58 protein-coding genes, 4 tRNA genes, 1 other RNA gene and 1 pseudogene (2 of these 64 cut by a window edge) are annotated in these 57,671 nt (G+C 30.8%); 36 read left to right on the top strand and 28 right to left on the bottom strand.

Features of this window, described 5'->3' with window-relative positions; genetic code table 11:
- The 3 genes in view from npdG to OEM44_03190 are tightly spaced (at most 18 nt apart) and all read left to right on the top strand, a layout consistent with a single transcriptional unit that may run on beyond the window.
- Positions 1–460 carry the 3' portion of an NADPH-dependent F420 reductase gene (gene npdG, locus OEM44_03200; GenBank protein ID MDH3515804.1) on the top strand. Its footprint begins 212 nt before the window's first position, so the window shows 460 of its 672 coding nt (coding positions 213–672); its start codon lies off the left edge, out of view; the stop codon is at positions 458–460.
- An 18-nt stretch (positions 461–478) separates the two neighbouring features.
- Positions 479–709 carry a hypothetical protein gene (locus tag OEM44_03195; protein ID MDH3515803.1) on the top strand — a complete coding sequence of 77 codons (231 nt, stop codon included), beginning with the start codon at positions 479–481 and terminating at the stop codon, positions 707–709.
- Complete coding sequence (locus OEM44_03190) at positions 696–1,094, top strand: pyridoxamine 5'-phosphate oxidase family protein (protein ID MDH3515802.1); 399 nt, start codon at positions 696–698, stop codon at positions 1,092–1,094. Before OEM44_03195 ends, OEM44_03190 begins: the two co-directional genes overlap by 14 nt.
- Here OEM44_03190 and OEM44_03185 read toward each other — a convergent pair.
- Complete coding sequence (locus tag OEM44_03185; protein MDH3515801.1) at positions 1,091–2,263, bottom strand: aminotransferase class I/II-fold pyridoxal phosphate-dependent enzyme; 1,173 nt, start codon at positions 2,261–2,263, stop codon at positions 1,091–1,093. The two genes, OEM44_03190 and OEM44_03185, sit on opposite strands and share 4 nt — an antisense overlap.
- Positions 2,264–2,307: 44 nt before the next feature.
- Here OEM44_03185 and OEM44_03180 point away from each other — a divergent pair.
- Positions 2,308–2,382, top strand: a tRNA-Arg gene (locus tag OEM44_03180).
- A gap of 40 nt (positions 2,383–2,422) precedes the next feature.
- Positions 2,423–2,914 carry a hypothetical protein gene (locus tag OEM44_03175; protein MDH3515800.1) on the top strand — a complete coding sequence of 164 codons (492 nt, stop codon included), beginning with the start codon at positions 2,423–2,425 and terminating at the stop codon, positions 2,912–2,914.
- On the opposite strand, the gene OEM44_03170 is transcribed toward OEM44_03175, so the two are convergent.
- On the bottom strand, positions 2,878–3,471 hold the full coding sequence (locus tag OEM44_03170; protein ID MDH3515799.1) for a hypothetical protein: 594 nt from the start codon (positions 3,469–3,471) through the stop codon (positions 2,878–2,880). The genes OEM44_03175 and OEM44_03170 overlap by 37 nt on opposite strands.
- 110 nt (positions 3,472–3,581) lie before the next feature.
- On the opposite strand from OEM44_03170, the gene OEM44_03165 reads away from it, so the two are divergent.
- The gene (locus tag OEM44_03165) at positions 3,582–3,821 is read left to right on the top strand and encodes a hypothetical protein (protein MDH3515798.1); all 240 of its coding nucleotides are present in this window, start codon (positions 3,582–3,584) and stop codon (positions 3,819–3,821) included.
- Between the two features lie 151 nt (positions 3,822–3,972).
- Here OEM44_03165 and OEM44_03160 read toward each other — a convergent pair whose 3' ends face one another.
- The gene (locus OEM44_03160) at positions 3,973–5,583 is read right to left on the bottom strand and encodes an ATP-binding protein (protein ID MDH3515797.1); all 1,611 of its coding nucleotides are present in this window, start codon (positions 5,581–5,583) and stop codon (positions 3,973–3,975) included.
- 253 nt (positions 5,584–5,836) lie between these two features.
- Here OEM44_03160 and OEM44_03155 point away from each other — a divergent pair, with 253 nt between their 5' ends.
- A complete protein-coding gene (locus OEM44_03155) occupies positions 5,837–6,484 on the top strand; it encodes an SDR family oxidoreductase (protein ID MDH3515796.1) in 648 nt (215 codons plus the stop codon).
- Between the two features lie 2 nt (positions 6,485–6,486).
- On the opposite strand, the gene OEM44_03150 is transcribed toward OEM44_03155, so the two are convergent.
- Together OEM44_03150 and OEM44_03145 are read right to left on the bottom strand one after the other, a co-directional pair.
- Complete coding sequence (locus OEM44_03150) at positions 6,487–7,125, bottom strand: PqqD family peptide modification chaperone (GenBank protein ID MDH3515795.1); 639 nt, start codon at positions 7,123–7,125, stop codon at positions 6,487–6,489.
- 276 nt (positions 7,126–7,401) lie between these two features.
- On the bottom strand, positions 7,402–7,500 hold the full coding sequence (locus OEM44_03145) for a DUF1059 domain-containing protein (GenBank protein MDH3515794.1): 99 nt from the start codon (positions 7,498–7,500) through the stop codon (positions 7,402–7,404).
- A 214-nt stretch (positions 7,501–7,714) separates the two neighbouring features.
- Between OEM44_03145 and OEM44_03140 the strand changes: the two genes are divergently transcribed.
- Positions 7,715–7,789, top strand: a tRNA-Pro gene (locus tag OEM44_03140).
- 266 nt (positions 7,790–8,055) lie between these two features.
- On the opposite strand, the gene OEM44_03135 is transcribed toward OEM44_03140, so the two are convergent.
- The 3 genes from OEM44_03135 to OEM44_03125 all read right to left on the bottom strand — a co-directional run bounded on the left by OEM44_03135 (position 8,056) and on the right by OEM44_03125 (position 10,656).
- Positions 8,056–8,271, bottom strand: coding sequence for a hypothetical protein (locus OEM44_03135; protein MDH3515793.1), 216 nt, complete (start codon positions 8,269–8,271; stop codon positions 8,056–8,058).
- 292 nt (positions 8,272–8,563) lie between these two features.
- On the bottom strand, positions 8,564–9,631 hold the full coding sequence (gene mtnA / locus OEM44_03130) for an S-methyl-5-thioribose-1-phosphate isomerase (protein ID MDH3515792.1): 1,068 nt from the start codon (positions 9,629–9,631) through the stop codon (positions 8,564–8,566).
- A gap of 215 nt (positions 9,632–9,846) precedes the next feature.
- A complete protein-coding gene (locus tag OEM44_03125; GenBank protein MDH3515791.1) occupies positions 9,847–10,656 on the bottom strand; it encodes a GDP-mannose dehydrogenase in 810 nt (269 codons plus the stop codon).
- 82 nt (positions 10,657–10,738) lie between these two features.
- Here OEM44_03125 and OEM44_03120 point away from each other — a divergent pair, with 82 nt between their 5' ends.
- Genes OEM44_03120 through OEM44_03110 form a run of 3 tightly spaced genes read left to right on the top strand, consistent with a single transcriptional unit; the run spans position 10,739 to position 13,709 of the window.
- Entirely contained in the window at positions 10,739–11,824 is a 1,086-nt protein-coding gene (locus OEM44_03120; GenBank protein ID MDH3515790.1) for a DegT/DnrJ/EryC1/StrS aminotransferase family protein, read from the top strand.
- 41 nt (positions 11,825–11,865) lie between these two features.
- Positions 11,866–12,804 (top strand): GDP-mannose 4,6-dehydratase, encoded by a 939-nt coding sequence (locus OEM44_03115; protein MDH3515789.1) that lies wholly within the window; start codon positions 11,866–11,868, stop codon positions 12,802–12,804.
- A 5-nt stretch (positions 12,805–12,809) separates the two neighbouring features.
- Positions 12,810–13,709: a methionyl-tRNA formyltransferase gene (locus OEM44_03110; GenBank protein ID MDH3515788.1), complete on the top strand. Its 900-nt coding sequence runs from the start codon at positions 12,810–12,812 to the stop codon at positions 13,707–13,709.
- Between the two features lie 21 nt (positions 13,710–13,730).
- On the opposite strand, the gene OEM44_03105 is transcribed toward OEM44_03110, so the two are convergent.
- Together OEM44_03105 and OEM44_03100 are read right to left on the bottom strand one after the other, a co-directional pair.
- Positions 13,731–14,648: a UDP-3-O-(3-hydroxymyristoyl)glucosamine N-acyltransferase gene (locus OEM44_03105; protein ID MDH3515787.1), complete on the bottom strand. Its 918-nt coding sequence runs from the start codon at positions 14,646–14,648 to the stop codon at positions 13,731–13,733.
- Positions 14,635–15,405 (bottom strand): hypothetical protein, encoded by a 771-nt coding sequence (locus tag OEM44_03100; protein MDH3515786.1) that lies wholly within the window; start codon positions 15,403–15,405, stop codon positions 14,635–14,637. Before OEM44_03100 ends, OEM44_03105 begins: the two co-directional genes overlap by 14 nt.
- Before the next feature lie 132 nt (positions 15,406–15,537).
- On the opposite strand from OEM44_03100, the gene OEM44_03095 reads away from it, so the two are divergent.
- From OEM44_03095 to OEM44_03085, 3 genes are all read left to right on the top strand, one after another.
- Positions 15,538–16,626, top strand: a complete 1,089-nt coding sequence (locus OEM44_03095; GenBank protein ID MDH3515785.1) for a glycosyltransferase — start codon at positions 15,538–15,540, stop codon at positions 16,624–16,626.
- 67 nt (positions 16,627–16,693) lie between these two features.
- On the top strand, positions 16,694–17,434 hold the full coding sequence (locus OEM44_03090; protein MDH3515784.1) for a hypothetical protein: 741 nt from the start codon (positions 16,694–16,696) through the stop codon (positions 17,432–17,434).
- Positions 17,435–17,491: 57 nt separating this feature from the next.
- Positions 17,492–18,346 (top strand): glycosyltransferase family 2 protein, encoded by an 855-nt coding sequence (locus OEM44_03085; GenBank protein MDH3515783.1) that lies wholly within the window; start codon positions 17,492–17,494, stop codon positions 18,344–18,346.
- 37 nt (positions 18,347–18,383) lie between these two features.
- Here OEM44_03085 and OEM44_03080 read toward each other — a convergent pair whose 3' ends face one another.
- Positions 18,384–19,592: an asparagine synthase C-terminal domain-containing protein gene (locus tag OEM44_03080; GenBank protein ID MDH3515782.1), complete on the bottom strand. Its 1,209-nt coding sequence runs from the start codon at positions 19,590–19,592 to the stop codon at positions 18,384–18,386.
- Positions 19,593–19,723: 131 nt separating this feature from the next.
- Between OEM44_03080 and OEM44_03075 the strand changes: the two genes are divergently transcribed.
- Positions 19,724–20,119, top strand: a complete 396-nt coding sequence (locus OEM44_03075; protein ID MDH3515781.1) for a hypothetical protein — start codon at positions 19,724–19,726, stop codon at positions 20,117–20,119.
- A 25-nt stretch (positions 20,120–20,144) separates the two neighbouring features.
- On the opposite strand, the gene OEM44_03070 is transcribed toward OEM44_03075, so the two are convergent.
- Both OEM44_03070 and OEM44_03065 read right to left on the bottom strand, forming a co-directional pair.
- A complete protein-coding gene (locus OEM44_03070) occupies positions 20,145–22,286 on the bottom strand; it encodes a hypothetical protein (protein ID MDH3515780.1) in 2,142 nt (713 codons plus the stop codon).
- Positions 22,287–22,355: 69 nt separating this feature from the next.
- Entirely contained in the window at positions 22,356–24,020 is a 1,665-nt protein-coding gene (locus tag OEM44_03065; GenBank protein MDH3515779.1) for a radical SAM protein, read from the bottom strand.
- 117 nt (positions 24,021–24,137) lie between these two features.
- On the opposite strand from OEM44_03065, the gene OEM44_03060 reads away from it, so the two are divergent.
- Genes OEM44_03060 through OEM44_03050 form a run of 3 tightly spaced genes read left to right on the top strand, consistent with a single transcriptional unit; the run spans position 24,138 to position 25,562 of the window.
- A complete protein-coding gene (locus tag OEM44_03060; protein ID MDH3515778.1) occupies positions 24,138–24,905 on the top strand; it encodes a TrmB family transcriptional regulator in 768 nt (255 codons plus the stop codon).
- 1 nt (position 24,906) lies between these two features.
- Positions 24,907–25,356: a metal-dependent transcriptional regulator gene (locus OEM44_03055; GenBank protein ID MDH3515777.1), complete on the top strand. Its 450-nt coding sequence runs from the start codon at positions 24,907–24,909 to the stop codon at positions 25,354–25,356.
- 41 nt (positions 25,357–25,397) lie between these two features.
- Complete coding sequence (locus OEM44_03050) at positions 25,398–25,562, top strand: hypothetical protein (GenBank protein MDH3515776.1); 165 nt, start codon at positions 25,398–25,400, stop codon at positions 25,560–25,562.
- Here OEM44_03050 and OEM44_03045 read toward each other — a convergent pair whose 3' ends face one another.
- Positions 25,563–25,982 carry a secondary thiamine-phosphate synthase enzyme YjbQ gene (locus OEM44_03045; protein MDH3515775.1) on the bottom strand — a complete coding sequence of 140 codons (420 nt, stop codon included), beginning with the start codon at positions 25,980–25,982 and terminating at the stop codon, positions 25,563–25,565.
- 170 nt (positions 25,983–26,152) lie between these two features.
- On the opposite strand from OEM44_03045, the gene OEM44_03040 reads away from it, so the two are divergent.
- Both OEM44_03040 and OEM44_03035 read left to right on the top strand, forming a co-directional pair.
- Entirely contained in the window at positions 26,153–26,557 is a 405-nt protein-coding gene (locus OEM44_03040) for a hypothetical protein (protein MDH3515774.1), read from the top strand.
- 31 nt (positions 26,558–26,588) lie between these two features.
- Positions 26,589–27,632, top strand: a complete 1,044-nt coding sequence (locus tag OEM44_03035; GenBank protein MDH3515773.1) for an mRNA surveillance protein Pelota — start codon at positions 26,589–26,591, stop codon at positions 27,630–27,632.
- Here OEM44_03035 and OEM44_03030 read toward each other — a convergent pair.
- Positions 27,629–27,940, bottom strand: a complete 312-nt coding sequence (locus tag OEM44_03030) for a divalent-cation tolerance protein CutA (GenBank protein ID MDH3515772.1) — start codon at positions 27,938–27,940, stop codon at positions 27,629–27,631. The genes OEM44_03035 and OEM44_03030 overlap by 4 nt on opposite strands.
- A gap of 43 nt (positions 27,941–27,983) precedes the next feature.
- Here OEM44_03030 and OEM44_03025 point away from each other — a divergent pair, with 43 nt between their 5' ends.
- From OEM44_03025 to OEM44_03010, 4 genes are all read left to right on the top strand, one after another.
- On the top strand, positions 27,984–29,180 hold the full coding sequence (locus tag OEM44_03025; protein MDH3515771.1) for a site-2 protease family protein: 1,197 nt from the start codon (positions 27,984–27,986) through the stop codon (positions 29,178–29,180).
- Positions 29,181–29,847: 667 nt separating this feature from the next.
- Positions 29,848–30,762, top strand: coding sequence for a TIGR00269 family protein (locus tag OEM44_03020; GenBank protein MDH3515770.1), 915 nt, complete (start codon positions 29,848–29,850; stop codon positions 30,760–30,762).
- A gap of 34 nt (positions 30,763–30,796) precedes the next feature.
- Positions 30,797–31,108: signal recognition particle sRNA (ffs, locus tag OEM44_03015), an RNA gene on the top strand.
- A gap of 41 nt (positions 31,109–31,149) precedes the next feature.
- Complete coding sequence (locus tag OEM44_03010; GenBank protein MDH3515769.1) at positions 31,150–31,473, top strand: DUF5655 domain-containing protein; 324 nt, start codon at positions 31,150–31,152, stop codon at positions 31,471–31,473.
- On the opposite strand, the gene OEM44_03005 is transcribed toward OEM44_03010, so the two are convergent.
- Entirely contained in the window at positions 31,470–31,748 is a 279-nt protein-coding gene (locus OEM44_03005) for an acylphosphatase (protein MDH3515768.1), read from the bottom strand. The genes OEM44_03010 and OEM44_03005 overlap by 4 nt on opposite strands.
- A gap of 44 nt (positions 31,749–31,792) precedes the next feature.
- Positions 31,793–32,527, bottom strand: coding sequence for a 50S ribosomal protein L2 (locus tag OEM44_03000; GenBank protein MDH3515767.1), 735 nt, complete (start codon positions 32,525–32,527; stop codon positions 31,793–31,795).
- A gap of 103 nt (positions 32,528–32,630) precedes the next feature.
- Here OEM44_03000 and OEM44_02995 point away from each other — a divergent pair, with 103 nt between their 5' ends.
- From OEM44_02995 to gatE, 3 genes are read left to right on the top strand one after another with little or no spacing between them, the layout of a single operon-like run.
- The gene (locus OEM44_02995) at positions 32,631–34,817 is read left to right on the top strand and encodes a CDC48 family AAA ATPase (GenBank protein MDH3515766.1); all 2,187 of its coding nucleotides are present in this window, start codon (positions 32,631–32,633) and stop codon (positions 34,815–34,817) included.
- Positions 34,818–34,849: 32 nt separating this feature from the next.
- Positions 34,850–36,139: a Glu-tRNA(Gln) amidotransferase subunit GatD gene (gene gatD, locus OEM44_02990; protein MDH3515765.1), complete on the top strand. Its 1,290-nt coding sequence runs from the start codon at positions 34,850–34,852 to the stop codon at positions 36,137–36,139.
- Between the two features lie 11 nt (positions 36,140–36,150).
- On the top strand, positions 36,151–38,052 hold the full coding sequence (gatE, locus tag OEM44_02985) for a Glu-tRNA(Gln) amidotransferase subunit GatE (protein ID MDH3515764.1): 1,902 nt from the start codon (positions 36,151–36,153) through the stop codon (positions 38,050–38,052).
- Between the two features lie 15 nt (positions 38,053–38,067).
- On the opposite strand, the gene OEM44_02980 is transcribed toward gatE, so the two are convergent.
- From OEM44_02980 to OEM44_02955, 6 genes are all read right to left on the bottom strand, one after another.
- Positions 38,068–38,152, bottom strand: a tRNA-Leu gene (locus tag OEM44_02980).
- A 243-nt stretch (positions 38,153–38,395) separates the two neighbouring features.
- Positions 38,396–38,929: a hypothetical protein gene (locus OEM44_02975; protein ID MDH3515763.1), complete on the bottom strand. Its 534-nt coding sequence runs from the start codon at positions 38,927–38,929 to the stop codon at positions 38,396–38,398.
- Positions 38,930–38,935: 6 nt separating this feature from the next.
- Complete coding sequence (dnaJ, locus tag OEM44_02970; protein ID MDH3515762.1) at positions 38,936–39,994, bottom strand: molecular chaperone DnaJ; 1,059 nt, start codon at positions 39,992–39,994, stop codon at positions 38,936–38,938.
- A 49-nt stretch (positions 39,995–40,043) separates the two neighbouring features.
- Entirely contained in the window at positions 40,044–41,939 is a 1,896-nt protein-coding gene (dnaK, locus tag OEM44_02965) for a molecular chaperone DnaK (GenBank protein ID MDH3515761.1), read from the bottom strand.
- A gap of 5 nt (positions 41,940–41,944) precedes the next feature.
- Positions 41,945–42,496, bottom strand: coding sequence for a nucleotide exchange factor GrpE (locus tag OEM44_02960; protein MDH3515760.1), 552 nt, complete (start codon positions 42,494–42,496; stop codon positions 41,945–41,947).
- Positions 42,497–42,531: 35 nt separating this feature from the next.
- Positions 42,532–43,671 carry a hypothetical protein gene (locus OEM44_02955; GenBank protein ID MDH3515759.1) on the bottom strand — a complete coding sequence of 380 codons (1,140 nt, stop codon included), beginning with the start codon at positions 43,669–43,671 and terminating at the stop codon, positions 42,532–42,534.
- A gap of 63 nt (positions 43,672–43,734) precedes the next feature.
- Between OEM44_02955 and OEM44_02950 the strand changes: the two genes are divergently transcribed.
- The 3 genes and pseudogenes from OEM44_02950 (at position 43,735) to OEM44_02940 (ending at position 45,703) form a co-directional block, all read left to right on the top strand.
- Positions 43,735–44,763, top strand: coding sequence for a DUF354 domain-containing protein (locus OEM44_02950; GenBank protein ID MDH3515758.1), 1,029 nt, complete (start codon positions 43,735–43,737; stop codon positions 44,761–44,763).
- Positions 44,764–44,829: 66 nt separating this feature from the next.
- A tRNA-Gln gene (locus OEM44_02945) sits at positions 44,830–44,902 on the top strand.
- Positions 44,903–44,969: 67 nt separating this feature from the next.
- Positions 44,970–45,703 (top strand): annotated as a pseudogene (locus tag OEM44_02940) (GDP-mannose dehydrogenase).
- On the opposite strand, the gene OEM44_02935 reads toward OEM44_02940, so the two are convergent.
- Together OEM44_02935 and OEM44_02930 are read right to left on the bottom strand one after the other, a co-directional pair.
- The gene (locus OEM44_02935; GenBank protein MDH3515757.1) at positions 45,700–46,461 is read right to left on the bottom strand and encodes an ABC transporter permease; all 762 of its coding nucleotides are present in this window, start codon (positions 46,459–46,461) and stop codon (positions 45,700–45,702) included. The pseudogene OEM44_02940 and the gene OEM44_02935 sit on opposite strands and share 4 nt — an antisense overlap.
- On the bottom strand, positions 46,445–47,383 hold the full coding sequence (locus tag OEM44_02930) for an ABC transporter ATP-binding protein (GenBank protein ID MDH3515756.1): 939 nt from the start codon (positions 47,381–47,383) through the stop codon (positions 46,445–46,447). Before OEM44_02930 ends, OEM44_02935 begins: the two co-directional genes overlap by 17 nt.
- A gap of 222 nt (positions 47,384–47,605) precedes the next feature.
- On the opposite strand from OEM44_02930, the gene OEM44_02925 reads away from it, so the two are divergent.
- The gene (locus OEM44_02925; GenBank protein ID MDH3515755.1) at positions 47,606–49,003 is read left to right on the top strand and encodes a single-stranded DNA-binding protein; all 1,398 of its coding nucleotides are present in this window, start codon (positions 47,606–47,608) and stop codon (positions 49,001–49,003) included.
- Here OEM44_02925 and OEM44_02920 read toward each other — a convergent pair.
- The gene (locus OEM44_02920; protein MDH3515754.1) at positions 49,000–51,741 is read right to left on the bottom strand and encodes a DEAD/DEAH box helicase; all 2,742 of its coding nucleotides are present in this window, start codon (positions 51,739–51,741) and stop codon (positions 49,000–49,002) included. The genes OEM44_02925 and OEM44_02920 overlap by 4 nt on opposite strands.
- Before the next feature lie 98 nt (positions 51,742–51,839).
- Positions 51,840–52,505 (bottom strand): AAA family ATPase, encoded by a 666-nt coding sequence (locus OEM44_02915; protein ID MDH3515753.1) that lies wholly within the window; start codon positions 52,503–52,505, stop codon positions 51,840–51,842.
- Between the two features lie 102 nt (positions 52,506–52,607).
- Here OEM44_02915 and OEM44_02910 point away from each other — a divergent pair, with 102 nt between their 5' ends.
- Both OEM44_02910 and metK read left to right on the top strand, forming a co-directional pair.
- On the top strand, positions 52,608–52,853 hold the full coding sequence (locus OEM44_02910) for a U6 snRNA-associated Sm-like protein LSm6 (GenBank protein ID MDH3515752.1): 246 nt from the start codon (positions 52,608–52,610) through the stop codon (positions 52,851–52,853).
- Positions 52,854–52,869: 16 nt separating this feature from the next.
- Entirely contained in the window at positions 52,870–54,036 is a 1,167-nt protein-coding gene (gene metK, locus OEM44_02905) for a methionine adenosyltransferase (protein ID MDH3515751.1), read from the top strand.
- On the opposite strand, the gene OEM44_02900 is transcribed toward metK, so the two are convergent.
- Positions 54,013–54,882 carry an NAD-dependent epimerase/dehydratase family protein gene (locus OEM44_02900; GenBank protein MDH3515750.1) on the bottom strand — a complete coding sequence of 290 codons (870 nt, stop codon included), beginning with the start codon at positions 54,880–54,882 and terminating at the stop codon, positions 54,013–54,015. The two genes, metK and OEM44_02900, sit on opposite strands and share 24 nt — an antisense overlap.
- Before the next feature lie 95 nt (positions 54,883–54,977).
- Here OEM44_02900 and OEM44_02895 point away from each other — a divergent pair, with 95 nt between their 5' ends.
- The 3 genes in view from OEM44_02895 to OEM44_02885 are tightly spaced (at most 31 nt apart) and all read left to right on the top strand, a layout consistent with a single transcriptional unit that may run on beyond the window.
- On the top strand, positions 54,978–56,063 hold the full coding sequence (locus tag OEM44_02895) for a cobalt-precorrin-5B (C(1))-methyltransferase (GenBank protein ID MDH3515749.1): 1,086 nt from the start codon (positions 54,978–54,980) through the stop codon (positions 56,061–56,063).
- 31 nt (positions 56,064–56,094) lie between these two features.
- Entirely contained in the window at positions 56,095–57,147 is a 1,053-nt protein-coding gene (locus tag OEM44_02890; protein MDH3515748.1) for a cobalamin biosynthesis protein, read from the top strand.
- Positions 57,144–57,671, top strand: the 5' portion of a protein-coding gene (locus OEM44_02885; GenBank protein ID MDH3515747.1) for a sirohydrochlorin cobaltochelatase. Its footprint extends 225 nt past the window's final position; only the first 528 of its 753 coding nucleotides appear in the window; its start codon is at positions 57,144–57,146; the stop codon falls past the right edge of the window. The genes OEM44_02890 and OEM44_02885 overlap by 4 nt, the downstream gene beginning before the upstream one ends.

Raw genomic sequence — 57,671 nt, 5'->3', positions numbered from 1 at the left:
CGTTTTAATTTTATCAATCCCATATGAGAATATTGATTCTGTTTGTTCTGGAATATTATCTGAAGTCAAAGACAGTTGTGTTGTAGTTTCACCAATTGTTCCAATGACAAAAACAGATGTGGGATTTGAATGTATTTCAATTAAAGAAAATAAACCATTTTCATACAAGCTTGTATCAAACCATATGAAAAATAAATCAAAGATAGTTTCAGCATTTCATGTAATTTCTGAAAAAAAATTAGTAAATCCAACACTAGAACTAGATTACGATATCTTCGTTTGCGGAGATGATGATGAATCGGTTCAGGTAGTAAATGGATTGATTGGTGAAATCAAGGGATTAAGAGCAATTTACTTGGGACCAATAGAATTATCATACCTTGCAGAAATGTCAACACCGTTACTTCTCAATGCAATGATAAGAAACAAGCTAAAAAATCCAGGAATCAAAATTATCTAAACCTATTTTTCGTTTAACATGAGCTATGAACATTATAGGCGTGGTAGAAATTGGTTTACAGCGATGGGTGTTCTTTTTTGTGTTATGGGGGGAATAGTAATGATCCAACAATTATTGATATGGGGCATAGACTTTGTTGAAGAATTTTTGATAAATGGTGAAATTACTAATGAAAAAGTTTCAATGGCAATGTTGATCTTTGGGATTTTTATGATTGCATTAGGATTTAGAAAACATGAACAGAAATGAATTTCTAAAGTCTCAGAAAATATTGCGGCTAGCCACAATTGACAAAAACAAAATGCCTCACATTGTTCCTGTTTGGTACAAATATAGTGAAAAAAAATTCCACATAGGAACAAATACTAGAACACAAAAGGCAATAAATATCAAGAAAAATAAACGAGTTTCTTGCTGTATTGATGTAGGAATTAATGCTCCAGAAATTTATGGAGTTATGATTCAAGGAAACGCAGATTTGATTTTAGAAAACAACAAAGTAAAAAGATTAGCAAAAAAAATTCTTTTACGATATTTTAATACGTTGGATAACAAATCTGCAAAAGAGTTACTAGATGATACTGACTGTATTATAGAGATAATTCCTGAGAAATTTTCAGTGTGGGATTACTAACTCATAAATTCTTCAATTTTGTTCATTGCAGAATCTAAAACTTTTAGATCAGGAAGATAAACTAATCTAAAATGTCCACTGCCATATTTCTTACCAAAACCCGAACCATGAACAGTTAGAACACCTTTTGTTTCAAGTAATTTTGTAACAAATTCCTTATCAGTACCAAATCTATTGTCTTCAATTTTTGGAAATGCATAAAATGCCCCTTTTGGATTAGGGCAAGAAAGACCAGGTATTTCGTTGAGTCGTTTTACAACCAAGTCTCGATGTTTTTTAATTTCAGAGACAAAATCATTGATGTAACCTTGCGGTCCACGAAGAGATTCCAAGGCGGCATGTTGTACTGGAAGAGCAGTTGCAATTCTAACTCTTGCCAGTTTTGGAAGGTGTTCACGTAGTGCTTCGAGTTGTGGCGATTGATTAAATGCAATATATCCAATTCTCCAGCCAGACATTAGATGTACTTTTGAGAATCCATTTAGAATAATTACAGGTGAATCTCCTGCAACTTTACCAATTCCTACAAAATTTTCATCAAAAATTATTTGATCATAGATTTCATCACATATGATGTATAGATTATTTTGATTTGCAATATTTACTAGTTCTTTGAGAGATTTTTCATTAAACACTACACCTGTAGGATTGTTTGGGCTGATTAGACAAATAGCAACAGTTTTTGGAGTGATTTTAGATTTAATATCTTCGATGTCAGGTGTAGAATTATCCAAGTCAACTGCAAACTCTATAGGAATACCTCCATGCAATCTAACATAGGAAGCATATGGTGGATAATAGGGTCCAGGTAATAATATTTCATCTCCTTCTTCTACAATTGAGGAGATTACCATATCAAGTCCTTCAGAAACACCATTAGTGATTAGAATTTCATCAGCACCAATTGAGAGACCCTTTGCGTTTTCTTTTTTAGCAATCTCTTGTCTTAATTCCAAAATACCTTCAGAGGAGGAATAGTAATTTTCACCTTTGTTAATTGCATCAATCAAAGCTTGTTTTACATTTTCAGGTGGTTGAAAACCAAATTGAACAGGATCACCAATGTTGAGATAATCAACCTGCATTCCCTTTTGTTCTACTGTTCTTGCAGTAAGAACAATATCTCGAATTGCATATTCAACACCAATTACTTTTTTTGATACTTTCAAAGCATCTAGACAGATATTTAGGCCTGTTAAATTCTTACTTGTTTGGACTCGTTGCACAGTCTGGATAGTGCGAGCGGCTTCGAACCGCTAGGTCGAGGGATCGAAGCCCTCCGAGTCCTAGATTATCTTATAAAGTAAATAATTATTCATTATAATGAAATGAAGATATCTCCATTCAAGATTTCATTAGTGTTGGTAATTGTTGGAATGATTTGGACATCATTAATTTTTAATGAAACTGAAAAAGCATATGATTCTATTTTACTAAAGCAATCAAATTCAATTGAAGTAAAAACAGAATTGCTAGGTGCAGATATAGGATATTACAAGTTGTACATGCCTGAATTTGCAGGAGAATATGTATTTGTTCAGATATTAGATGATGATGATAATGTAATTAAGGAACAAAAAATTAATACAAAAATGGCTGTGGGGTATTTTGATTTTAATGAAAACGGTACATATACTATAAAAATTACAAATATTGCAAAAAATTCTATTGATTTACAAGTAGAATTCGGAAATACAAATTCTCAGAAAATGATGCCAGCAGGAATTATGCTTCTATTAGGAGCTCTTGGAATGATGATAACATCATACATAAAAATAAAAAATTACAATATAGCACAACCTGAAGAAAATATTTCATAGATTTGAATACATTGTATGGTGTGTCCAAAAATTAGAATTATGTTAAAGAGTAGCCAAGTGGTAAAAAACAAAAAGGCTATAATTGAAAAAGGAAGAAATGCTTTGAGTTTAGTATGTTCTCTGTTTTTTAATATCAATACTCCTCCTAATGATGCAAGAACTAGTCCAAATTCTAATGGTTGATGAGACCAAGAGATCAATCCATCAATTCCAAATACATCATGAGATAATGAATCACCAAAACCCGAAACAATTTGGAGAATGGAACCAATAATAACAAAATTAATTCCAGTTTTAAGAGAGCCATGAACTGATTTTCTAAATATTAACAAAGATCCCATGATTGCAGCACAACCGGTCATAGAGACACCAGTGTACACTACAATATGAGATGGGCTCCAAAAGAATTCAGGCTCTTTTTGAAGATGAGATATGGCATCCCAAAAACCTGCCGAAACTACTATGACAGGAGCAATAACTGCTAGAATTGATACTAGTGAAACAAGTGTGCTAGATTTAGCTAATGTGGAATTAGATAATTTTTGAATTAGATTCATTTTGTTATTTCATCATGCATAGGCTATTTCAAATGTTGGGATTGGGAAAATTCAATATTATAGGTAATTGAATGAATTAACTATATTAGATGATATGATGTAGTCATGACATGAGTCCAGGAATAGGATTAATGAAAAGGAGACTAGAAAAGGAAAAAGATGCGATTACACTTGCGGTATCTGGGATTGCAAAAAAATATGATGTATTGCCAGAAAATATAAAAACATTAGAGACAAAATATCATAGCGATTTAGGTGATTGGTATGTTGCACTTGGATGGGAAGAGAAAAAAGCAATCATCCAAATGGACTCAGTGTTAGGAACAATTACAGAAATTAAAGAAATCTAAGTAGTAGTAAAAATATTCCAATTAAATTGAAATTTGATTCAATTCCACTATAACTCATCATTGAATTATTGAAGATGTTTCAATATAGTCTTGATTTTTCTTCAATTAGTAAAATTTCATCTTTGATAAAAGTTGTAAAAACTAGAATATTTTAGATAATTGATATAGTCTTGGCTAAAGCATGGATTTTTTCATTTTCTGGTTCTAGTATTTTGTTGTCAGAGTATCTGTTACTAAAATAAAGCAAGTCAACCATCTTCACTTTGTCAATGTTAATGATTGTAGCTTGGGGGGTTTTTGGTACATTGGTATTTGTAAGTATCAACAGTTTGTCTACGAAAGCAGACGCTTTTAGAATATTTTGAATGGAGATAGAGTTTTTATCATGATCCTTATTCATTGCTACTGCAATTCCTATCTTTGTTCCATACTTATCGGTATAAATTGCATCCAGCATTCGTTTTGAATTTTCAGGCTTTGTAATCATTCCTGTATCATGTGCAAAATTGACAAGGTTAGAAATGGCCTCTTTTATCTTTGATTGTGTTTTACTTTCAATAGATTCTAGTCGCAATTTCAAAAACTGCCCTATTGGAACATCCAGAACGCTGTCATGTACCTTTAATCCCGGAAATGCGTTCTTAATAGTTTCATCAAGTGCCTCTTCAGAAATCTCTTCATGGTTTAATTGATAAGATTTTTCCATAGCATGATACAAAATGTTGATCAGCGATCGCACACTTGTGAAATCAGGAAATTCATCACATAATACTCTTATTTTACCGGTCAAGTCGTTTTGCTGTTTTTTTGTGAACCTCACACTCTTTTTGTTTTGTTTGATGTATTCGATTGCAATTTCAGATAACTCATCTATTGAATTTGAACCAGCCAGATTAATCTTATAGTTTGCCTTTTCTAGTCTGTCAAAGAGGGATACGTTAATTTCTTTTATTTTAGAATATTCAGATGGAGTTGTAATAAGCATCACAACAGAGGATGGTAAGTGTCTATTGATTATTGATTTTACGATTTCAGCAGAGCCTGGATCTGCATCTAGCTCATCAAATGTATAAATTGTAATTTTACCAAGAAGATTATGGCTGAATTTGGAAATAGCTGATAGACGTCCTAAAAATTCATCCAAGTTTGATATAGGGTCAAATATCTTGCCAATAATGTTTTGAATTATTAGCGACTCGTGCGCGTTGTAGTTAGAGGCCAAGTATTTTTTTAGATTCTCACTAGAATGTGTTTTTTTATTGTTAAGAATATCATCAGTTTTATCCTGTATTGTAGTTCCCATAAGTTTGTCTACAAACCTGTAACCTAGCGCTTTTTTTGCCAGCAGATCACCCTTGTCTGCCTTGTCACAGATGTCTTTTAGGAATTTTTCCCTCAGTTCATCAAATGTAGATTTGTTGAATCCTGCGATAATTGCATCATACAGGCTTTCCTTTGTTTTAGGTGAAATTGTTGCCAGATCTACGTATGCGCTTTCAATATTTTGTCTCATTCTTAGTCCCTTGATGTGCAAAGCAAGGTGAGTTTTTCCGCATCCGACATCTTGTATTACTGTAATTAGTCTAAAGTCATTTTCATTGGATTGATGCTTGGATGATTGTCTGTATAGATCCGTTATGCATTCCAATATTGATTCCTTGGCTTGTATGTGTCTAGTCCCGCCCAAAATTTGGGCATCCTTTTCAGTTGGTGTAGGACTGCTAGGATAAGGATTGTGTGTAAGGCCGTATGGATAATTCATTGGCATCTCACATCCACAAAGTATACCTTGTAAAGAGACTCCATCATCAGTATATTTTCATGAAAAAATGTTTGAGCTCCCAAGATTGCTAATGCAAACAATTTGGTGAAAAAAAGTAGTGCTAGTGCTAGCTAATCCAATCCTAGTTTTTACTCAAAGATAAAACAATAATCAATTTTGAGAGAATTTTTCAATTCAATAAGAAGTAATTCCTTTAGTAAAGAAATTTAATTATCACGGTAATTTACAGGATATGACTAAAGCGATTGTTCTTGGTGGTTCGAGGGGAATAGGAAAAGCAATTTCAAATTCTCTCAAATCAATAAAAATTGATGTTTTTGCAGCATCTAAGAATGATATAGATACATCAGATTTGAAAAGTGTGAGAGAATTTTTGGAAAAAAATACACAAACAGATATTCTTGTTCTCAATACTGGTGGTCCTTCTCCAAAACCATTTTTGGCAATTACAGAAGAGGATTGGAATTTATATCACAACCAATTATTCTTAGGATTTTGTACCATTTTACAGAATATCAAAATTAATGATAATGGATATATTTTCTTGATCAGTTCTAATGTAATAAAAGAACCAAATTCAAAATTGATCATATCTGCTGCATATCGTGCAGCATTTAGTGAAGTTTTCAAAGTATTAAGTAAAGAATATGCTCAAAAAAATATTAGTTGTATCAACATTTCTCCAGGTCCAATTAATACAGATAGAACTCAAGAATTAATAGAAAATGTAAAAGAATTCGAAAAATCTTTGCCTATGAAACGACTAGGAAGTCCTGAGGAGATTGGAAGTTTTGTCAAAGCCATAATTGAAAATAAAATAAAATATCTATCAGGTGTCACAATAAATTTTGATGGTGCAAATTCAAACTATATTTTTTAGAATTATTTTTTAAATTCAACATTTGGGGTGTCTGGCTGACCTGCAATTGCAATTAATCCACCATCACGTAATTGTTGTAATAACTGCATGACTTCTTTTTCTACTTGATTTCTTTTAAGACCTGTTTGTTGTGCAAAGACTTCTACTAGTTCTGTAACTTTGCGTTGTCCATTACATGATTTCCAAAAATCTACTATTGCTTGATTTACCATAAACCCTTGTTCATGTTCATTTGCCAAAACCATAGAACCATCTTCTTGTTGTACTAATTTCCCAACACCCTGAGGAAATGCGGTTTCATAATTAATTGGCGCAGGAGTATTCATAGCAACACTCATATTTTTTAATTTCATTTTTCCTTCCTCAGTCATTTTATCCATTGACCATGCAGGTTCCCATACAATGTCTATTTTGACATTGTTTACTCCTGGAACCTTTTTAGCATATCTCGTTGCATCTTGTACCAAAGTTTCATGAAGTGGACAGCCTTGAGTAGTCATTGTCATTTTAATATTAACATCATTGTTTTCTTCAACATTTATACCATAGATTAATCCCATTTCTACAATGTTTAAAGGAACTTCAGGATCCATGCATTGCTTTAAGGAATCTTCAATTGCTTGTGCAGAAACAACAGTCATATTGTATGCTACAGTTTGAAAAACAATAAAAACTTTCTATTAATTAGCTTGAATTAACCATCTGATTTGTATCAAATAATCAGATATTTACAATTGATTTCATGCTACAAATTGATCAATTTACTAAATTTCTTATAAACTAGATGAAGATTTTGAAATTTAATTTAAATCTCCAACAAACATAGTTTGAATCCAACCTATGTAGCACAACAAAGTTTGGATTCAAAATAATGATTTATGCCTAGTTTAAAGAAAAAATAGAGGAAAGAATTTCACCTATACATCTTTTATGAGAGACTTAATTTTTTTAGTAAGTTCAGGTGTAATTTTTAATTCTTTATGAGATTCTTTGACATGTTCTGTGGCTTTAGCCATTAAATCTTCTTCAGTACTGCAGTTATGGACCATCCACAATCAGCACCAGCATCTGCACAACTAAGACTTTTTGCCATGGTTATCATATGTTTAGGAAATATTTATTCGTGTAGAAAAATAAACATCAAAATTATTCTATTTTGACTATTTGTGGATTGGGTCACGGTCTTGATGGGATTTATGAAATTAAATTATGTTTTCAATTTAATTTAATGGGGACGTAGGTTAGCTTGGGTATACTGCCAGCCTCGGGTGCTGGAGATCATGGGTTCAAATCCCATCGTCCCCAGTTCAAAATAATCCTAAAATATTCTAACGATTTACATGTACATCAAGAAATGATGATTAATGTTTCCTTTATTCATTAATAATCGTGATAGTGATTATACAAATTGATAAATATTAAAATTTCAATAATTTTTTTTAATTTTGTACAACATTTTTTTAAATCCAATAATTTGGATATTAACTGATGTGACTAGAATTTAAAACTTATTTTAACATTTTTGCAAACTCATACGAAATGGAATCACTGATGAAAATTAGATGATTTCATTACTTTCTTTCAACATTCAAAGTTACGACAATTTCAGTTTGATCGTTATCAAAATCATCATTCAAAGCAATTTTTTTGTCAAGAAGTTTAAACTCTTCAATCAAAGAGCCATCATCATTAAATGTTCTTACTAGTTTACTTTTTGGAAGGACAGATACATCACTAGAATCATGATACAATATGGTCGATTCACCATTTTTTATTATAATCTTCAATCCATTCTTCTAAATAAAATTGGATAATAAAAAGTAAGGTTACGTTATAATACATAATACTTCATAATACTAATGAGGATTATAAAAAATTTAGAATTAAGATTTAGATTTCTAGTTCATCTTTTCTTACTCCACTTACAAGATGATCAACGTAAGATCTACAGATATTAATTTAGGTTTTGCTACTAGATATTATCTAAACTGAATCAAGATAGTCTTGGATTTGTTTTTCAAGGTTTGATTCTAATATAGATTGTTAAATCTTAAACAAAAGTTGAGAGAAGTAATGAAATTATGAATTGTCAGATTGAAATAATTTTGGTATAGATTCCTCATAAGGAGCTTTAACCACTCCTTTTTCTGTTATAATTCCTGAAATTAGTTCAGGAGGAGTCATATCAAAAGCAGGATTAATCACATTGATATCATCAGGTGCCGTTTTTTTGTCACCAATTCCTGTAACTTCACTACCCTTACGCATCTCAATGATGACATCTTCTGCTTTAGTTTCCAAATCAATTGTAGATAATGGTGCTGCAACATAAAATGGAATTCCGTGTTGTTTTGCCATAGTTGCTACCTGATAAGTTCCAATTTTGTTAAAAATATGACCAGTTTTAACAATTCTATCAGCACCAACTACAACTTTGTGTACTAAACCATTTGCCATAGAATATCCTACAGCAGTATCTGGAATTAGGCTAACGTCAAATCCATCATGTTTCAGCTCAAAAACGGTTAGTCTCGAACCCTGTTGTATTGGTCTTGTTTCAGTTGCTATTACTTTTACATTTTTACCACTCTCTCTAGTTGCTCTAATTACACCTAATGCAGTTCCATATGCAACAGTAGCAAGCGCACCAGCATTACAGTGTGTCATTATGGTATCATTATTATCAAAAAGAACAGAACCATTCTTCCCCATTGCTTTGTTTATTTCAATATCTTCCTCGGCCATTTTTTTTGCTTCAGAAATAACTAATTCTTTAATCTGTTCAACTGAATTTCCAGATTTTGCAACACGCATAATTTTCTCTAATCCCCAACCTAAGTTTACCGCTGTTGGTCTAGTTGCAAAGAGGATTTTTCTAGCAGATTCTAAATCGGATAATAATTGATCTTTAACAGTTGCTTTACTTTGTAATACTGCCAATGCCAATCCAAAAGCACCAGATACTCCAATTGCAGGTGCACCTCTAACTACAAGAGTTTTGATGGCATCAGCTACCTGATTAAAATCATCATATTCTACAAAAAGAAGTTTATTAGGTAATTTGGTTTGATCAATCATTACAACTTTATTATCTTTCCACTCTACTGTCCTTAATGAAGAATGGGTTTGGATATCAATATTTTCCATTTAAAATAAAAATTTTAGAACTATATTTAAAATCAACCTAAAGAAATTTTCTCCAAATACTATTCCTCATTGCATTTTTTTAAAATACCTGATTAATTCGTAAACATTATAATAAATTGACAGTCAAATAATGTATGTGGCTTAAAAAAAATGGCTAGAAATTGTGCAATAATCCTTAATGTATAGTTAAAACCAAAAATCTATGATTTTTGACGCTATTTTGAATTGTATGATTGTCTTCCCTTAACATATTTTTTTGCAATGGATTTTGCATTTTTTACTTTTTTAGCATAGATGTTATTGATTTTATCAATTTGCCAAAACGATTCCTCGTCTATTAATGATAAATTAGGAATCACGCAATGACCACCAATAAATCCTGGAAACATCTTTGGTCTATTACCTATAAATTTATGAATTTCATCAGAAAATTCCCACATTTCATCATAATCCACTCCATGTTTTTTAGCAATAATATTACTTAGCTGAGCATAATTTATCAACCAACCATAATAAGTTGTATCCACAACAATTTTTGCTAATTCTAATGTAATTGGTTCTGACATTTTCTTTGATTTGATATTAGATTTTTTCAAAAGTTTTGTGTATTCAGAAGATGCCCATTTTTGATTTGAAGTTATTTTTTCTAAGGCATAAAATTTAGTATATTTTTTTAGATCTTGTAACATTCTTTTATGAACACCTCTAGTTGCACTATAGATAACAGGGATTGGGATTTTTTTTTGTAATGATTTGGTAGTATAAGGAGCCACAGTACTATGAATAACAATAATTTGTGGTTTGAATTTTTTATAAAGTGATAATACATTCTTTAAGAATTTGTCATTGAATGGAATGCATATGTGTAAAAATTTTACATTTGAATTTTTATATTTTTCAAATTTCTTCAAATTCATTAATTTTGGATTGATGTCATAACCTAAAACAATGTTAGATTTTGAAAATAGTTTCAAAATAGGAGTGCCAATTTCTCCCAAACCAGATACAATATCAATGGTTTTCAATAAAAAAGGACAATTTTTATTAATTAATTAGTTTTGTGTAACAAAAAAAACTGGTTTATTAGCATAAAAAAATAAGAACTGTATGAAGAAAAAAATCTATCTTATGAGACCATCTTTAGATAATAATGAAATTAGATCCGTCAAACAAGTGTTTAAATCAAAATTTTTAACTGAAGGTAATGTCACAAAGAAATTTGAAATTGGCATATCAAATTATGTCAAAACAAAATTTGCCATAGCAACAACATCTGCAACAACATCATTACATGCAGTTTTTGAATGTCTCAATATTAAAGGGAAGAGGGTATTAGTTTCAGATTTTACATTTCCGGCTACAGTAAACGCAATAATATTGGCCGGCGGGAAACCAATTTTAGTAGATGTAGATATTGAAACAATGAATATAACAAGAGATATAGTAGAACAAAAGAATTTTGATAATATTGAAATAATTTCACCTGTATCAATTTTTGGTAATCCTTTAGAAAACGAATTTTATAAATTAAAGAAAAAAATGATTGTGGTAGAGGATGCTGCAACCAGTTTAGGTTCAAAATTAGGTTCAAAATTTGTTGGTTCATTGGCTAATGTTAGTTGTTTTAGTTTTCACCCAAGAAAAATAATTACAACAGGTGAAGGAGGTATGATTACAACAGATGACAGAAGATTGGCTAATAAGATTAAAAGTTTCAAATCATTTGGAAAAAAAGATAATGAATTTACCAGTGTTGGGACAAATTACAAAATGTCAGATATTCAAAGTGCAATAGGCTTAGAACAATTAAGAAAGATTGAGAGAATAATTAAAAATAGACAGAAAATGGCAAAGATCTATTCGGAATTATTTAAAAAAATAGATGGTATACAAATTCAGAAACAAACTAAAAATTCTAGGCATACATTTCAGACATTTGTTTGTGTAATTACAAAACCAAATTTACGTGATAGAGTTATTCAAAAATTAGCTAAAAATAATATCGAATCACAAATTGGTACTTATGCGCTTCATTGTCTTCCAGTATTTCAAAAATGTTCAAAACATTCTAGTTTAAAAAATTCAGAGTTTTTATATAAAAACACTATATCTCTCCCATTACATGAAGAAATTACACAAGATGATCAAGAGATAATTTGTAATATTATATCAAAAACATTAAAAAATATTTAATGAATGAAAAAGAATTTTAATATAAGTAAAAAAGCAAAGCTATGAAGCGAAGAGCATTAGTTACTGGTGGTTTAGGATTTATTGGTTCGACACTAGCAAAAAAACTTTATGAAAATAATTATAATGTTTCAATTTATGATGATTTTTCAAATGCCAGTGGAAAATCTAATGTTCCAAAAGATATCAAAGTTATCAAAGGAAGCATACTAAATTATGATAAATTTAAAACAGCCTCTAGAAAAATGGATGTTGTATTTCATTTAGCTGTTAAACCACTTACAATGTCGTTTGATAAACCTGAAGAAGTTGTAAAAGTAAATGATTACGGAACTTATCTTGTTGCAAAAGCTTGTACTGAACTAAAATGTAAAATGATCCATATTTCATCCAGTGAAGTATATGGAAGTGCAATGAAAATACCTATGAAAGAAGATCATCCATTACTTCCAACAACAATTTACGCAGGTTCAAAAGCTGCATCCGAACTATATGTAAGGGGATTTGAAAAATCAGATGGGTTAAAGATGGTTATAGTTCGTCCTTTCAATAGTTATGGAGAATATATGAGAAGTGATACATATTCTGCAGCTATACCAAAATTTTATGAAAGAATTTTAGAAAAGAAATTTCCAATTATTCATGGTACAGGAAATCAAACACGTGATTTTACATATGTTGATGATACTGCAAATGGAATAATGCTATCTGATCAAACTAAAAATGCGATAGGAGATACGCTCAATATTGGACAGGGTAAAGAAGAATCAATTAAGAAAATTGCAAAAATAGTAGTAAAAAAATATCAAGAGATTACAGGCAATGAAAATAAAATAGAATTAAAATTTGTTAAAGATAGAAAAGGGGATGTAAAACGACATTGTGCTGACATTACACATAGCAGAAAAATTTTAGGGTATAAACCAATTGTGAAATTAGAAGAAGGAATATCCAAATACATTATTTGGAGACAAGATTTCTAAAAGATATGGGTATTGTCTTCATAGGTAGTCAAGAGATAGGATATGATTGTCTTCAGCAAATCATTCAAATGAAAATTGATGTTGATGCTATTTTTACTTTCAAGCCTGAAAAACATGAGAAATGGGAAAAATCAGTAGATATTATTGCGCAAAAAGAACAAATTCCATTATTTTTTTCAGAAAATTTAACTGTAGAAAAAATAAAAGAGATCAATCCAAAGGCAATAATGGTTGTTGGATACAGAAAACTTTTTTCAGAAGATATTTTAGAAATTCCAAAAAAGGGAATAATTGGATTACATGCATCATTACTTCCAAATTTAAGAGGATTTGCTCCTCTTAATTGGGCCATAATTAACGGAGAACAAAAAACTGGAATTACGATGTTTTTAATGAATAAACAGGTAGATAATGGAGACATTATTGCGCAAAAAGAAATTGAAATTAATGATGAACACACCATTGTTGATTTAAAAAATAAAATTTCTCAATTTGCTGTTGAATTGATTAAAGAAAATTTATTCAAGGTATTAGATGAAAACCCCATTCTTATAAAACAACCAGAAAATGGAACTTATGGCTGTAAAAGAATTCCTGATGATGGAGTCATAAATTGGGGTAAAAATAGTAGAGACATATTCAATTTAATTCGGGGATTAGAACCAACCTATCCTGCATTTACATTTCTGAAATCAAAGAAATTATACATAAAAAAATCTAAACTAGATAAAAGTAATCACAAATATTTTGGGGTTCCAGGACAAATTGCACAGATTTTTGATGATGGTAGTGTAAATATCATTACAGGTAATGGATTACTACGCATATTAAAAGTAAATTTTGAAAATGAAAAGGAAATTGATGCAAATATAATTTTAAATTCGTATTCAATGAGATTGAGTTAGAAAAAGCAAAATATATTTTAATTATTTTATAAAGTTGATGGAACGTGCAGGATTTCCATAAACAGTTTGATTTGGCGGAACATTCTTTGTTACAACAGAACCCATTCCAACAAAGGCATTTTTGCCAATTTTTGTTCCTTCTCTAATAGTTGCAGACATTGCAATGTGAACATTATCTTCGAGAATGCAACTTCCTGCAATTAAGGAATTTGCTATAATTAAACAATTCTTTCCAATCTTAACATTATGTGCAATATGAACAAGATTGTCAATCTTACTTCCAGCTCCTATTATAGTATCATCTATTGTTCCTCGATCTATTGAAACATTTGAACCAATTTCTACATCATTGCCAATTACTATTCCTCCAAAATGAGGGAATTTTTCTAATTTTTTTAATTTATTCCTTTCAAAACCAAATCCATCTGTTCCAAGTACTGTATTTGAATCAATTATGACATTTTTACCAATTATTACATTATCATAAATTACAACATTTCCATAGATAATGGTATTAGCACCTATTGAAACATTTTTTCCAACTTGAACATATGGTCCAATGTAAACATTCTTTCCAATATCTTTTGTCTTCAAAATCGCAGTTGAATGAATACCCTTCATAATTTGTTCATCATTAAAAAATTTCTTAAGACATTTAATAAAATCTAATCTTGGGTTTTTTACATAGATAATATTAGATTTTAAATTTGAATCCTGATTTGCCAAACTTTCATGACAAATAATCAAAGTTGCTTTTGAATTAGTAATTAATTTTATACCTTTTTCTTCTAATATAGAACAAAAGGTCATATATGATTTTTTTGCATTTATGATTGATTCAAAATTTTTAATTTTTTCTTTTGGATTTAAAATTTTTAATTTTTTATTATTTCCTAAAAAAGATACTATTTGAGAAACTGTGATTTCACATTTTTTCAAATTCATCACTGGGTGCTTTTAATTTAATTAATAATCTATTAACCATTTCTTTATATTCATTAATTTTTAAATCAATTTTTTCTATCTCATTTTTTTCAAATTCTAATAATACATCTTTACGTGTATCAAATTTATTAACCCACCAAATAGGATGAGTGAGGATCTGTAATTTTTCATGTTTATTGATATGTTTACACATACATCCTTCTCGCCAATAACGACCACTATCACTAATGTATTTTGTTTGTTTTAGGATTTCAGGATCTCTTGAATCAATAAACCCTTCATTTTTTAAATTTATAAAAATTTCTCTTGTTTCTGATGGAACATGCTGTGAAACAGAAAAAATTTTTTTTTGAATTATGAGTTCTAACATTTCAATTTCCTTTTTTATAATATGAATTTCTTCTTTAGATGATTCTGGAAAAAAATCTGTATCATAGTGTAATCCAATCTCATGTCCCAAATCTGATATTTCTTTGATTATTTTTGTATTTGACTTTGAAAGTGCATTGTAATAGCTACTATGTAATAAAATGAAATATGTAGCTCTTAAACCATGTTCCTTTTCCAACTTTGCCATCTTTAACGCATAATCTAATGAAATATCGACATCATGACGTAAAATTAAAAAATTTTTATATTGTTTGAGTTTATTATATTCTCCAACAGTACCAATAAAATATTCTTGTTTTAATAAAGTTAAAACTTCAAAATAATGATCTAAGGAAAAACTACAATTTTTTAATATTTCCATTTTTTTCACTATTAAATTTTAATTTTAGTTATATTTTAAATGCATTACAAAAAACTAGTAATAAAATTATTTATTTTTAACAAAAGTTAAGATAATGACTGATTTAAATTTAAATTGATAGCTTAAAAAAGTATGAAAATTTTATTTGCAGGGAATATTGCTAATGTAGGTTATCTAAATTGTAAGTATTTACAAAAAATAGGTATCTCTGCAGATTTGCTAATGGAGTCAAATCCACCTAGTGTGTATGATCCATTAAAAACTGATTCTAGTTTGAACGGGAAATATCCTGATTGGATAAAATTTTATCAGCAAGGTAAATCAGGTTGGAAAAGAAGAATTCTAAAGATTATGCAGGATAAAAAATATGATCTAATACAATCTCAATATGATTTTACAATTTTTGCATATATTTCAAGAAAAAAGTATGTTCCTCAAATTGTAGGAAGCGACCTAAGTGAAATAGCATTTTCTAATTCACTTAGAGGCATATTAATGAAAAGAGCACTAAGAAAACCTAAAACAATATTTTTCACTACGCCACCAGACAAGGTTTTATTACAAAAATTAAATATTCATACAGGTATTTTTGTTCCAATCATGTGGGATACAGATTATTTTAAACCAGATGATTCAAATTTGAATAACAACTCAACTTTGACAATTTTTCATCCTACAAATCTTAATTTTAAATTTAAGGGAAATAATATTTTAATTGAAGCTTTTGCAGAATTTATAAAAAATTCACCGGATTCTATTTTGACAATTATTGATAGAGGTGTTGATTCAGAAAATACACATAGGCTTGTTGAAAGATTGAGATTAAAAAATAATGTTAAATTCATCAAAGGCCCTTTAAATTATGAAGAATTAAGATGGCAATATATCCATGCTGACATAATAGCTGATCAATTTATTTTATCTGGATTGGGAGGTATTGGTTGTGAATCATTAGCATGTGGTAAACCACTTTTGGTAAATTGCCCTCCAGATATCTATGAAAATTTACATGATGAAGATCCACCAGTATTGCATTGCAAAAATCACAAAGATATTTTGAAGAATTTACAGGTTTTAAAAGATAAAGAATTCAGAAAAAATATAGGGAAAAGAGGAAGAGAATGGGTAGTTAAGCATCATTCTCCAAAAAGCATTATTTTCAAAAGTATTTCAATTTATAAAAAAATTATCGATGGAGGAAATGTAAATAAAATTTCATAACTTATTTTTATAATAAATTTGGCTTTGATATGCTAATATACTAATAGTTATTTAAAATATCCAAACTATGAATTTGGATTGTGAATTCAGTTGTAAACATTATTTTGAAGTTTTAACTTTATTAAAACAAGAATATTTTATTGGTACTGTTGGAGAATATAATAAACTCAAACAATATAAAAAATTTTTAATTTTACGTCATGATGTCGATATTTCATTAGATTATGCGTTAAAGATGGCAAAGTTGGAAAAGGAACATGGTTTAAGAGCTACATATTTCATTTTATTACATAGTAGCTATTACAATGCACTTTCAAAGTCAAATACAAAAATAATCAAAGAAATATCAGATTTGGGACATGAGATTGGATTACACTATGATACAGATTTTTTTCCAGAATCATCTAAAGAAGAAATTCATATTATAAAAAAGGAAATTGAAATGTTAGAACTCATAATTCAAAAAAAAATTTTTTCTGTTTCACAGCATGTTCCATCAGAAACAAGAGAAATTTTTATAAATTTAAAAAATGAAGGGTTTATTGATTCAAGAGATCCTGAAATCCTAAAACAAACAAAATACATTAGTGATAGTGGTCGTTATTGGCGAGAAGGATGTATGTGTAAACATATCAATAAACATGAAAAATTACAGATCCTCACTCATCCTATTTGGTGGGTTAATGACTATAAATCAACAGATCTTGCATTTAAAGAATTAAAAAAAGATGAGGAAAAAAAAATAGATATGGAAATAATGCATCATAAAGCATTATTAAAAAAATACTATCAAAAGATAATGTTATAATAAATATGACCAAAATTAGATATGTTATTTTTTATTATGTGATGATCTAATTAAAATATGGAAAAAACATATTATCATTTTTTTTGTGTTAGAGATTCTGAAGATTCTATTTCAGATGTTATGGAAAGTGTAATTAATCAATCACACAAACCCAAAAAAATTTGTGTTGTCAATGACGGTTCGTCAGATAAAACAGGTCAGATTTTGGATAATTATAAAAAACAAAATCCAGAATTAATTAATGTGATTCATACAGACAGTAAAACTAGAGATTATTCTAGAATTCCAACATTATGGAATATGTGTTTAACAAAAGATTATGATTTTCATATGATTGGCGCAGGTGATGTAGTTTATGAAAATGACTATGTCAAAAAATTAATAAATGAATTTGAAAAAAATCCAAAATTAGTAATTTGTTCAGGTGATCATATTCCATTTAAAACAAAAGTTCCTCATGGAGGAGGCAGATTGGTTAAACAGTCATTCTTTTTCAAAAATTATGACAAATACTATGAAATTATGGGATATGAATCAGAAATACTTTACAGAGCCTTATTACAAGGATATGAAATTCGAGTATTCAAGAATGCATTGTTAGAACATAGAGAAGAATTGGGTCATGGGCATAATTTTGAAGAATTCGGCAGAGGAATGAAAGCATTAGGATATCATCCACTTTTTGTTATAGGTAGATGTTGTATGGAATTATTGAAAAATAAAGCAATTCATCACAAAGGTGTATTCAATATGTTTTGGAAATATTTAACATACAAACCTGCTAAGAGTGGATATTTTTCTTCATTTCCTAAAGAAATAAGAAATGATATTCGTGACTATCAAAAACAACTAATTATTAAATTTCTCAAAACAAATATTTTTTATAATTTCCAAAAGAAATCATATTCATAAATATTAGAAATAGTCAATAATTCAAAACTTGAGATGATTAAAGTAGCTTATCTGTTGAAACCATCTCTTTTGTAATAAATAATCTATACCAAATTTCAAAAGAGATTACATGAAGTAATTTATTAATATAACGGATGTCATTTGTTTCATCAATAATTTTTAATGCAGAATTTACCCAGTTTTGTGAAACCCAGTTATCTCTAATAATTCTAGCGTCACGTAGATAACTTGAAGTTATTTCTTTTCCATAAATATTCCAAAAAGAAGAAAAATTTGGAGTGAATCCTTTTTTGGTTGAATCAAGAGAGATATTTTTATTGTTTAAAATTTCTCTCAGAATTAATTTTCCCATATTAGTTTTTTTGTCAAATTTTTTTTCTATTGGAATAGAACTAGAATATTGAATTAAATCAGAATCAAGCATTGGTGAAAATCCTTCTAAATCAAGATAAGAATAAATTTTTGAATAAGAAGGCATCCAATCAAACATTAGTTTCCCCATATAATCTGCAAGAAAAACTTGTTCTAATGGAGTTAATTTATTATTAAAATATGGTTTAAAAATTTTGTAAATTTTTTCCCATGAGAAATTTAATTTTTTACCAAATATTTTTTCTTGATCAGGTACCCAATCTCGATTATGACATTCTAAATATGATTTTACTCTTTCTTTCCAAGAAAAAGAGTTTTGCATAATTTCAAGAAATTTTGAATATCTAAAAGTATAACCTCCAAATATTTCATCAGATCCATCCCCTGTTAATAAAAAATTAGATTTTTCCTTGGCTTTTTTTGCTACAGCATACCAATAATAATTAATTTTAGGTTCTTGAATTATTGAAATTTGTTCAGGTAAATTATTCATAAAGTTAGTAAAAATGACTGATTCGAAACCAATATCAAATTTTTGAGAAATTTCTTTTGCTTTTTCTACATCATAATCATTTTCATCAAAACCAAAACTAATTGCATTAATAATTAATTCTGGAAATAATTCTTTAACTAGAGATAAAACAGTTATAGAATCAATTCCACCGCTTAAAGCTATACAGATATTTTTTGGGTTTTTTTTGTTAATGAATTGAGTTATAGAATTTTTTAGAAGAAATTCAACTTGTGATGTATGATCAATATTTAATTTAGAATTAAAATCTGAAGGTTTCATTTTAGGCAAAAAGAAATTTTTAGAGGGACTATATCGTAATGTAAGAATATTTGTTATTTTTTCTATTTGTAATTCATCCATTTGCATGATTAAAAAATAATCATTTTCTACTTATATTATAATTCATATATTCAAAAACTAGTATATTTTCATATATACGTAAAAAAAATTTACACTCTATTATTAACATTGTAATTAGTATTAATTTTTTGTTGGATAAAAATTTCATTAGACGACGATGGTTTGACTTTAGACAGGGTCATAGTTATTATTTGATTTTTGCTCTATCATTTGCAAACTTTATTTTAATTTTTTACAGGTTATTAATAGAACAAATTCCAGAATTAAATGAGATTTTTTCTAGTTTATGGATTTTTGTAGTGGTTTTTATTTTATTATATATCCCTATAGCAATTGGAATAGGTGCTTGGCATAGAAAAACACAATTAAAAATTGAGGCAGATGTATCATTAAAACAAAGTCCGTTGTTTTGTAGAGTTTTAGGAACAATTATTGACATTCAAATGGGAACAGCAACAAAGGAAGAAATTCAAGAATTACGAAAAATGCTTAAAAAAATTGAATCAGGTCAAGGTCAAAGTAATTAATTTCTTAACATAATTGATTTTTGAACTATTTTTCTGAAGCATAATCTTTGTTTACTTCATAAACAAATACACCAATCATAGGACCATTTTTTGCATTAATTACACTTGGTGACGCATAAACAAATTTGAAAGGGCCATCTCCATCAGCAAGATATTTTATTTCAGGAGTAAGAATTTCTGTAAATCCAGGTAAAAATATTTCAGATTGTTGTTGAGTTTGGAAATTATGATAAGCTAGAATAGTAAAAGGAATCATTTTACCAAGCAATGTTTCATTCCAAAAATAATCGGTTCCACTAATACCATCTACATGGACATATTTTTCCACCGGTTCTTCTGCAATTCTCATAAACCATTGTTTTTTAGATTCATCTCCACCTCCGCCTAATATGTAAAGTGGCATTCCTTCATGATCTACATTTAATTTTTCACCTGCAATGAACATAACAATATAATCAGCTCCCATTTCATTTAGCATATGCCAACTTTCATCAGGCGTAGCTAGGAAAGATTTTGCAATGTTTTGTATTCGTTTTGTATCTATTGTTGCATTATCTGCTAGTGTGGATCTTTCAGAGAGCGTAGTTATCCAATAGCCATAATCCCACCATGCAGCCACGACAGAGTCTTTTGGCGTATTTAACTTAATCCACTCTAGAGAATCTTTCCAATCATCTGTTGCCACTTGGAATTGAGTACCACCAGTCAAAATTGTTGGTGGGACATCAGAGAGTGTAATCCAGTTGCCATTAGCAGGTAACACTAACGGAACCATGAGAATAATTATAATTCCGACAAAATAAAGAATTTGTATAGGTTTTGTAAATTTAGAAACAGTAGTTGTATTTTTCTTAAAAGATTCTTTTGTAAGAATAGATAATCCTATTGAAGAAAGAAGTATTATTGAGATTGATGCAAATACTTCCAATCTTACAAAGGCAGAACTAACATAAACTCCTGTTATTGCAAAAATCAACACAAATGTTATCGAGTCATTTTTTAGGAAAGATCCAATATTTGTGATATTTTTTGATATGATAAACCAAATACCAATACCAGAAAATATCATTAAAACAGAGTGAAATAGAAATGATTGTTCTATAGCTGTGGTAGCATGCTCAGAAACTGAGTCAACTAGTGGGTTTGTTGTTGTTAAAAATGGATTAATTGCATTAAGATAACGATATGAAGGTAATGGTAAAAAATTTGATTCTGCATTTATAGTTATTAAAAAGGAACCCACTAAAATTACAGAGATCAATAAAAGCAATCCATTTTTTAGTTTATTTTCTTCTTTACTCATTTTTTGTACAAAAATACATACAACTAGGAAAAGATTTGGAACAATTAATGCAAATCCACCTAAACCAAATACAAAATTTAAACCAGGCCTCTCAAACATACTTGTCACTAAGAGAAATGTTGCAGTGAATAACGGAATACTCCAAATTAAAAATTTATGATCTTTTCTAACAAAAGGTAAAGCTAAAATAAATAATCCAACAGGTATAATTAAAAATTGGATTCCTCCCCAAGATGCCAACCCAAAACTCATCAATATTCCTCCAGAAATAACTTTCAAAATTGCAATCTTTTTATTTTTAGACTTTATGCCACTCAAAAAGAAATAGAGTCCCAATAATCCATAAAATATTCCCAGTGGTTCTGATTTGAACCATCCTAATGTTCCTCTCAAGATGATTGGTAATGAGACGGAAAATAGTAACGCTGCAAAGAGACCTGCTGTAGTTCCACTTAAGACTCTAACTAGTGCAAAAATTACCACTACCGTTAGTGAGCCAATAACCACAGGAAATAAAATTGTAAAATCATATAATGATAAATTGCCACCAAAAATTTCATAAGTTATAGCTGCTGTTGTATGTAACATTACTTGTGAACTTGCTGATACATTACGCCCTTCTGGATACCAGCTCAAATCATCGTGCCACTGGAAATATTCAGAAATACCATTTTCTACAATAAATTGTGTAGCACGGAAATTAAAAAAAGGATCAAATTCATTTAGTTCAAATCCATATTCCGCAGGTTGATAGCGAATTAGAAAAGAGATAGAAAATGCTAGAATTAATATTCCAATTATTAGTAGATGCCTTACCTCAAAATCAAAAAATTTTATTTTAAATAATTGAGATTGTAGAATCAACAAATTCGTTTGAAACTAAATGGTTATTATTCTTTTGAAAAAAAATAATAAATTTTTTAAAAATTAGATTTACATTGTTGCTTGTGCGGCATCATGAAACATCTGACTCTTTGCACAGCCAGCTGCAAGTTCATCACCTGCACCGCGTCTCATAAGACCTCTGTATAGACCATCTTCTAATTTAACGCCTTCTCGTTCTTCCCATTCCTCTACAGTAATCGAATATTTCTTTTGGATTCTATCTCTATACCATTCTGGAATTACATTGAATGCACAAAATGGAACTATTCTGAGGTCTGGAGTAAGATAGTGAATATCACATCTTTGAAGTCTTTCCAAATCTTCGTTGTATTTATCTTGAAAGTGCATCATACCAAGGAATAATCCTTTGACATGCCATGAACCAACTGAATCAAATGATCTCTTCATGAGAATATTTCCAAACATTTTTGCTAGATCTAATCCTGCTGGTTGTTTCTTTGTGTCAACAAAGCCCTTAAGTTTTCTTACAACTTCAAGCATTGTAAAGTACTTGTTTTTACCAGAACGAATCTCTTCTGCTTTATCTTCAAATAATTCCAACATCCCTTGAATATCACAAAATTTTGTTAATGGAACAAACTTCTTTGTATCTGCATCTTCAAAGATGTATGTTCCTGCACCACAAGCAAAGTGAATCGACAATTCGTATTTAGGTTTGCTTGAGAATGCTTCAATTACATTAGTCAGTGGCATGCAACTTGGGACTGGGAACCAGTCATCAACGGTTACTTCACCGTTTGTTTGCTCTTCAATTCTTTGAACACAGTCAGGAACTGTGATTCTATATTTTTCACGTTCTCCTTTACCCATTCTTCCAGTTAGTGATACTGGTTGAAAGTTCACAGCATGAACTACATCCATATTCTTTTGTGCATATCTAATAATTCCACCCAATTCATGATCATTAATTGATTTGATCACTGTTGGAACGAATACTACAGTAGTTCCAGTTTTTCTGCAACTATCAAGTGCATATGGAATCTCCCAGTGATTCTTTGGATTGGTTCTTGCAGTTACACCATCAAAAGATAGATACAAGTTGTTACATCCTGCTAATCTTACTTCTCTTGCAGCTTCTGGATCCATTGCATGTCGGATTCCATTGGTATTCATTTGGATGTGGTCTACACCTTCTTCTTTCATTATTTTAATAACATCAGCAATGTCTTCTCTAAGCATTGGTTCACCACCAGTAATCTGCATAGAGTTTCCTGGAATTGGTCTTTCAGCTCTTAGTGTTTTCATCATTGCTCTAACTTGTGTATGATCTGGCTCATACATGTAAGCACCTTCTAGGCCTTTCTTTACATAGAAAAAGCAATACCAGCATGTTAAATCACATCTGTTAGTTACGATCATGTTTGCTAATCCGCTGTGAGACAGGTGGTTTGAACATAATCCACAGTTATTTGGACATGAACACTTGTCAATCATTACATTTGGAGAATGAGCACCTTTACCATCCATCCAATATGTACTGAATTTTTTATACATTTCATAAGAGCCAAAATACAACTCCTCACATTCACCGTGAGTTGGGCATACTTTAGACATGAAGACCTTATTATCTCTCTCAAAGACCTCTGCATCCAAAATCATGTTACAGTCAGGGCATATACTTTGAGTGAATCTAATTGTGGACTTTTTTCCTAAATTTTTACTTGATTGATTTGATATTTGAATTAGTGCCATACTACAATTATCATTTTTCTGAGATGATATATAATGCATTTCATACTATGCCTAGGGTGGAATTTAGTAATCAGGCATACCTGATTTAAATACGAAAACTGATCGACTAGATCGCATATGAGTATATCTGATAATACAAGAAAAGCCTTAGAAAAAATTGGCCTAACAAGTTATGAGATCAGGACATTCTCTACTCTACTTAAATCAGGAGAATTAACTGCATCAGATCTTAGTCAAAGATCAGGAGTGCCATACTCAAAAATTTACGAAGTGTTGGGAACTCTTGAAGATAAAGGTTGGATTGGTTCTGATGATTCTAGACCAACAAAATACTTTCCAAAATCACCATCTACAGGACTAGAAACTACAAAACAAAAAATGGAGAACGATTTTTCGATTAATCAAAATGTGATTTTAAATGAGTTGGTTCCACTATATGAAAAAAGTGGGACTAGTGAAAGACCAGATATTTGGGTACTTTCTGGTGCAGTGAATATTGCTGCAAAAATTTTAGAAATGGTAGAGATTTGCAGGAATGAAGTAATGATTGCATTACCTGAAGCAGGAGTGGATCTAGTAAAACAGGCATTACCAAAATTAAGATCATTGCATGATAAAGGAGTTAACATTACAATACTCACATCAGATAAAATGGATAAAGAGTCAATCAAGGCAATTAAAAGAGTGGCAACTGTAACAATCAAAAAAGGCTTGTTTGGTGGAGGGATAATATCTGACAAAAGATATGTAGTAATTTTATTAGGTCCAGAAATTGGTGGTGTGAATACTTCTGAAGTTGTTGCAATTTGGGCAGATCATGCAGGATTAGCAGGATTTGCACGTCAATACTTCGAATATTTATTAAAAGATTCAAAGAAGGTATAATATGGACAGTATAGATGAAGAGACTCTCTTTGTAGGAACTGCTGAAGCAGAACATGTGGAGATGTATCTAAAAGCAATTTGGCATATCAAAGAAAAAGGAGAAGATGTTAAAATTAGTACAATTGCAAAAATGCTCAATGTTAGACAACCTAGTGTTGTTCAGATGCTAAAAAAATTAAACAATAAAAATTTAGTAAATTACAACAAAGCAGGAGTTAAACTTACAGAAGATGGTGAACGAATAGGTGCAAGTATGATGAGAAACAGTAGATTATTAGAAGTACTAATGGATAGTGCATTAAAAGTAGAGATAGATGAAGAAATGGTTTGTGGTATAGAGCATCATATGAACAAACAGTTTACAGATGCTCTTTGTACAATGTTAAAGCATCCAAGAAAATGTCCACATGATCATGAAATTCCAATTGGTCAATGCTGTAAATCAGGATAACCATCCCAAAAGTTATATCTTCTTAGAAATTATATTTGATCATGGCATGTTTTTGTGGCTGTGAAACATATGAAAAAAATGATGACGGATTCAAGATTGCATGTGTAACATGTGGACATGGACCTCAAAATCATGATGAAGAATTTAGAGCTTCTGCAAGAAGAAATGAATCACAAAGTCAAAAACGTGATGCAGATTTTGGATAACTATTCTCCAATTATTTTAACTAAAACTCTTTTTGATCTTTTACCATCAAATTCCCCGTAGAAAATTTGTTCCCATGGTCCAAAATCTAACTTGCCATTTGTAATTGCAATAACTACTTCTCTCCCCATAACTTGTCGTTTTAGATGAGCATCTGCATTGTCCTCACCAGTTTTGTTGTGTTCATACTTACTAGTTGGTTCATGTGGTGCCAAACCTTCTAACCATTTTTCATAATCATGAAGTAAACCACCTTCGTTGTCATTAATGAAAACACTAGCAGTGATATGCATTGCATTTACAAGGCAAAGACCCTCTTGGATTTTGCTTTTTGTAACTAATTTACTTACATGTTCTGTGATATTTACAAAGGCTCTTCGTGTTTTAACTTCAAATGTTAGATATTCTGTTAGGGATTTCATAGTTTTTCAATGAGAATCATCCATTAAAAACTAAGACAGGCTCAGAACTCAAGATCCTCATCATCAATCAAAGGGATATATTCATCACAGCCTGCAAGCCATATTTTAGTCAGATTCCTATTGAGTCTTTCAAGAAGCTTGATAAATGGCTATTAGTTTAATCATTCAAAATGGTCACAATTGACACACCAGCTTCATTGGAAAATTTTAGAAGATTCATCATTTCAAGTACATGTAAATCTTATGCGCCACGGAGTTATTTGGAAGATTTTGAAGTGTTTGCAGAAAGAGGAGATGATCTAGGTGCAATTTATGTAGAAGCGGCTGATAAAGTGACTTTGAAAAAGATTAGAGACATTACATTTGTTAATGCAAGGGATGTTCTTGGAATAATTTATAATTCAAAAAGTGGAAATACGGCACTAAAATGGCGTCAAATTAGAAGAAATAACGGTAAAGTCACTGGAGAAGCATCTGCAAACTCTCTTACAAATCTCTCCGAATCAGGTGTTCTTACTTTAGATTGGGTTGAAAACTATCTAAAGAAAAAATCTGAGGAAGCAAAAACAAGCTAAATTTTTTTCTTCTTATAGGATTTAGCATATCATGATTACAAAGATTATAGATGATAATTCAATTTCTGTCATTCCAGAAGATTCAGAAGATCTCTTGAATTTACGTCGCATAATTAAGGAAAATGATAAAGTAATTGGCGATACAACAAGGGTGCTAAAACAAGAAAAGGATTATTCAAGACCTGATAAAGGTGAAAGAATCAAAATAAGAATTGCATTAGTAGTAGAAAAAATTTCATTAGATGGTGTGTTAGATAGACTGAGGGTTGGTGGAACAATTTCTGAATCAAGTAATGAATCAGTACCACATGGATCACACCATTCATTTATTTTAAAAATAAATGACGGAATTACAATTTCAAAGAAAAAATGGTTACTAATAGAAAAAGAACTTTTAGAGTCATCTAACAATCAAGTTAGTTTTGTTCTTGTAGCTATTGATACAGCTGATTGTGGAATTGCAAGGTTACGAGGAACTCATTTAGAATTTATGCCAAATATTTATTCTGGTTCTGGCGGAAAAAGATACAAAACTAGTTTTAATATTGAGAAATTTTTTGAGCAAACCCAACAAGCAATATCTTCTATTTTTAGAGAAGGGGATATAATAGTAATTTTTGGTCCTGGTGAAACAAAAAAACGATTTGCAAATTTTCTTCAAAAATCACAAAAATATAAGATTCAAGTTGTAGAAGGGATTGATTCTGGTGGAGAAGATGGGATTTATACATTTACAAAATCTCAAGCAATGCATGAAATAATGTCAGATAGTAAATTATCAAAGGTTGCATCAATTATAGATGAAATAATGATTCTTGCAAATAAAAAGAGTCGAAAATTTTCAATGGGATATAATGAAACTTTTAATGCAAATCAAATTGGAGCAGTTGAATCCCTAGTATTTTCAGATAAAGCTATTCAAGATAATGATGAACAACAAATTATTGACTTTCTAAATGACGCTGAAAGTAAAGGTGTGAAAATTTACAGTGTTGATTCGTCTACAGATATAGGGCTAAGAGTTACGGGTTTAGGTGGAATAGTTTCATTGTTGCGATATTCTATAGAACATTAGTTGGTGGATTCTATTAACCAATTCATATATGGCTTGTTAATAGAAGTAACATCGATTTCTGCAATTTCAGGGATATTATATGGATGAGTTTCTTTAATTTTCTTTTTTAGAAGAGTTTTATTTTTTGTAATGGATTTGAATATTGCAAGATATTCAGATGTATTTTCTATTTTATCATTCCAAGAATAAACTGAAGAGATTTTTGAAATATTAACACATGCTACTAACTTACTTTTTACAAGGTTATTTGCAATTTTTAAAATTGATTTTTTGTTAGGATATGTCGAGATAATTATCACGGGTTTCATAGTAACCGATAAATGTCCGTACTTTAAAAAATTAACAATTAGTTTGGAACTTGATTTTATTACTCAAAATTCGATAATCTATGTCTTAATAGCTTGGGTAATAATAGTTGTAATTGCAAAAGCTCTTAAACTAGAAAAGTATGGTTTTGAGATAAAATCCTATAGTCTGGTATACAAAAACAAGGGAATTAATTCAGCTCTATTAAAAATCCTAGGGAGAACAAAAAGGGGTATCAGGGTTTTTGCTGATACAAGTGTAATTGCAGGTTTCTTAATGATGGGTTTTGCTTTTTGGTTTTTGTTAAATAACGTCTCAAACTTTTTTGTAGCACAAACTGATTTTCAAGCATTAACTGTACTTATCCCAGGAGTTACATTGACTTCTGCATCATCAATTGCATATTTTTTACTTTCAATTCCAATAGTATTAGTTGTGCATGAAGGAGCACATGGAATTGTAGCTGCTCTGGAAAAAATAAAGATTAAGACTGGAGGCTTTGCGATATTTATTGCAATGTTTGCAGGATTTGTAGAGCCTGATGAAGAAGAATTTGAAAAAGCCAAAAAAATTTCAAAATTAAGAGTTATTGGTGCAGGGGCAACATCAAATGTAATTTTTGCATTTGTGTTGGGTGCCATTCTATTAACAAATCCATTTTTTGCCATGGTATTACCTGAACCTCTCCTAAGTATATTCTATGAATTACCTCAAGGAGTTTTGATATTATCAATCATAGAAAACTCAGGAGCTGAGCAAGCAGGATTACTTGCAAATGACATCATTACTTCAATTAACGGGATACCGATTCACAGCCCTGTTGATTTTCCCAGTTTGAATCCGGGAGAAACTGCAAGTGTTACCGTTCTTAGAGACGGTCAAACATTAGAATTTGGTCTAGAAGTAATGCCATCTCCTGAAGATCCTGAGAGAGGGTTGATAGGAATAATGAGAGATAACTCTTTTGCATACAAACCTGTGATGAATTTCATTGAGTGGAATGATCCAAATGTTTCAATGTTTTTGCTATGGCTATGGATGATTTCATTTTTTATAGGAATAATCAATATGCTTCCTTTACCAATATTAGATGGTGGGAAATTCATTCATACTATTATTGATAAAAGAGCTTCAGATAAAACAATCAATATTGTAATGTGGGGAATTTATGCAGGTACCTTTGCCTTGTTCGGTCTTAATATTGCACTGTCATATTTGAAATCCGGATGGTTTACAATATAGAAAATACATAAAGGTAGCTTAGTTCGTTATACATACTCAAGTGTAAAATAATTAATTTTAAATTTTATGGAAATTTAGAGGCAATTCTAAGTCTTCAGGCTAAGAATTACTATTTACAAACTCAGCTAGTATTACTTGGTCTTTTGCAATATTCTCTTTATGTATTGTAACTTTATTTTTTAAAATCCATTATGGGTTTTAAAATATCTCGGCTAGTTAATCCTATTTCCAGAAAACATATCCAGTATCTAAATAAAGGCATGCCACAAATCAAGGGGTATTTACATATAATCTGCCATCTAACATAAGCCATGTCAACTGTAATACAATACAAACATGACCAGATACCAAACAAATTAGTTTCTCTGGTTGAGTGTGAGGCCAAAAACCCACCAACTAGTAGTGTTATTGCAATAGATATGGTGGGGTTGACGTGGATATTTGAGGAGAGTAGTTGAACATGGGTAAAAAGTATCAAGTAGTTGCAAAGTATGATGATCATATTATAGTTATTGATACAGATTGTCACTTTAGGGATTTTAGTAGCCAAAAAATAATTTTTACGTGATAAATTATTTAAAATGTAGAATCTGCAATTTTTCTAAAGGATTATGATATACTGATCAATAGACTAAAGAATCATTAATGGAAAAAAATACATAAATTTATGAAATGTGATAGATGTGAAAATCTCGCAGTATATACAAGAAAATATTCAGGTGAAAAATTATGTTCAAAATGTTTCTCAAATTCATTAGTAAGAAAAACTGCTAAAACTATCTCAAAATATAACATGATTCAATATAATGAATTAGTTGCAGTTGCAGTATCTGGCGGAAAGGATTCCTTAGCATTACTAAAAATCATTAATGAAATGGCATCAACTCATAATTTTAAAATTAAAGCAATCACAATAGATGAGGGTATTCCAGGATATAGAAATGAGGCATTAGAAATTGTTGAAAAATTTTGTAATGAATTAAATGTAGAGCATAAAGTTTACGCCTACAAAGATCTATTTGAATTGACACTTGATGAGACATTAGAATTAAGAGATAATAAAAAAACTTCATCATGTTCAATTTGCGGTACACTCAGAAGAAGAGCAATTGACTTTGCAGCAAAAGATATTGGGGCAGATGTGATTGCAACAGGTCATAATTTAGATGATACACTACAAACATTTGTGATAAACATGCTTTCAGGAGATATAACAAAAATTGGTTGGATGGATCCTGACACATCTTTAAATACTTTAAGAAAAATAAAACCATTTTGCGAGATATACGAATCTGAAATAGTTTTTTATGCATTTACAAATGACATGCCATTTCAATCTGAACCTTGTCCACACATGAATGAAGGAATCAGAACGGAAATTCGTGAATTTCTAAATTCATTGGAAAATCAGCATAGTGGAATCAAAAATAATATGTATCAGTCAATTCTTAAAGTATCTCAAATTGTAAAGAATTCAGATTTCAAACAAAAAACAATATGTAAAAGATGTGGAAATGAGTGTACCGGAAATGTATGCTCAGTTTGTACTATGATTTTAAAACTAAAAGAAAATCAAACCTAATGCAAATATAACAATACTTTCTAAAGAAAAATGGTAGTAGGTAAGATCAGGGTGCCAGCCGTGCCCTATTCTGAAACCGGCTATATGCAGAGATCAGTAACTGTTGGGTAAATCTCTAGATGGATAATTCCCGCTGGGTGTGCGGAAATGAAATCACGCCGAGGCGGGTGGTTGCAGGACTAGAAATATTCGAAGGAATAACTTCTAAGACCGAACTATCGAAAGGGATGAGGTCCGGGAGGGAACAATCCTAAGGTGGAGCATCCACGCTTCCTCGTCAACGTGGCGGATCTTGTATGCCTTGAAATGGGGCTATTCGTCTAGACTGGAACCAACAGATCTACTACCATTTATAATCAAAATTAAATTTACATACTTGTAGAAGAAATGATCTCATTTGGAAACAAAAGAAGTTACGAGGATTTTAAGAAACAGATCCCAACTTCAGTGTTACCACTTTTTAATGCAATTAGAGAATTTTGCTTCTCGTTAGATGATAAAGTAGTAGAAGATGTAAGGATGCATAGAGTTGTTTTTTGTAAATCAATAACATTCAGATGGTTTGTAGATGTAGAACCTGAAAGAGATGGAGTAATAATCAAAATTCAGAAAAGTAGAAAGGAACCAATACAGATTATTCAGATCAAAAAAGAACAAAAAATTTCAGAGTTCAGTCAAACAATAAAAGATGCATTCGAAGAAATTCATTAATATAAAACATCAAATGTCGAAAATTCATTAGTAAATTTCTCGTTACGTATATTGACATCCTCAACTCTTGCATTAGCTGGTCCTCCGTGAGCCCACTCAACAAGTCTGCTAACTTTGTCTTCATCTCCTTCTAAAACAGCTTCAACACGACCATCTTTGAGATTTTTAACCCATCCAAAAACATCATTTTTCTTGGCCATTACTTTTAGTGTCTGACGGAAAAAAACACCTTGTACTTTACCAGTCACAAAAAGTCTAATGCGCTGTTTAGACATTAAAGTTATTTTTCCAAAAGGTATTAATCAATTTTAGGATAAAACTACTTTCTTTCTTTAATTCTAGCTCTACCAGTTTTTCTAGCAGCAATGCTACCTACCTTTGCACCAGGAGGTGCATCTCTAGAAACTGTTGAACTTTGTCCCACGTGTTGATGACGACCACCACCGTGTGGATGAACATAAGCTGCTTGAGCAACACCTCTAACAATTGGATACTTCTTTCCTTTAGCTCTGAAGCTACGCCATTTATTACCTGCACTCATAAAGAATCGTTCAGTAGCTCCACCGCCAGCAAGAGTGCCAATCATTGCTCTATTTTTTGGGTTTAACGTAGTAAATTTGCCAGAAGGTAATTTTACAGTAACACCACCATCTCCATGAGAAAAAACAGTAGCGTTAGTACCTGCAGACTTGACTATAGCACCACCATCTCCAAAATGCTTTTCAATATTACATACAATAGTTCCATCAGGAATATTTTGGATGCTAATTACATTTCCATTTTCTATTTCTGATTTTAATCCAAATTGTAAAACTTCACCTACTCTAGCTCCAAGTATTGCTGGAACAAACGAAACAGAACCATTCTCAAATCTAATTTTTGCTAATGGTGCTTCTCTACCACGTTCATGAACTAGATCGATAATTTCACCTTTGTGTTGCTCTGCTAGTGGAAAACGAGGGTAATTTGCTTTTGAGCCTACTTTACCAGTGGATGTGGATCTAAATTGATGTCCTCCACGCCCACGCCTTCGTACTAATGGTCTCTTACCCAAGTTGATCGTTTCCTACTTAAAGAGGATTTTAAGCTTGTGGTATTATTTGTAATTTTGAGAAATCACCACAAAGGTATAAAAATTAGAGTGAAGGGTTTTATTTATGAGTCAAAATGCTCTTTCTCTTAAAGTTCTTGAAGCATATACCAGAGATGTTGGAAGAGGAGTAGCAAGAATCGACTATGATTCTATGGATACATTGAATGCATCCACAGGAGATGTTATAGAAATTAAGGGTAAACGAAGAACAGTTGCAAAATGTCTTCCTCTATATCCATCCGATGAAGGAAAAGGAATTATTAGAATTGATGGATTGGGAAGAAATAATTCAGGAATAGCAATTGGTGACACAATTTCAGTTAGAAAAATAAAAGCAGTAGCTGCAGAAAAAGTAGTAGTTGCACCATTAGAGGCAATTCCTCCAATCGATGAAAGATATCTTGCAGATGCTTTAGAGAGCGTTCCTTTGATTAAAGGAGACAATGTAATGGTGCCATATTTTGGTGGACGTTTAACTTTTCAAGTAATAGGAGTAACACCATCTGCTGATGCAGTATTGGTTACTCAGAAAACTGTCTTCCACATTGCAGAAAAAGGTGAGACATTACGTGGAGTTCCACAAGTAACCTATGAGGACATTGGAGGAATATCAAATGAAATTAAGAAAGTAAGGGAAATGATTGAGCTTCCGTTAAGACATCCAGAAATTTTTGAAAAGTTAGGCATTGAGGCACCAAAGGGTGTTTTACTATATGGACCACCAGGTACAGGAAAAACATTACTTGCAAAAGCTGTTGCAAATGAAAGTCAAGCTCATTTTATCAGTATATCTGGTCCAGAAATCATGAGTAAGTTTTATGGTGAAAGTGAAGCAAGGTTAAGAGAAATTTTCAAAGAAGCTCGAGAAAAAGCTCCATCAATTATTTTCGTAGATGAAATTGATTCAATTGCACCAAAAAGAGAAGAAGTAACAGGCGAAGTAGAAAGACGAGTAGTATCACAGATGTTATCATTAATGGATGGATTGGAAGCTAGGGGAAAAGTAATTGTAATTGCTGCAACAAATAGGCCAAACGCTATAGATCCTGCACTTAGAAGACCCGGAAGATTTGATAGAGAAATAGAGATTAAAGTTCCAGACAAAAAAGGAAGAAAAGACATACTTTCAATTCATAGTAGAAACATGCCATTATCAGATGATGTAAACATTGAGAAAATCTCAGCAGTGAGTCATGGATACGTTGGTGCTGACTTGGAATATCTTTGTAAAGAAGCTGCAATGAAGTGTTTGAGAAGATTATTACCTGTTTTAAATTTGGAAGAAGAAAAACTTCCCCCTGAAACTTTAGATAAACTAATTGTTAACCATGAAGACTTTCAGAAAGCTTTGATTGAAGTAACTCCATCTGGAATGAGAGAAGTTTTCATTGAGAATCCAGATGTAAAGTGGGAAGATGTTGGAGGTTTAGAAGAAGTAAAACGAGAATTGCAAGAGGCAGTTGAATGGCCAATGAAATATCCAGGATTGTACGATAAATTAGGGCATAAAATGCCTAGAGGTATATTACTTCATGGTCCAAGTGGTACAGGAAAAACACTACTTGCAAAAGCTGTTGCAACACAAAGTGAGGCAAATTTTGTATCAGTGAGGGGGCCTGAACTTTTGTCAAAATGGGTTGGTGAATCAGAAAGAGGAATTAGAGAGATTTTCAAAAGAGCACGTCAATCAGCTCCATGTGTTGTATTCTTTGACGAAATTGATTCAATTGCACCAATCAGAGGGGCAGGTGGAGAAACAGCTGTTACGGAAAGAGTGGTCAGCCAATTATTAACAGAGTTAGATGGAATGGAAAATATGCATGGTGTTATAGTTTTAGCTGCAACAAATAGAGCAGACATGATTGATCCTGCATTACTAAGACCAGGAAGATTTGATAAAATTATTCAGATTCCGCTTCCAGATAAAGAAAGTAGAAAGAGCATCTTAAAAATTAATGCTGCAAAGATACCAACTAATACTGATGAAAGTGATCCACAGCGCGTAGATATTGATAAGATTGCTGAATTAACTGATGGTCTGAGTGGTGCTGATACAGCATCCATTGCAAACACTGCAGTGTCCATAGTAATTCATGAATTCTTAGATTCACATCCAGATGTCAAGGATATTGAGAAAAATAGCATGGATGCAAAAGTAACTATGAAACATTTTGAGGAAGCAGTAAAGAAAGTCAGAGAACAAAAAGATCTTAAATTAGGCGAAAAATTAGTAGCATCCTATTACAGGTAGTTTTAATTAAATAACAAATCTAGTTTTCCTAAATGTCAGAATATACAGGGTATAAAGGGAACTCATTAGAGCTTTTAAAATCAAAGCAGATTTCAATAGGTGATTCAGTTAAGATATTAGCAGATCTTACTTACTCAGGCATTATTATGCCAAGATATGAACACAATGATGACAAACATATTGTTTTAAAATTAAAGAGTGGTTACAATATAGGATTAGATATTGAAAAGATTGAAACCATTGAAAAAATAAAATCTGTAAGAAAAAAAATTGAAAAAAATGAAGAGGTAAAACAAGTTGATGGATTATCAAAAATTTTGTTAATATCTACGGGAGGAACAATTGCAAGTAAGATAGACTATAGAACAGGTGCAGTAACACCTGTATTGACTGCCGAGGAATTAAATTTATCAGTTCCTGAGCTTGCAAAAATTGCAAATATTGATACAAAAGTGTTATTTTCAGAATATTCTGAAAACATAATGCCAGAGCATTGGTTGAAAATTGCAGAAAAGATCAATGAGTATTCTAAATCAGACTATTCAGGAATAATTATTGCTCATGGAACAGATACAATGCATTATACCTCAGCATTTCTATCTTTTGCACTTGCAGGTTTTCCATTACCTATTGCATTAGTGGGATCACAAAGATCATCAGATCGTGCTTCATCAGATGCTGCACTGAATTTGATTGGAGCAGTGAAATTTCTTGTTGAATGTAAGACAAATGGAATCTATATAGTAATGCATCAAGATGAAAACGATGAAGCTATTGCATGTCATATTGGAACAAGAGTAAGAAAAAATCATACAAGTAAAAGAGGAGCTTTTCAAACAGTTGGTGACAATCCAGCATTCATTGTTTACAATAATGAGATTCATAGAAATATGAAAGATAACTTTTTTAGAATTAAAGAATATAAACATAAAATTAAATTAAATCTAAAAGTTGCCCTAGTAAAATATCATCCAGGTTATGATCCTAACATGTTAAAGACAATAATAGACGGAGGATACAAAGCAATAATTTTTGAAGGTACAGGATTAGGGCATGTTGGAAAAAATATGTATCCAATAATAAAAATTGCAAATGAAAGGGGTATTTTTATGGGAATGACTTCACAATGCATAGACGGGAGGGTTAGAATGACAGTTTATGAGAGCGGTAGGGATCTATTAAATTTAGGAATAATTCCTTTAGAAGATATGATTCCAGAAGTAGCATTGGTTAAGGCAATGTGGGCATCTGGAAATAGTGAAAATCGTGAAGATATTAAAGAAATTATGCTTGATAAAATAGCATCTGAGTTTTCAACATAAACAAGATAACTATGGAAAAAAAATTGATTAGCGATTTAGGTGTAAAAGTTGGTTTAGAAATTCATCAACAGCTTGCAACAAATAAAAAATTATTTTGTAATTGTACACCAATAGAATCAGATGAATATACAATAAAATTCCAGAGAAAATTACGAGCATCTAAAAGTGAGTTAGGTGAATTTGACCCTGCTGCATTATTTGAGAGTGTAAAATCGAAAACTATAATGTATTATGCAAATCTACAGAGTAGTTGCTTAGTAGAGCAAGATGAAGAGCCACCACATGAATTAGATAATGATGCAAGAAAAATTGCATTAATTATTTCATCTATATTAAAAGCAAATATTTTTGATGAAATTTATCCCATGAGAAAAACGGTAATTGATGGTTCCAATACAACTGGATTTCAACGAACAATGTTAATTTCACAAGGCGGATTCTATAAAGCGGGAAAAATAAAGATTGGAATTCAATCAATTTGTCTAGAAGAAGATGCTGCAAAAATCTTAGGTGATGATGGGTATGTAAGAAAATATGGATTAGAACGTCTAGGGGTTCCATTAATTGAAATTGCAACAGAGCCATTCGAAGTGGAATTAGATCAGATTAAAAATATAGCTTTATCATTAGGAAGAATTTTGAGGACTACAAAAAAAGTAAGAAGAGGTTTAGGCTCCATTCGACAAGATGTTAATGTTTCAATTAAAGAAGGTGGTGGTGTAGTGATCGAAGTAAAAGGTGTACAACAATTAGAGCAATTAGAAAAAGTAGTAAAATATGAAGCAAAAAGACAACATGGATTATTATTAATCTCAAAAAAATTAAAGGAGAAAAATTGGAGATATAATGATGAATTTGATAAAACTGATATTACTGAATTATTTTCAAAATGCAAATCAAAAATTATTCAGAATGCCATAAAACAAAATCAAAAAATTTTTGTGGTGTCTTTTAAAAATTTAGCAGGAATATTTGGATATTCACCATATGATGAAATACGTTTGGGAAAAGAAGTAGCAGAATTGGTACGATTTTTTGGAATTGGGGGGGTTTTTCATTCAGATGAAATACCAAATTATGGTATAGAAAATTCAGATATACTAAATTTAAAAAATAACTTGAGAATTAATGACAACGATGCATTTTTGATTTTAGCTGCGCCTGAGGAAAAAATACATACTATAATAAACCAAATTATTCTAAGAATTGAGTATATCAAAAATGAAGGTATACCTATTGATACACGATTAGCCACTCAATCGGGTGAAACAAAATTTCTAAGACCTAGACCGGGAGCAGCACGGATGTATCCTGAAACAGATATCCCGCCAATTATAATTACAAAAAAAGAATTAGAAGAAGTACAGAAAAACATACCAAAATCTTGGGATGAATCAATAAAGGAATTACAAACAAAGTATAAAATTAATCTACAACTAGCAGAACAGATTTTTGATTCAAAATATATTGAACTGTTTGAAAATATAGTTGAAAAAACTACAATCAATCCCACATTTGTTGCATCAGTTCTATGCTCTTTAATTACTAATTTGGAAAGAAGTGGATTAGATTCTAATTTATTAAAAAATGAGGATGTTATCAGGTCATTTGAATTATTAGAAGCTAAAAAAATAGCCAAAGAGTCAATTGAAATGATATTTGAAAATATCATGTCTGGGAAATCAAAAACAACGGAAGATGCATTGAAAAATACTTCAATTGAGATTGTAGATGGTGAAGAATTAGAGAGAATTATTTACAATATAGTAGAAAACAATTACGAAATCATCAGAAATCAAAAAGAAAGGGCAATAGGACCATTGATGGGAATTGCCATGAAAGAATTAAGAGGCAAAGCTTCTGGAGAGGTAATAAACAATCTTCTTTTAAAAATAATCAAGGAAAAAGTGTAAAGTATCTGACTATAATGCGGGAAGTGGGATTTGAACCCACGAACTCCTAGAAGATAAGGATCTGAACCTTACGCCGTTGACCAGGCTGGGCGACTCCCGCATTGTTAATTTTTAAAATCGAGAATAAGTTTCTTTATTATACTCTAAAATAATTACACCAAATAAATCAAATAAGAAAATGGAATTTAAAGAAGTTTATTGTATAAATTGTAAAAAAGTTGTAGGACGTTACAACATTAAATTCTATAATGATGATAAAATTAATGAGTTATTAAAAACAACGCATTCTACCCATATCAAAGAAGGGCATCAGATAAGTATCAGAAAATTTGTTAAAAATTAATTAACATATTTTATTTTCTACTTCTGAAAGATTTGTAATTCTATGAATTCTATTATTAGACATATGTTCATTCCAAGGTTGTGAGTATAGAATTACTTTTTTGTTATGCTCAAGAAATTTTGCTGCATTGAGAGGGGAATCATCTATGAATACATCATAGTCTAAAGCAGCTTTCATAGGTCCATCAATGACAGAAACATAATTATCATATGATATGTTATGATGAGTTAACCAATTTTTTACAAATGAGTCAGTAGATTTTTCTCGTGCAGTAACTATATCCACCTGACCAAGATTTGAGAGATTTTTTGTAATAGTTGATAAATTTTTTTCAGTTGGAGGTATTGAATACCAATTTTTCCAACAAGAACTTAACTCTTCATAAAAATCAAAGCGATTTATTTGGAATTTCTTCCAAAATTCCCAGTCAGTTATCTCATGTTTAGAGATTTTTGGTCTAATTGTATTACTATAACTAAGCCAGGATTGAATGACATCTGCAAGTACTCCATCAACATCTAACGCAATTTTCATTTTTTATCAATCATCACTGATTTTTTTAAATTCATCTAGAAGATTTTTTTGATGTTTATTGAGTTTTGTAGGAATATTTACCACAATTCTAACGTATTGATCTCCTCGACCTCTATAATTGATATGTGGAACTCCCTTCCCTTTTAGTTTTATTATAGTATTTGGTTGACTCCCAGAATTAACTTTAATTTTTTCTGTTCCTTCCAATGTTGGAACAATGACATCACAACCTAATGCTGCGTCAACCATTGAAACATCCTGATCGTAAAAAATGTCTTTTCCATCTCGCTTGAATTTGGAATGAGGTTGAACCCTAACTCTAACAATTAGATCACCATTGGAACCATCAGGAATTTCATTTCCTTCTCCAGGTACAGTATAATCACCTGAATCAATCCCAGATGGAATTTCAAATGAGACTTTTTTGGTGCCTTTTTTCTTTCCTTGTCCTTTGCATTCATTACATGGTGTTTCAATACTAAATCCTTGGCCCCTACAAGTAGGACACGGTGCGGCTGTAACAAAAGATGCAAATCCCATATTACGACTTTGTCTTACTTGTCCTTGACCATTACATGTGGCACATGTTTTCTTGTTAGTGCCAGGTTTACAACCAGATCCATTACAAATATCACACTGAATTTGTTTTTGCAGATCAATATCAATTTTTTTTCCATGTAAGACATCTTCTAAGGTTACTGAAGTCTCATATAGAATATCAGAACCACGTTGTTGTTGATTAAAACCAAATCCTCCTCCACGACCAAAGATGGATTCAAAAATAGAATCAAATCCGGCACCTCGTGCTCCTTGAAAAATATCATCACTTGTAAATCGGTCATCTACACCAGCATGGCCATGTTGGTCATAGATTTGTTTTTTTTGCGGATCAGAGAGAACGGCATATGCTTCAGAAATTTCTTTGAAATGCTCTCCGGCATCCGAAGACTTGTTACGATCAGGGTGAAATTTTAATGCTAATTTCCTATATTGTTGTTTAATTTCATCAATTGAAGACGATTTAGATACTCCCAAAACCTCATAATAATCACGTTTTGCTGCCATAAATCATTCCTTTAACATAATTACCGTATAAATGATTGAATCTGGAAAACTAGCTGGTTTTTGTTTCATCAGTAGATGATGAATCATTTGTTTTTTGTCCTTCAGCATTTTGTTGTCCTTCAGCATTTTGTTGTCCTTCAGCATTTTGTTGTCCTTCAGCATTTTGTTGTCCTTCAGCATTAGGTGGGGGTGAAGCATTTTTGTAAAGTTCTGTGGTAACTTCACTGACCATAGTTTGTAATGCTTCAAGTTTAGGCTTTAATTCAGATGGTTCTTTATCAAGAGCTTCTTTAACTTCTTTAACAGCATCGGTGATTTTGATTCCCTGTTCTTGAGAAATTTTATCTTTAAGATCGTGATTGACTAGTTTTTCTGTGGTGTAAATATAACTTTCAGCTTCATTTTTTAGATCAATTCTTTCTTTCTTCTTCTTATCTTCATCAGAGAATTTTTCTGCGTCTTCTTTTAATTTCTCAATTTCTTCTTTAGATAATTTTGATGAGGATTCAATTGTGATTTTTGCTTCCTTTTGAGTTCCAAGATCTTTAGCTGTGACATTAATAATCCCGTTTGCATCGATATCAAATTTTACTTCAATTTGTGGAATTCCTCGTGGTGCAGGTGGTAAATCCGTAAGATTAAAGCTTCCTAATGATACGTTATCAGTGGCCATTGGTCGTTCACCTTGAACAACATGAATAGTTACTGCTGTTTGATTATCAGCAGCAGTTGTGAAAACTTTACTCTTAGAAGTAGGTATTGTTGTGTTTCTTTCAATTAATGGTTCTCTTACCCCACCTAATGTTTCGATTCCTAATGTAAGTGGTGTAACATCAAGCAAAACGATATCACTACTTACATCTCCTGCGATAATTCCTGCCTGTATTGCAGCACCCATTGCTACTGCCTCCATAGGATCTACTCCAGATTCAGTTACTTGACCAACAACTTCACTTACAAATTTTTTAACTGATGGGATTCTGGTTGGGCCGCCAACCATAACTATTTTTTTGATATCGGATTTGGTTAACTTTGCATCTTCTAATGCTTTTAGTATAGAAGGTCTACAACGCTCAACAATTGGTTTTATCAAATCATCTAGTTTAGATCTAGTAATTCTTAATTCAAGATTTTTGGCACCTGAAGATGGATCGTGTGCAATGAAAGGTAAATTAATATCAGTTTCCATAACAGTTGATAGTTCAATTTTAGCTTTTTCGGAAGCTTCTCTAATTCTAGTCATTGCAGTTGAATCTTGAGTTAAATCAAGACCTTCTTTTTTCTTGAATTGATCTACAACGTAATCAATTAGAACTTTGTCCATATCTGTACCGCCTAACTGAGTATCACCAGATGTACTAAGAACTTCAAAGACACCTCCACCCATTTCCATTATGGTTACATCTAATGTTCCTCCACCAAAATCAAATACAAGAATTTTCATATCTTCTTTAATTTTATCTAGTCCAAATGCTAATGATGCAGCTGTTGGTTCATTGATAATCCTAACAACATCAAGTCCAGCAATTGTTCCAGCATCTTTAGTTGCTTGACGTTGATTATCATCAAAATATGCAGGAACAGTAATGACTGCTTTCTCTACAGGTTCGCCAATAAATGCTTCAGCATCTTTTTTGATTTTTTGAAGAATAAATGATGAGATTTGTTGAGGCTTGTATTCCTTATCTAAAACTTTAAAAGTATAATCAGAACCCATTTTTCTTTTTGCAGCAACTATGGTTCTATCAGGATTTGTTACAGACTGTCTTCGTGCTGGTTCACCAACTAGAAGCTCACCATCTTTACTAAATGCTACAACTGATGGAAATGCTTTTCCTCCCACAGTGGCTCCTTCAGCTGCTGGAATAATTGTTGGTTTCCCACCCAACATTACCGCAGCCGCGGAGTTACTTGTTCCTAGGTCAATCCCAATAATTTTAGCCATTTTTATCATCCTTTTTTTGAAATTTCTACTAACGTAGGTCTTATAACCCTCTCATGAGAAATATATCCTTTCCTGATCTCTCTTGTAATTGTATTATCATCCAAATTAGGATCGGTGATTATAGATATGGCTTCATGTAAATTTGGATTAAATATCTCTCCTAATGCATCAATTTGAATTACATTATATTTTTTTAATAATGAATCCATATTTTTAAGAATTGAGTCCAGACCGTCTGTATTGATTTTACTTTCGGAGAAAACTTCTTTAGCTCTTACAAAATCATCATAAATTTTCAAAAAATCTAATATGAATTCATTAATTTTTGTATTTACACCATTTTGTATATCAGATTGTGTTTTTCTATTAAGATTTTGAAAATCTGCAAGTGCGTGTTTAAATTTTTCTTCGTATTCAGATGATTTTTGTTTTTCTAAATCCAATAATTTTAATAATTCTTCAGCACTGGTTTTTGGAGGATCATATTCTTTTGATGAAAGATTTGTTTCTGAAATCACATCAACTGGAATTTCATCAGAATTATTTTCTTTTGACAATCCAATCAAAGTACTAGTTTAGCTAATTTATACTATTATTGAATTGTTTCACATAATGGATTAGCTTTTACAATTATCAGATCAGAATCTTGTTTGGTTTTTTTAATATTATCAAAATCAGATTTTGAACATGTGACAATAATTGTAGTTTTATCACTGTGAAATAGATCAAAACTTGGATCTTCATATGATTCAACATCACCAATATAATCACGTAATCTAGATGTTAAATTTTGGAGCATCTCAATTTTATCTCCACGCATTGCATGTTGATCAAGACTCCAGGATAATACAATTTTTGTTCTGCTTGCTTTTAGATCATTTTTCTTCAATGTTATACGAATTTTATCAATTAGTCGTTTAATGTATCCATCAATTCCTTTTACACTTCCATTAATTAGATACATTAGACTATTGGTTCCTTCGAATGATGATCCTAAAGATTTTAAATCAAAGAGGCCACTAACCATATTATCAAGATAAATTTCTTGAAAATCATCTAAAGCAAAATCATTTTTTGTAATTTCATCTTGAGCATATTTACAAACCTCTAAAACACTACATAATCTTGAGAATCTAGATAAGACATTAATTGCATGAAGATGTTCCGACGATGAAATTGTAGCAAATTGTTTCTCTTTTTTTCCAACAGTAAGTAATCCAGACAATGTAAGATCCTCTTTTCCATTAAATGTTCCAATAATTTTTGGTTGCTCATTAAGATTCTCTAATGGATAATAATAGTAAGAAATTTGTTTTCCAGCTTCAAGACCTGTAACATGCTCTAACAATGAAATATTTTCATTGTTACCTCCAAATCCTGTTGGAAGAGTGAAAATAACTGAGCTGTTTTTCTGTAATGATGTTACCGCATCCTTAAATTTAGAATGAATTTCAGTTTTAATATCTTGTCCTGTCTTTCTAACTCTTGGAGTAAAGAAAAGGTATTGTGCTTTAGAAATTGCTACATCAATTGGTTCCATAGATAATAGAGGTTCATCCTCTTTGAGAGATGAAACATTAGGATATGTTTTGGCAATTTCTGCTTTGAGAGAAATTGCGGATGGAGTTGATTCATCTATAATGTAAACATCTGCACCATTAATGGCCATTTGGGATGCAATAGCATATCCCTCAGTACTAAGACCATAAACAACAACTTTTACTCCCCCCATTATCTAGGATCTAATTATAGACCAAGAAAAACTTATTGAACTAACTACAATTATGAAAAATACTTGAAAATATGGATTGACATTCTTACACCAAAACAATTATTGTTTTCTGAATCAATAATTAAAAAATTAGGAGGAAAACATGAACTTTTATGCACTTCAAGGGAATATGAAGAAGTTTCTAAATTAGCAAAAATACGAGATTTTGACCTTATTTTTGTAGGAAAACATGGTGGTGGCGACAAAAAAACAAAAGTTAAAGCCAGTATAGACAGAATGAAGAAACTATTAAAAATAATCAAAGTATTCTCACCAGACATAACAATTAGTTTTTGCTCACCTGAAGCGGCTAGAATTGCATTTGGATTAGGTATAAGGCATATTGCATTTTGTGATTCACCACATGCTAATGCGGTTATGAGATTAACATTGCCATTGATTCAAAAATTGTTAATTCCATACATAATTCCTAAAAATAAATTTTCCAAATATGGGATCGATAAAAAGAATATTATTTCATATAAAGCAATTGATGCATCTGTTACCATAAAAAGAAAGATTAATCAAAAAGCGATATTGCCATTTAACAACAATAAACAAAAAAATATTTTGATCAGAGTAGAAGAAGAAGAGGCCTCATATATGTCAAAATCTAGTAAAATCATTCCAATTATAGAGAAAATTATAAAAGATTACAGTGATCAAAATATTGTTATTTTAGGAAGATATACAAAACAAATCCAAAATCTTCAAAAATTAATTGGCGGAAAAGCTAAAATTGTGAAAATGTCATATGATGGAAAACATTTGTTAAATAACACAGATATTTTCATAGGATCTGGTGGAACAATGACAGCCGAATCTGCATTAATGGGAGTTCCAACTATATCTTACAACGCAGTTCCTAACATAATTGAAGATTTTCTTGTAAAGAAATATTTGATAAAACGGGAAACAAATCCAAATAGAATTTCTAATTATATTGGAAAAAAAATTCGAACAAAAAAGAATCCAAATCAAAATAGAGCAAAAAAAATTGTAGGAAAAATGGAAGATCCCATACAGAAACTAATCAAAGTTATAAAAGAATAATTTCTGTTTAATTCTAAGTTATTTAAATAAAAAGTTCATTAAGGGAATAAAAGTGCTCGATTTAGCAGCCCGGTAGTGTAGCGGTCAAGCATAGAGGCCTTTGAAGCCTTTGACCCCAGTTCGAGTCTGGGCCGGGCTACTTTTATAAAAACAAGAATAAGTTATAACACGAATATAACCAGATCAATTTCCTGAAATTAGCCACAATGGCATATATCATATTAGAAATAAGCGTAAGTTGAAAAGACATTATTCAATTTACTTGTGAAAAGAAATTTTGATTGTGTAGAAATTAATTCAAAATATGAAAATCATTCAGAAAATTCTACAATCCAAAATCCATAATATCTTCATGTTTGTATTACAAGAGAATTAACATATTTTATACATATTATATCAAACTGTACTAATAAGATTCAAGGTTTGAAAATAGTTTTGAATCATTCCACAGTAAAACCTAGAATAACAAAAAAATCCAAGAAAAATCTGAAATTATCATATTGTTTTCGCCTGTTCGTAGAATCCATAAAAAATTTATGGACAATATTAAAAAATATACAAAATTTGTTTCATCAGACGATAAATAAATAGAATCAAAAATGAAATCAGATTTAGAAAAATTTTAAAAAAATAAAATAGATATCAACAACTAAAACTACGAAATTTGTAAAAATATTAGTTGATACAACATATGATGGATAATTAATTATACTTAGATTACAAAAGGAATTGTGAAGAAAAAGGCATAGGCATTAATGAAATGTAGAAATTCATGGATGAAATTCACGAAAATTTAGATAATAGAACAAAAATATATCCTTGTATTATTGAGGGTCATTGGGTTATTCTAAATCTAGATTTAGTAAAGGATGAAAATTTAGACATCGTTAAAAAAATTAATGAGTTATATGAAAAATACAAAAATAATCACAGTAATTAAAAATCTAATTTTGTAAGAAGTTTTGAAGCAATTACAAATAACACAGATGCAATACAAACAAGAACTAGCATTTCAAAAATAACAAAGTTAGTAATATTACCAAAAATTCCTGCTCTAATTACATCCACAAGATAAGTAAGTGGGTTCAAATAAAATGCAGAATGAAGTGGTTCAGGGGCACCATCTGCAGGATAAAATGCAGTACTAACAAAAGCAAAGAAAAGAAAAACAGTATTAATAATTACATTAAATCCCTCACTTGAGCGTAATCTGGTGGAAATTATTGAGGCCAATGATCCAAATAATACAGAACCAGTAATTGCACCAAAAATAATTATTGGAATTGTTATAATTGAGAACTCTACAGATTCAAAAAATACAGGATACCCAACTAGAGCAATCAGTGTTGCACTAACTAATCCAACAATTCCTATGGTGCATATATTACTAAGAATATAATGACTACGAGTAAAAGGTCCAGACATTATTTGCTCAAACATTCCATGCTTTCTATCATTCCAAATAATGATACCAGAGACAAGCGTACTATTCATAATATTAAATCCAATCATTCCTGATGCTAAAAATGCAGGATAATCAAGATCTTTTGCTCCAAATGGAACTTCACTAATTAATGGCGCATATGCAAATCCTGCAACAAAAATATAGATTAGGGGAAAAATTACTTGCCAGATCAAGAATCCAGGATTAAGAGAAATCGTCAGATTTCGATTCACTAGTCTAATTATTGGATGCATTTTTGTTCATCATTTTCAGAAATATTTCTTCAAGACTTGTTGGGATAGCAGACAAATCTTCAATCTCAATATTATTTTTATTAAGTATTTTCAATATTTGTAATAATACTAATTCTGATTGCTCGGAATTAATTATGATGTTAGTTCCACTCTCAAAATTAATTTTACAATCGGAGATTCCAGTTAAAAGAAATGAGATATCAGAATGTTTTTCTAATAAATGAATTTTAATAGTTTTTTCTTTTCCAAATCTGTTTTTTAATGCATCAGGGGAATCAACAGTAATAATTTTTCCTTTGTCAATAATAGCTATTTGATCGCAAAGATATTCAGCTTCACTTAGAATATGCGTGGTATAAAAAATAGTTAGTCCAGTTTTTACTTTAATTTTTAAATAATCTAATAATTTTCTCCTAGCACTTGGATCCAGACCAACGGTAGGTTCATCTAAGAATAACAATTCCATATCATGCATAAATTCACGTGCAACCTGCACTCTTCTTCTTTGACCAATCGAAAGATCTTCATTTCTTTTTTTTCGAATTTCCACTAGATCAAAATCTTGTAAAAGCTGTTCCATTCTTTTTTTACGTTCGGTTGTTGGAACATTCCACATCATACCATATTTATCAAGAGATTTTTCAACAGAAAGAGTAGGCTCATAACTTGGTTGTTGTAAAACAACTCCTATTTTATGACGAATTTGAAGAGGATTTGTTATAGCATTCATACCAAGAATAAAGAGAGAACCACTCGAAGGTGGGATAAGTGTAGTAAGAAGTTTTATTGTTGTAGATTTTCCAGCCCCATTAGGACCCAAAAATCCAAAGACTTGTCCAGATTTAACGGATAACACAAGATCATCTACAGCACGGATGGAGCCATAAGATTTTGATAAATGATCAACATTAATGCAAGACATAATAAAATTGCGATCTTCCTATTAATTTAGTTAATGAAGTAAATCAGAGTAATTTTCAAATAATTAGAATTAATTTAAATAAAATATGCATGAATTTAGAAAAGTGTTGATTTAAAAATTCTGAGTTCTGTAGAAATATTAGAAAGCGATCATTTCTAGAAAAAATCAAATTGACAAACTAATGAAATTTTTATTAATAGAACAAGTTTAGCAAAAAACGAATTGTCTGAATTTGAAAATCTTATTGCCAAATTTCTTGAGCAAAAACCAGAATTAACTAAAAAGGACATTGAAGAGCAAATACAGTTAAAAAAAGAAAAAATAGGTGCAGGGTATCTAACTGATCAAGGAGCACTATTTTTGATAGCATCAGATTATGGAATTGTATTATCTGAGCCACTTAAGGTTGAAATTGGTTTGAAAGATCTGTATGCAGGAGCAAAAGAAATATCATTACAAACAAGAGTTTTGAATCTTTCACCTGCAAAACAATATTCAAGAAAAGACGGATCGCCATTTTATCTTAGAACAATGACCGTTTATGACGAAAATTCTACTGCAAGTGTAAAATTATGGGATGAAAAAGCAAATTTACCAGGAATTGAAAATCTGAAACCAGGGGATTTAATTAAAATCATCAAAGCTTATGTTAAATCAGATCTTGATGGTTCTCCAACAATCAATATTGGATCTGGATCTAACATTGAAGCTACAGATACAAAAAGTGAGATTCCAACTATTGATACAATTACAAAAGACATTAGTGAATTAAAAGAGGGTCAAAAAGATCTTGTAATCTCAGGAATAATTGATGGTATGATTAGTGGTATGGAATTTACAAATTCTCGTGGTCAACTAGGAAAAGCACTAAGAATGAGACTAAAAGGAAAAGACGGAAGTAGGATTAGAGTAGTTCTTTGGGGCAAAGATGAAACCTCAATACCTAACATGATTTTACAGTCAGCCAAAATAAGGTTACTTGGTGTTAAAATTAAATCAGGAAATCAGGGATTGGAAATTCATGGAAATGATGCAACAATTATTGAAATTGAAGGCGGAAAAGAAGTAGAGCCGATAATTGTGCGAGTACTTTCAATATCACCATCAGATAATGATAAAAATATGATTTTAGCAGTAGACAATAAGAAAAATTTGTATAATATTAGTGATTTTTCAAATTCTACTAGTATTTGTGTGGAGGGTGACGTAATAGAATGTATGCCATCTAAAGTTTATGGAAATTCAATTACATTAGATGAAAATTCGTTTGTAAGAAAATTAGATAATGATGAATCCATTCTATCATTATCTAAGATTAGAACAAAGATTAACGATGTAAGAGTTGATGGGAGTTATTGCATTGAAGCAATAATATTAAAAGTTCCTGAGAGGCGTGAAGTTCAAACAAAGACTGGAGAATCAATTTTACTTTCAGAAATGTTTGTTGAAGATGATACAGGTCAAATTTGGGTAAAAGGTTGGAGAAAGCAAGCAAGACTAATTGATAAATGTGAATTAGGAGAAATTGTTTCGATTACAGGTCTAAATGCGAAGGCTGGGATTGAAGGTAGAATAGAGCTTTTCCTAACGCCATTTTCTAAAATTATAAAGAAAAATTAGGAATCCCAGAATCCCCGGGTTACAATATATTGTCTTTCTGCCTCATAGATTTGTCTGAACAGGTGTTCTTCATCAACCATATTTCGTAATATTCTTGCTGCAGTATCAGCGCCAACCCCATATCCAGACATTACAATAATAGCAATCTTTCCAAAATTTTCAACTAAAGAAGAAACTTTCCAGGCACGATCAAATTTGTGTTTTTCATCAGAAGATAATTTTTTTCCTTGGTGTTTTTTTTGAATAATCTTAGGTAAATCATAATCAGAATAATAAGTTGCAGTTATTTGACGAGCTTTACAATATGGACATATTAAATTATTTTTAACTTCAGATGTTTGAAATACACGTTCCCACTTTCCACATCTAGCACAAATCAGGCGATGTTTTGTCTTTTCTAACCTAGTTTTTACTAAATCAAGAATCCCTTTGTCAAGATTTGCTGGGGACGAATAATATTTTGTAGTATGATCTAAGATTGGTTCTGCTAATTTTGAAAATTGCTCAACTTCTAACCACTTAAGATGTATTTCATCTTCACGTATTTTTTTGAGTATCATATCACAATTTTTTAGATCATATTTATCATGAAATAATTCACGAAGAGCCTCACGTACAAGGGGGGTTTTATAATACCGCTCATATAAAAATCGAGCATATTTTTTTTCATATATTGCTCCCCTTCCAACAGTTCCAAATTTTTTTGCAACACACCAAGTCTTCCAATTAACATTATGAGTTCCAGATAAAGATGTACTAATAATCAAATGCAAATCATAATCATCTTTTATAACTTCCGTGAAAAGTTTTTCTGAAATACGTGATCTAGATGATAAAACAATCCTATAACCGTCTGAACGTGAATCAACTATGGAACCTAACATTGAAGATAGTATTGAAGAGAGTAATGCTGACAATGTAGTGTTAATTTTAGTGCCAAGACATGAATGAATTACAATTGAACCAATAGATCTATTTGATTCAATTAAAATATTATTTTCATTATGGATTTCATTAAAAACTAATTTCTCAATAATTTTATTTGTTAATACAAGAGTTCCATTTTTGACTTTACTACGAAAAGATCCCACCTTTCTTGAAGTTTTGTAATCAATCGGAATACTCTCTCCTTCCCAATATGGAACTGTAATTCCTCCACCTAGAAATGATTCAACATTGACTGTAAATGACTTTTCATCTACATTCAGTATTTTCCATTGTGAGCCTTTTAACACAAAAATATTTCCAGGGTCACCAAAATTGCCTACAAATCTTTGATCTAATGATCCAATGATTTTTTTTCCTACACTATCAAATACTTTGAATTTAAGAATATCTGGAATTGTAGAAAGATTCTCAAAATAATACTTGAATGCACGACCTTTTTTCCAAAAGGTCATTTTTGTTCGATCAAAAAATATCAGATAATTTGAATCAAGCAAATCCAATACTTCTATTAGTTCTTCCATTGATAAATTACGAAATGGATATGCTTTTGTTATTATATCAAAAGCCTGCTGAACTGAAAGTTCTCCAATTTGCATTACCAATCCAACTAAATGATGAGCTAGAACATCAAGAGATGCATCATGAATTTTTTGCTCTTCAATTGAACCCTCCTGAATACGATCAAGGATAGCTCTTGCTTCAAATTCATCATCAGCATTATTTGTTATAATTAATCCCTGTGCTGATGCATTGCGATTATGTCTACTTCTTCCAATTCTTTGTATAAATTTTGAGACTTGCCTTGGAGAACCATAATGTATTACTAATTCAACTGAACCAATATCTAATCCTAATTCAAGAGAAGATGTGCATACAATAATACCATGTTTTCCTTCACGTAAAATCAACTCAGTTTCTTCTCTAACCTCTTTTGAAAGAGAACCATGATGTAACTCAATTGGTAAAGATGATTTTTCTTTCAAGATTGAAGCCAAAAATTCAGCTTCCCCCCTAGTATTAGTAAATAAAAGAACAGGAGAATCTAACTTTAATTCTAATATATACTCAATAATTTTTTCTGCGACATCAGAAATTGTTCCATCAATATATTTTATTTTTACATCATATTTTCTCATCGATGTATCTCTGATTATCTCACATTTTCGTTTTGTACCCACGACAAATTTTCCAGCTTCCTTAAAATTTCCAACTGTAGCAGATAAGCCTATTTTTGTAAGAGGATATTTTGAGTTAAAGGCTAATCTTTCAATACTTAATGACAGTTGAGAACCTCTTTTACTAGACAGTAATTCATGAACTTCATCAACTACAATCCACTCTAATTCAGATAGCGCTACAAGTGTTTTTTGTTGGGTCAAAAGAATTACTAGAGTTTCAGGTGTTGTGATCATAATATCTGGAGGGTTTTCTGAAATTTTTTTTCTTTCTTTTTGTGTAGTATCTCCATGTCTAATTTCAATTGATAATTTGTTGTCATGTGCATATTTTGTAATTCTTCTAAATACATCACGGTTCAATGCTCGTAAAGGAGTAATGTAAAGTGCTTTAATTCTTCCAGTTTTCTTTGAATTTTTTAAAAAAGAAAAAATTGGAATTACAGAGCACTCTGTTTTTCCTGAACCAGTTGGAGCAATTATAAGACAATCTTTTTTTTGTAAAATTATTGGTAAAGCTTTTTTCTGAATTTCAGTTAGTTTTGAAAAACCAAATTTCTCAAACAATGATTCAATATTATGATTCGTTTGTTGAATTTGATCTTGATCTTTCATAAACAAGTACACCTACCAAACCAAGTGCAAACAAAACAATAGTAATAATTGGAATTGAATTAAAAATTCCCACCATAATTTAACTTTAGGATTGACCATTAAATATCTTCGGGATGATTAGATATGCCAAATTTATCAATTGTGTAAGAAAAATATTCTTTGTTCAAAATCCAATAGACTTCTCCTTGAAATCTTGATGAATTTTTAAAAAGATGTATTTTGATATGGGTGAAAGGATCAATGGCACTTTTCATATTCTCAACTTCTTTTCCATCTATGTTTCGAATCATATTAGAGACAACAATTGGAATTTTGTTTGTTATTGCAAAATTAGATAGTTCATGCATGTATCGTGTAAATAAGACATTTTTTTCAAAAATAGATTCTTCCTTCTTATATTCATAAGAAAATAAATCAGTTATATTATCAATAATAATTAATGAAAAATCATTTTTTTGAATATTGCTAATTGATTTTATTTGCTCTGATGTGTTAGTTATTCTAGATACGGTAATTTTTTCAAGAATATCAAACTCAAAGTTAGATTGTTTTTGAATTTCAAGAATTCTCTCAGGTCTGAAGCCGCCAGTTGTATCCAAATACAAAACATTGCCGTTATTTTTGATTGAATTGATCGATAGTTGTAATAACAATTGAGTTTTTCCAGTTCCATTTCTACCAAAAATATCTACTATAACACCCACAGGAATTCCACCTCCTAAGAATTCATCTAATTTTTGTAAACCAGTAGAAATCGTTTGCATAATTGTTAGAAAATGAAGAAAAAATTTAAAGAATTTTAATTTTCAAAGAGGAGGCAAGGCTTTTATTCTAGAGAACAAAGTTGCAAAACAAGTGAACAATTAGTGTCCCAACCAACTAGCGCAAAAAGACCTCTAACTACTCTTCAAAAAAATACCAAGAAGAAAGTTACAGTAAGACTCAAAAATGAAGTTGAGTATAAAGGAAAAATGGATAATGTTGATTCATACATGAATTTGATTATGACAGACGCAGAAGAACTACACGATGGTAAAACAATTGCCAATTATGGAAGAGTTATCGTAAGAGGTAATAATGTATTATTTATCAAACTAGAAAATGAACTCTAGTGAACAGTGTAGTTTTATGACCAATAATTTTCTATTTACATCGGAATCAGTAACTGAAGGACACCCAGATAAAATATGTGATAATATTTCAGATGCATTCTTAGATGAATTTCTTAGACAAGATCCTGATTCAAGAGTAGCTGTTGAAACAATGGTTACCACAGATTTTGTAGCTGTTGCAGGAGAAGTAACATCAAAAGCAAATTTTGATAAAAAAGCCCAAGAAGAATTAGTTAGAAAAACAATAAGGGAGATAGGATATGACAACAAAGATTTGATGTTTGATACAGAATCTTGTGAAATAACATTACGTCTTCATGCACAAAGTCCGGATATTAGTCAAGGTGTTACTCCAACTAAAGATAAAGAGCAAGGTGCCGGTGATCAGGGACTGATGTTTGGATATGCAACAAATGAAACTAAAGAGCTTATGCCTATGCCAATTTTACTTTCACAAAAACTTGCACAGAAACTTGCTGAAGTAAGAAAAAATAATGTCCTTACTTGGATAAGACCTGATGGAAAAACACAGGTTTCTGTAAGATATGATGATAACAAACCTACAAAAATTGAAACAGTCGTAGTTTCAACACAACATTCACCTGAGATTTCTCAAGAGGAAATTTCAAGAGAGATAATCAGTAAAGTGATCAAGCCAGTTTTAGGAGAGCTTTGGAATGAAGAAATAAAAATTCACATTAATCCTACTGGAAAATTTGTAATTGGCGGACCACATGGAGATGCAGGTTTAACTGGAAGAAAAATCATTGTAGATACGTATGGAGGATTCGGAAGACATGGTGGTGGAGCATTTTCAGGAAAGGATCCTTCAAAAGTAGATAGATCCGCATGTTACATGTGTAGATATATTGCAAAAAATCTAGTTGCAGCAGAATTAGCTGATAGATGTGAGGTACAACTCGCATATGCAATAGGAGTTGCTGAACCAGTATCACTTCATGTTAATACGTTTGGAACGAACAAAATTCCAGAAAATAAAATAGAAGAACTAGTAAGAAAGAATTTTGATATGAGACCATCAGGAATCATATCACAGTTAGATTTGAAGAGACCAATTTATAGAAAAACTGCTTCATATGGTCATTTTGGAAGAGAGGAACCAGAATTTACTTGGGAAAAGACAGACAAAGCTCAAACACTAAAGCAATCTACCAGTCTCTAATAATTCCAAGATTGAGTGAAATTTAATTTTAGTAAATTTTCTTAATTTTTGATGAGTTCCCTTGAAATTACCAATTAGAATATTTAGATCATCTGTGTTAAAATCAGATTTTGTATTAGTAATGGCAGCATGATATGCGTATTCTAAATCAATTTTTTTAATATTTGTTTTAGTTCCTTTAGAAAAAAGTTGAACATATTTCTTGAAAGTTAAATTATTAGGACCAACAAGATCAATTATTTTATTTCTAAATTTGGATTGAAAAACGGATTGAAAAATGATTTCTACAACATCATCAATATAGATTGGTTGTATGAGATAGTTTCCAGAACCTGGAATTTTAATTTCTCCATGTTTAATTTGTTTTTTTAGATATTTTGTGAAATGATCATCTTTTCCAACAATATACGAAGGTCTAAAAATTGTATAATCCAACCCAGAATTAATGATAATTTTTTCAGCATTATATTTAGAAATAAAATATCCTGTGGACGAATTTATTGAAACACCCAAACCACTCAGATAAACAATTTTTTTAATTTTCGCTTTTTTACATAAATTTACAATATTTTTTGTGATTTCAACATTTATCATGTTATAATTAGTATTTACAGATTGTTTACCAATACCAATGAGATGAATTAATGCATCAGAATTTTGTAATTGTTTGAGGAGATTGTTTTCATTGTAATTGTTTGAGATAATTTTTGATTCATTTTTAAATTTTTTAAAATTATTTCTTGATATTGATAATAACTGAATATTTTTTTCAGATAAATATTTTCTTAGATGTTTAGCTACAAACCCATTAGATCCAGTAATTACTATTTTCTTGTATTTTGCCATAATAATATCAAATCAGTTTTAATTTTAAATCTATGTAGAATATTTTGAAAATTATCAAATAAGAGTTAATACAGCAAAATGAATACAGTAAATGTGTGGAAGAAAAGACAAAATTAAAGACAGGATATACAACTGGAAGTTCGGCTACGGCAGCAGCCAAGGCTGCATTGTTGTCAATTATGAATCAGCAAAAAATTGAAAATATCGATATTTTGCTACCAAAACGATCTTTTATTGAAATTCCAATTTATTCTTGTGAATTTGATTCCAATAGAGCAAAGTGTTCCGTGATTAAGAATGGTGGAGATGATCCAGATGTAACTCACGGTGCAAAAATTATTGTAGAGCTGTCATTTACAGACAAAGTAAATCAAATTGACATTGATGGTGGAGAAGGGGTTGGAATTGTCACTAAACCTGGATTAGGTTTGGAGATTAATAAACCAGCAATAAATCCAGTACCTAAGAAAATGATTGATGAGAACTTAAGATCAATAGGTGAAAAAATTCTTAAAAAGAAAGGATTCAGAGTTGTAATTTCTGTTCCAAAAGGAAGAGAGTTGGCACTAAAAACAGATAATCCAAGATTAGGGATTAAAAATGGAATTTCTATTTTAGGTACTAGTGGAATTGTTATTCCGTTTTCTACAGCATCTTATGCAGCATCAATAAGACAAAATTTGGATGTAGCAATTGCCATGGGAAATTATACCGTAGTTCTTACAACAGGTGGAAGAAGTGAAGATTATGCAAAAAAAATTTTAGATTTACCAGAACACTGTTTTATACAGATGGGTGATTTTTCAGGTTATACAATTCAGCAATGTAGTAAAAAAAATATTAAAAAAGCATATGTTGTTGGCTTTATTGGAAAACTTACCAAAATGGCTGCAGGTATAAAACAAACTCACGTTAAAGGCTCTAAAGTAGATATGAACTTTCTTTCAGAATTAGCAAGAAGAGCAAACGCAAATGAATTAGTGATTAAAAGTATTAAAAAAGCAAATACAGCCAGACATGTTTCTGAAATAATTCATGAGAATAATGTCAATGGATTTTTTGAATTAATTTGTAATGAGACCTATAAACATATGAGAAAACATTCAGAGGAAAAAGTTCCAATTGAGGTAATATTATTTGATTTTGATGGAAGTATTCTTGCTAGAAAATCAGAAGAGTAAGGTATTTTATTAAAGTTGGAAAGTTTTGTGTATGGAGAAGACTTCAGTTCTTGCAATTACCAAAAATGGAGTTAAAATTGGACAAAATTTAAAAAAACTATTTCCAGAATGGAGCGTTTTTGGTCCCTTGAAATTATCAAATGGGGATAATGAGATTATATGGTATTCTGAGCCTACATCAGAGAAAATTGTTGAACTTTTTAAAAACAATAATGCATTAATCTGTCTTTTTTCATTAGGTGCAGTAATTAGATTGATTGCACCTCATTTGAAAGATAAAAAAACAGATCCTGCAGTAATTGTGATTGATGATAAAATAAATTTTGTAATTAGTGTATTATCTGGTCATATTGGAGGAGCTAATGAATTAACTCAAGAAATAGCAGAAAAATTAGGATCTTTACCAGTAATAACTACTGCAGCTGATGTTAACAAAACTATAGCAGTTGATCTTGTTGGAAGAGAATTTAATTGGAAAATCGATGATGATTCAACCGTAACTAAAATTAGTGCACATATGGTAAATGAGGAACCTATAGGAGTTTTTCAAGATGCAGGTAATAAAAAATGGTGTAAAGAATTGCCAAAAAATGTTTCAATTTATGAAAATTTACAAGATTTAAAAAAATCAAACTCTAAAGCATATCTCATAATTTCGGATAAAATAATCGATGGAGAGTTATCTAAACAATCTGTAATATATCGTCCTCCAAGCTTAGTGATAGGTGTTGGATTACACTGGGACACTACAAAAGAGACAATCAAAGAAGGAATTGAGTTTTGTTTAGAAAAATTTAAACTAAGTTCAAAGTCGGTTGTAAAACTTGTTTCAATAAAAAAACCACAGGATGTACAAGGATTGATAGATCTTGGAGAAGAAATGGATATTCCTGTTGAATATGTAAGCAAAGAGGATTTAGATGAGATTTCTGCTCCAAACCCATCAGAAACTGTAAGAGCGTTTGAAGGAACTCCAAGTGTATCTGAAGCTGCAGCCATCAAGGTTTCTGGAGGAGAATTGATTGTAGAAAAGCAAAAATTCCCACCAAATTTGACAATAGCAATAGCGAGGATTTTGAATTGAAAAGAGGATTACTACTAATTGATAGAGGAAGCAGGGAAAGAGAGGCTTCTGAAGAATTAGAGATAATTTGCAAAGGAATTCATGCAAAAGGCGGCTATGAGTTTGTTGATTTTTGTTTTCTAGAGGTTGAACCACCATATATCGAAGATGGAATTACTAAGTGTCTCAAACAAGATATTGATTCTTTGACTATAGTTCCTTATTTTTTGTATCCAGGTAAAAAAGTAAAGAATGCAGTTACGGATGTAATGAAATTCCAAAAAGATACCAATGTAAAATTTGTTGTCACTAAACCTATGAGCATGCACAAAACTTTGATAGATATTGTTGAAAATAGAATATCCAAAACATTACAAGAAAATCAAATCACTCTTCCAAAAAAAGATGTAGATGTAATGATTATAGGGCATGGAAGTAAAGATCCTAATGCTCAAATGTCGTTAAATTATATTGTTACTGGATTAAATAATTCATATAGAAATGTAAGTAGATGTTGGTTGGAAATAGAACAACCAGATATTTTT

Source organism: Nitrosopumilus sp., assembly GCA_029862745.1.
GTDB lineage: Archaea > Thermoproteota > Nitrososphaeria > Nitrososphaerales > Nitrosopumilaceae > Nitrosopumilus.
Note: the sequence above shows the minus strand (reverse complement) of the source record. Positions and strands in the feature narration are given on the sequence as shown.

Coding starts and splice junctions, on each gene's coding strand:
- OEM44_03195 (MDH3515803.1), top strand. CDS start 479: ATGAGCTATGAACATTATAGGCGTGGTAGAAATTGGTTTACAGCGATG.
- OEM44_03190 (MDH3515802.1), top strand. CDS start 696: ATGAACAGAAATGAATTTCTAAAGTCTCAGAAAATATTGCGGCTAGCC.
- OEM44_03175 (MDH3515800.1), top strand. CDS start 2,423: ATGAAGATATCTCCATTCAAGATTTCATTAGTGTTGGTAATTGTTGGA.
- OEM44_03170 (MDH3515799.1), bottom strand. CDS start 3,471: ATGAATCTAATTCAAAAATTATCTAATTCCACATTAGCTAAATCTAGC.
- OEM44_03165 (MDH3515798.1), top strand. CDS start 3,582: ATGAGTCCAGGAATAGGATTAATGAAAAGGAGACTAGAAAAGGAAAAA.
- OEM44_03160 (MDH3515797.1), bottom strand. CDS start 5,583: ATGAATTATCCATACGGCCTTACACACAATCCTTATCCTAGCAGTCCT.
- OEM44_03155 (MDH3515796.1), top strand. CDS start 5,837: ATGACTAAAGCGATTGTTCTTGGTGGTTCGAGGGGAATAGGAAAAGCA.
- OEM44_03150 (MDH3515795.1), bottom strand. CDS start 7,125: ATGACTGTTGTTTCTGCACAAGCAATTGAAGATTCCTTAAAGCAATGC.
- OEM44_03145 (MDH3515794.1), bottom strand. CDS start 7,500: ATGGCTAAAGCCACAGAACATGTCAAAGAATCTCATAAAGAATTAAAA.
- mtnA (MDH3515792.1), bottom strand. CDS start 9,631: ATGGAAAATATTGATATCCAAACCCATTCTTCATTAAGGACAGTAGAG.
- OEM44_03120 (MDH3515790.1), top strand. CDS start 10,739: ATGAAGAAAAAAATCTATCTTATGAGACCATCTTTAGATAATAATGAA.
- OEM44_03115 (MDH3515789.1), top strand. CDS start 11,866: ATGAAGCGAAGAGCATTAGTTACTGGTGGTTTAGGATTTATTGGTTCG.
- OEM44_03110 (MDH3515788.1), top strand. CDS start 12,810: ATGGGTATTGTCTTCATAGGTAGTCAAGAGATAGGATATGATTGTCTT.
- OEM44_03100 (MDH3515786.1), bottom strand. CDS start 15,405: ATGGAAATATTAAAAAATTGTAGTTTTTCCTTAGATCATTATTTTGAA.
- OEM44_03095 (MDH3515785.1), top strand. CDS start 15,538: ATGAAAATTTTATTTGCAGGGAATATTGCTAATGTAGGTTATCTAAAT.
- OEM44_03090 (MDH3515784.1), top strand. CDS start 16,694: ATGAATTTGGATTGTGAATTCAGTTGTAAACATTATTTTGAAGTTTTA.
- OEM44_03085 (MDH3515783.1), top strand. CDS start 17,492: ATGGAAAAAACATATTATCATTTTTTTTGTGTTAGAGATTCTGAAGAT.
- OEM44_03080 (MDH3515782.1), bottom strand. CDS start 19,592: ATGGATGAATTACAAATAGAAAAAATAACAAATATTCTTACATTACGA.
- OEM44_03065 (MDH3515779.1), bottom strand. CDS start 24,020: ATGGCACTAATTCAAATATCAAATCAATCAAGTAAAAATTTAGGAAAA.
- OEM44_03060 (MDH3515778.1), top strand. CDS start 24,138: ATGAGTATATCTGATAATACAAGAAAAGCCTTAGAAAAAATTGGCCTA.
- OEM44_03055 (MDH3515777.1), top strand. CDS start 24,907: ATGGACAGTATAGATGAAGAGACTCTCTTTGTAGGAACTGCTGAAGCA.
- OEM44_03050 (MDH3515776.1), top strand. CDS start 25,398: ATGGCATGTTTTTGTGGCTGTGAAACATATGAAAAAAATGATGACGGA.
- OEM44_03045 (MDH3515775.1), bottom strand. CDS start 25,982: ATGAAATCCCTAACAGAATATCTAACATTTGAAGTTAAAACACGAAGA.
- OEM44_03040 (MDH3515774.1), top strand. CDS start 26,153: ATGGTCACAATTGACACACCAGCTTCATTGGAAAATTTTAGAAGATTC.
- OEM44_03035 (MDH3515773.1), top strand. CDS start 26,589: ATGATTACAAAGATTATAGATGATAATTCAATTTCTGTCATTCCAGAA.
- OEM44_03030 (MDH3515772.1), bottom strand. CDS start 27,940: ATGAAACCCGTGATAATTATCTCGACATATCCTAACAAAAAATCAATT.
- OEM44_03020 (MDH3515770.1), top strand. CDS start 29,848: ATGAAATGTGATAGATGTGAAAATCTCGCAGTATATACAAGAAAATAT.
- OEM44_03010 (MDH3515769.1), top strand. CDS start 31,150: ATGATCTCATTTGGAAACAAAAGAAGTTACGAGGATTTTAAGAAACAG.
- OEM44_03005 (MDH3515768.1), bottom strand. CDS start 31,748: ATGTCTAAACAGCGCATTAGACTTTTTGTGACTGGTAAAGTACAAGGT.
- OEM44_02995 (MDH3515766.1), top strand. CDS start 32,631: ATGAGTCAAAATGCTCTTTCTCTTAAAGTTCTTGAAGCATATACCAGA.
- gatD (MDH3515765.1), top strand. CDS start 34,850: ATGTCAGAATATACAGGGTATAAAGGGAACTCATTAGAGCTTTTAAAA.
- gatE (MDH3515764.1), top strand. CDS start 36,151: ATGGAAAAAAAATTGATTAGCGATTTAGGTGTAAAAGTTGGTTTAGAA.
- OEM44_02975 (MDH3515763.1), bottom strand. CDS start 38,929: ATGAAAATTGCGTTAGATGTTGATGGAGTACTTGCAGATGTCATTCAA.
- dnaJ (MDH3515762.1), bottom strand. CDS start 39,994: ATGGCAGCAAAACGTGATTATTATGAGGTTTTGGGAGTATCTAAATCG.
- dnaK (MDH3515761.1), bottom strand. CDS start 41,939: ATGGCTAAAATTATTGGGATTGACCTAGGAACAAGTAACTCCGCGGCT.
- OEM44_02955 (MDH3515759.1), bottom strand. CDS start 43,671: ATGGGGGGAGTAAAAGTTGTTGTTTATGGTCTTAGTACTGAGGGATAT.
- OEM44_02935 (MDH3515757.1), bottom strand. CDS start 46,461: ATGCATCCAATAATTAGACTAGTGAATCGAAATCTGACGATTTCTCTT.
- OEM44_02930 (MDH3515756.1), bottom strand. CDS start 47,383: ATGTCTTGCATTAATGTTGATCATTTATCAAAATCTTATGGCTCCATC.
- OEM44_02920 (MDH3515754.1), bottom strand. CDS start 51,741: ATGAAAGATCAAGATCAAATTCAACAAACGAATCATAATATTGAATCA.
- OEM44_02915 (MDH3515753.1), bottom strand. CDS start 52,505: ATGCAAACGATTTCTACTGGTTTACAAAAATTAGATGAATTCTTAGGA.
- metK (MDH3515751.1), top strand. CDS start 52,870: ATGACCAATAATTTTCTATTTACATCGGAATCAGTAACTGAAGGACAC.
- OEM44_02900 (MDH3515750.1), bottom strand. CDS start 54,882: ATGGCAAAATACAAGAAAATAGTAATTACTGGATCTAATGGGTTTGTA.
- OEM44_02890 (MDH3515748.1), top strand. CDS start 56,095: ATGGAGAAGACTTCAGTTCTTGCAATTACCAAAAATGGAGTTAAAATT.